Source organism: Paractinoplanes brasiliensis, from assembly GCF_004362215.1.
GTDB lineage: Bacteria > Actinomycetota > Actinomycetes > Mycobacteriales > Micromonosporaceae > Actinoplanes > Actinoplanes brasiliensis.
The window spans coordinates 6,405,942-6,463,612 of record NZ_SNWR01000001.1; the positions used below are offsets into that span (position 1 = coordinate 6,405,942).

The window sequence follows — 57,671 nt, forward strand, 5'->3', positions numbered from 1 at the left end:
TCTAACCTGAACGGCGGCCACCGAGATCGAGGTAGTTGAATCAGGGAGCGCAGCGCATGCAGTGGAACGACGTGTACATCAGCTCCTCGGCTGCCCACCTGGGCAGCGAGATCGAGGATGTCCGCGACGCGGTGGCCGACGGGCGCTACGACGCCGACGAGTGCGCTGCCGACGGATATCTGCACGTACGGGTCGCCCGCGACGAGTCACCCGCCGACATGGGGGTCGCCGCCGCGCGTCTGGCCCTGCGGCGCGCCACGCCCAGCGATGTGCCGTTCGCCCTGGTCGTGCACGGCGGCATCGGGGGTCAGGGCCTGTACTACTGGCCGGTCGCCTCGTACATCCAGGACCGTACGGTCGGCGGATCGGCCACCGCGCTCGAGGTGCGGCAGGCCTCCAACAGCGGCATGGCGGCGCTCGAGGTGGCCGCGGCGTACCTGCTGACCAAGCCGGCCCCGGTCGCGGCGCTGATCACGACGGCCGACTGCTACCAGCTGCCGCACTTCGACCGGTATCGCTCCGAGAAGGGGCAGCCCCGCGGCGACGGCGCCTCGGCGCTCGTGCTGACCCGCGGCGCCGGCAGGGGTGTGGCACGACTGCTGTCAACGGCGTCGATCGGCGACGCCCGGCACGAGCGGCTCTATCGGGGCGACCAGCCGTGGGAGAGCCATCCGGGCGCCAACGGCTGGCCCGTCGACCTGCGGGGCCGGTCTCGCGACTACCTCAGCGGCGGCGCCGACATCGGCGACATCGTGCGTACCGTGGCGGCCAACCAGCAGCGGGTCATGAACGAGGCGCTGAAGGACTCGGGGACCGCCCTCGACCAGGTCGCCCGGTTCGTCTTCCCCAACACGGGCCTGACCCTGGTCGACTGGGACGCCAGGCGGCGCGACCACGGGCTGGACGTGGCGCGATCGACCTGGGAGTGGGGCCGGCACGTCGGCCACATGGGCGGCGGCGACCAGGTGGCCGGCCTGACCCACCTGCTGGAGAGCCGGGCGGTGGGCCCCGGCGACCGGGTCGTGCTGACCGGGATCGGAGCCGGTTTCTCGTTCAGCGCCGCCGTGCTGGAGGTGCTGGAGCAGCCCGAATGGTCGTCGAGCGCCGGCTGAACGGCCCGCTCGGGTGGCCGCGATGAGTTTCCGGTCCGGCCGGTGTCTACCTATGCGGAACACGACCGACGATTCCGAGCCTCAGGAGCAACGGCAATGACCGAACTGACAGCCATCGAGACGGCCCGCGCCGCGGATCGGCTCATCCACACCATGGGCTCCACCTGGATGATCTCCCCGGAAACGGGCGCCCGTACCGCGGAGTACGGCTACACCGAGGGATTGTCGTTCTACTTCACCGGCCGTGCCGGCGTCCTCGGCGCCGTCGACGCCGAGGTGGTCTACGCGGCGATCGGCTACTTCGAGCCCTCTCTGGTGCACCGGATGTGGGAGGAGGGGCTGAAGGTCCGCGAGCCACGGGCCTCGGCGGTCCTGTACGGGCAGGCCTGTGCCGCCTGGGGCGAGGACCATCTGGCCGGCTTCCCCGGCGTGGAACGGCTCCAGGAGCTGGGCCAGCGGGTCGTCGACGCCGCGGACGCGTCGGCGCTGCCGCTGTTCGCGGGGTGGCGCGCCCTGCCGCCGGCCGCCGATGGCCCCGGCCGCGTCATGCAGATCATTCACATCCTGCGTGAGCTGCGCGGCGGGGCCCACCTGGTGGCGACCACGGCCGCCGGCCTGACCCCGCTGCAGGCCATCCTCACCAACGACGGCCCCGGTCAGGCCGCGTTCTTCGGGTGGACGGGCGAGTTCGAGGACGTGAGCGAGCTCAAGCCGCTCATCGACGCCGCCGAACAGGCCACCGACCGGTTCAAGGCCGCCGTGTACGAGCGGGCCCTGTCCCCGGCCGAGCGGCGCGAGTTCGCCGACCTCGTCGCCGCGGCGGCGGCCACGCTGCCCCCGATGGGATGACCGGGACGGCACCGCCGGAGGCAACGGTGATGGCGGCCGCCGCGTGCTTCGCCGTGCACACGCTCGACCGGCTGACCGCCGCCGGGCTGACCGCGGCCACCCCCTGCGCGGGCTGGGACCTGCGCATGCTGCTGGCCCACCTGGACGACTCGCTCGCGGCGCTGCACGACGGCATCGCCGCGGGCGCGGTCGGGCGGCAGGCCCCGGCCTTGGAGCTGTTCGCCGGGGACCCCGGCGAACAGCTCCTGGCGTCGGTACGCCGCCGCGCCGGCGAGCTGCTGGTCGCGTGCCGGTCCGAGCCGGCCGCGTCCGGCCGGGTCCACGTCGAGCGGTTGCCCATGCCGATGGCGATGCTGGCCGCGGTGGGCGCCGTCGAACTCGCGGTGCACGGGTGGGACGTGGCGTGTGCCCGCGGGCAGGCCGAGCCGATCCCGGACGGGCTGGCCGAGCGGCTGTTGCCGGTGTTGCCGTCCGTGGTGACCGACGTGACCCGCGGCGGCCTGTTCGCGGCGCCGGTGCCGGTGCCGCCGGGGGCGCCGCCGGGCGATCGGCTGGTCGCGGCGCTCGGCCGCCCGCCGCGATGGGGCATCGAAAATGATTGATCCTGGTAAAGTCGGCGACGGATTGCATCCCGGGCGACCGCGGGGAGGCAGAAGATGACCACGGAAAGTGACGAGTTCGTCCGGCTCGCGGACCCCTTCCGCCGGGAACTGCTCGTCCACTGCTATCGCATGCTCGGGTCGGTCGACGATGCCGAAGACCTGGTGCAGGAGACCTACCTGCGCGCGTGGCGTGCCTACGACGACTTCGAGGGCCGGTCGTCGCTGCGTACCTGGCTCTATCGGATAGCGACCCTGGCGTGCCTGACGGCGCTGGAACACCGCAGCCGCCGGGTGCTCCCGTCCGCCCTGGTCCCGGCCACGGGCGATCCCGCGGCGCCGATGCGCCGGCCCGACCGCGACGAGGTGTTCGTGGAACCCCTGCCCGACGCGTTGGCCAGGACCGACACCGCCGACCCGGCCACCATCGTCGAGTCGCGCGACGAGATGCGGCTCGCCTGGACGGTGGCCGTGCAAAATCTGTCGGCCAAGCAGCGCGCGGTCCTGATCCTGCGCGACGTGCTGGCCTGGCGGGCGTCCGAGGTCGCCGAGCTGCTGGACTGCTCGACGGCCGCGGTCAACAGCGCGCTGCAACGGGCCCGGTCCCAGATGCAACGGCTGGGTGACGAGCCCGAGAGCACGGCCGGTCCGCGCCCCCAGGCGGGACACGAGCAGCTCGAGGCGTACGTGTCGGCCTTCGAGAACGCCGACGTGGCGAAGCTGGTCAAGCTCCTGCGGCACGACGTGGTGCTGGAGATGCCGCCGTTCCTCAACTGGTTCAGCGGACGCGACCCGGTGGTCCGCTTCCTGGCGGCCCGCTGCACCGGCGGCGGCATCCGGATGCTGCCCACCGCGGCGAACGGCCAGCCCGCCGTGATCGCCTACTTCCCCGAGGACGACCGTCCCGGCGATCTGCTGCACGCCCGCACCCTGCACGTGCTGACCACCACGGAGTCCGGGGTGTCGCGCATCGTCGCCTACCGTGACAAGGCCGTGGTCAGCCGGTTCGGGCTGCCGGCAACGCTGCCGGCCCTGGCCCGGCAGGCCTGACGAACGAACCGAGCCGGCGCGTAAGGGCCACGGCCCCTGCGCGCCGGCGACGGGTCACCGGCCGACGCCGTCGACAAGGTGCACGGTGCCCGCGATCCGCTCCAGTTCGTTCGTGATCAGATCGCCCCACCGGCCCCACAGCCCGCTCATCCGTGAGGTGACGATGACCGCGTCGACCGACTTGTCGGCGACCGGCAGGCGCAACCCCATCGAGTGATAGCCGAGGTGCCCGCTGTCCGCGGCGGCCCGCTTCACCAGCTCGTCGTCGAAGTCGATCAGGACCGACCAGGGCGGCAGCGCGTCCGGCGCCTGGCCGCCCGAACCCATGACGGCGACCTTGCGCACCGGCCCGAGCGTGCGTAGCGCCTGCTCGACCTCGCCCCGCACGTCCACATCGCGCACCTTCTGCAGCCAGACCGTGAGCGCGTGATACTCGTCCTCCCAAGGGAACAGCGCTCCGGAGGTGGTCGTGGCCGTGATGCCCCAGCACAGCTCCGTGATCGGCCCGGGGTGACGCCGCAGCATCCGGCCCAGGTTGCGCTGGGCGTCCTGGTAGTTGCTGGTCCAGTCCCGCTCATGGGGGGAGGCCACCACCCAGGCGTCGCGCGACAGCACCATCTCCACGCCGTACTGGTGCAGCCGCATGCCCAGCTCGATGTCCTCCGGGCCCCAGCCGAGCAGTTCCTCGTCGAATCCGCCGACCGCCCAGAAGTCGTCGCGCCGCACCGAGCAGTTCAGCGACCAGTACGTCAGCCACGGCATCGGCCGTCCGGCCAGCACGAAGTCGGTCTTCGCCCACGTCTCGTGCCGCACGTCGGAGAAGGCCGGGTCGTCGTGGAACTTGGCGACGATCTCCTCGGGGGCCAGCTTGTCGAGCATTTCCCGTACGGTGTCCTGGGTCTGCACGTAGTGGTAGCCGTACCCGTAACCGATGACGGCCCGGTGCGCCCCGTCGGCGTAGGCCGCGAGGTGATGCTTGAGGAAGTCGGGGCCGGCCATCTCGCCGGTGTCCAGGAAGACGAGCACCGGCGCGACCGCCATCCGTGCGCCGGCGTTACGAGCCGTGCCGGCCCGGAAGCCCTGATCCTCCTGGTAGAAGTACTTGATCTGCAGCCTGTCCGCGAACGACTCCACGACGGCCTTGGTGTCGTCGGTCGACCCGTCGTCCGCCACGATGACCTCGAACCGGTCGGCGGGCAGGCTCTGCCGCGTGAAATGGCCCAGGGACTCCACGAGCAGATCACGGCGGTTGTAGGTGGGGATGATGACCGACACTTCGGGCAGGAACTCACCTGTCACGGCGCTTCACCTCTTCCGATCCACACTCGACATGCATGCGTGCACCTCGTTCACACCGCGTCCGCTCGCGGCGTCAGCTCCTCCTCTCGCGGGGCCGGGCCGGCAGCCGGCTCGGCCGCGGGGTTGTCCCGCGGGGCGAACAGCGCCACCACCAGACCCACGACGGGCACCAGCGCCGCCACCCAGATGGCCGCGGTGAAGCCGTCGAAGAATCGCTCGACCGACTCGTAGCCGCCGGCCGAGGCGAACACGACCGAGACCGCCGCCACCCCGAACAGCCCGCCGGCCTGGGCGAGCGAACGCTGCACCCCGGACGCCATGCCTTGGCCCTGCGGTGGCACGGACCCGGTGACGGCCGCGGCGATCGACGGGAAGCCCATTGACAGCCCGATCCCGGCCACGATGAACGGCGGGATGAGCAGGAGGTAGTTCACGCCGGCGTGCACCAGCGCGGCCAGCCAGATCAGGCCGATCGCGTGCAGGGCCATGCTGAGGATCATGAAGGGCCGGTTCCCCAGCCGTCCGGCGAGCGCGCCGGCGATCGGCGACACCAACAGGGGCGTCGCGCTGAACGGCAGCATCCGCAGACCGGCCGACAACGGGTCGTGGCGCAGCCCGATCTGCAGCAACTGAGTGATCAGGAAGACGGCGCCGATCAGCGAGACGTTCTGCAGGAAACTGACCGTGTTGCCCACCACGAAACCACGGATCCGGAAGTAGGCGAGCGGCAGCATCGGGTGGCGCGAGCGTCGTTCCCAGAGCACGAAGAGCACCGTCATCAGCACGCCGCCGACGAGGCTGGCGACGACCTCGAAGCTGCCCCAGCCCGCCTCGGGCGCGTGCGTGGCGCCCCAGGCCAGGCCGAGCAGGGCGAGGGCGGCCAGCAGCGCGCCGACGATGTCGAGTTTCTGCGCCCCGCCGTACGTCTCGTTCAGGAACCGCCGGGACAGCAGCACGCCGACGATGCCGATCGGGATGTTCAGCCAGAAGATGGCCTCCCAGGCGAAGCCCTGGACGATCGCGCCGCCGATCACGGGCCCGATCGCCACGCCCAGCCCCATCAGGCCGGCCCAGATCCCGATCGCACCGGGCAGCTTGGCCGGCGGGAACGCCACGACGATGAGCGTCAGCGACAGCGGCGCCAGGATCGCCGCCCCGACACCCTGCAGCAGGCGTGCCGCGATCAGCGTCTCGGAGTTCGTCGACAACGCCGCCAGCAGCGACGCGAGGGTGAAAATGACGATGCCCAGCATGTACATCCGCCGGCGGCCGAACCGGTCGCCCACCGCGGCGCCGGTCAGCAGCAGCGCGGCGAACGACAAAGCGTAGGCGTTCACGATCCAGTCGAGGTCGGCCAGGCTCGCGTTCAGGTCGGTCTGGATCGTCGGCAGGGCCATGGCCACCACGACCACGTCCAGCGCGGTCAGGAACGCGCCGAACGAGGCGAGCACCAGCGTCCAGGTGGTCCGGGGACTAGCTGCGGGTGATGCGTTGATCATGGCTGCGAACCCTTCAGCTTGCGCGACATGACGATCCTCCAGTTCCGTCTGCACCGTTCTCGGTCGTGCGCGGGCCGGTGGCGCCCGGGCAGCGCCACCGGCCCTGCAAAGGTTGACCGGATCCTGTGCGGAAACTCATCGCGTCACCGCTGCCGAAAACTCCGGCGACCGCTCGCCCGCCGCGTCACGCCGCGGTGAAACCGCCGTCGAGCAGGTATCCCTGGCCGGTGACGTAGCCGGCGGAGTCCGACAGCAGGAAGGCCACCAGCTCGGCCACCTCGGTCTTCGTGGCCATGCGGGGGATCGGGTGAGCGCCGACCGCGTTGTCGAGGATCTCGCCGGGAAGCGGCTCGAGCAGCGCGGTGTCCACCATGCTCGGACAGACCGCGTTGACCCGGATGCCGGCGCTCGCGGTCTCGAGCGCGGCTGCCTTGGTCAGACCGAGGATCGCGTGCTTGGTCGCGGTGTACAGGGACATGTACGGCACGGCGATCACGCTCATGATCGACGCGCAGTTGACGATCGCCCCACCGCCGTTCGCGGTCATGGCCGGGATCTCGTGGCGCAGGCTCAGCCAGCAGCTCTTCAGGTTCGTGTCCATCAGCGTCTGCCACTCGTCCTCGTCGGTGGCGACCAGGGGGAGCGCGCCGCGCGACATCGTGCCCGCGTTGTTGAACGCCAGGTCGAGCCGGCCGAACGTGGCCACCGCCGTGTCGACCACGGCCGCGACCTGGTCGCCGTCGGTCACGTCGGCGGTCACGAACACGCCGCGGCCGGGCTTGCCGGTCACCTCCTCGATCTCGCGCACCAGCTTCTCGCCCAGCTCGGCCCGCCGGCCGCAGGCCACGACGGACGCCCCGCCCCGAGCGAGCAGCAGGGCGGCCTCCCGCCCGATGCCGGATGTCGCGCCGGTGACCAGAGCGACCTTGTCGTCGAAGTTGAAATTCACACCCATGCCGGACCTCGCTCATTCGCAATGGCTGGAAATGCACTGCGTCAATGGTCGGGGCGGGAGCCTTACGGGTCTTATCCGAGAGTGCTCGATGACCCACCGGGCCGGCCGCAGTGAGCACTGCAGAAGACGTGCGCACCCGCGGCGCCGACGCATGATGACCGTGGCCTGGAGAAGTCTCGGGAGGAAGCATGTCCGCAGTCAATGTCGGCATCGCGCTGCCGGTACGGGAGATCGCGATATTGGGTTCCAACGACGCCGCGCCGTTGCTGAAAATGGCGCGGCAGGTGGAGGACAGCGGCTTCGACGCCGTCTGGGTGGGTGATTCCTTTGTGGCCCGGCACCGGCTCGAGCCGCTGACCATGCTGGCCGCGATCGCCATGGTGACCGACCGGATCACCATCGGCACGGCCGCGCTCACCGCCGTCCTGCGCGAGCCGCTCACGCTCGCCCACACCATCGTCACGCTCGACCAGCTCGCGCCGGGGCGCCTCAAACTGGGCATCGGCACCGGGGCGCCGCTGCCGGTGCAGGCAGAGTACGACGCGGTCACGATGTCCTATCGGGAGCGGGCCGGCCGCGTGGACGAGGCCGTGGCCCTCTGGCGCAAGGCGTGGCGGGGTGAGGAGGGTGCTCTCACGGGGGAGTACTACGACCTCAACGGCCTGCGCCTGCAGATGCCGCCCACCGACGTGGGCGGCCCCCCGCTCTGGCTGGCCAGCAACGGCAAGCCGGGCGCGGTCCGGCGGGTGGCCCGCCACTACGACGGGTGGCTGCCGATCCTCATCACGCCCGAGGAGTACGCGCGGTCGCTCGCCGCCATCCGGGCGGAGACCGAGGCGGCCGGCCGGGACCCCGACGCTGTCGAGACCGGCCTGTACGTCACCGTCAACATCAACGACGACCGCGACGAGGCCACGGCCGGCCTGAACGACTACACCCACCGCTACAACGACCTGCCGCTGCCGGCGATGGCCGCCTACCAGCTCTATTACGGCGGTTCGGCGGCCGACCTGGCCGGCTGGCTGAGCGAGTACGTCGCGGCCGGCGCCCGCAACATCGTGCTGCGCATCGGATCGTTCGACGCGTACGAGCGCAACGTCCAAGCCGTCGCCGAGGGCGTGGTGCCGGTGCTGCACGCGCTCGACGTCGCCTGACCACCCACGACAAGGAGTCTCAACGTGCGATTCAACGAGAAGGTCGTGCTGGTGACGGGCGGTGGCACCGGGATCGGCCGGGCCGCCGCGCTCGCGTTCGCCGGCGAGGGGGCCCGCGTCATGGTCAGCGGGCTCGAGGACGAGCCGTTGCGGCAGACGGTCAAGGCGATCGAGGCGGCCGGTGGCACGGCGGCGTCCCTCACCGGCGACGTGCGCGTCGAGGACCACGTACGGGCCCTGGTGGCGGCGACCGCCGAGCAGCTGGGCGGTCTCGACGTGGCGTTCAACAACGCCGGGCTGATGGTCGGCGGACGCGTCGCGGACCTGGAGGAGCCGGCGTGGCGCACGGCGCTCTCGATCGCCACCGGCACCTGGTTGTCGATGAAGCACGAGATCGCGTACATGCGGGAGCACGGCGGCGGCGCGATCGTCAACATGTCGTCGATCATCGGCCCGCACAAGGCCATCCCCGGCACGGGGGCCTACGGCGCGGCGAAAGCAGCCATCACCGCGCTCACCCGTACGGCGGCGGTCGAGAACATCGGGGACGGCATCCGGATCAACGCGGTCAGCCCGGGGCCGATCGACACGCCGTTCTCGCTGATCCGCGGCGAGACCCCCGAGCAGCAGGCGCAGCGGATGCGCACGACGCTGCCGATCGGCCGGGTCGGCACGGTCGCCGAGGTGGCCGGCGCGGTGCTGTGGCTGGCCTCGCCCGAGGCCGGCTTTGCCGTGGGCGCCGACCTCGTCCTCGACGGCGGATCCACCGCCTGACCACGAGCTCACTGAGCAGGCCCGGTCCGTCCCCCGGCGGCCGGGCCTGCTCAGCTGTGCGACGGGAACGACGTTGTGCGACGCGAACGGCGGTGGGGTCGCGAACGGCGGTGGGGTCGCGAACGGCGGTGGGGTCGCGAACGGCGGTGGGGTCGCGAACGGCGGTGGGGTCGCGAACGGCGGTGGGGTCGCGAACGGCGGTGGGGTCGCGAACGGCGGTGGGGTCGCGAACGGCGGTGGGGTCGCGAACGGCGGTGGGATCGCGAACGGCGGTGGGATCGCGAACGGCGATGGCGACGTGAAGAGGCGGCGAGCCCACCGGCAGGTGGCTCGCCGCCTCGGCGGGACTCCGGTCAGGCGGACAACGGCTTCGGCCCGTCCCCGGCGGGCCCGCGGTAGGCCTGGGCGATGCCGAGCCACCGATCCGCCTCCGCACCCCGCGCCACCAGCGCCAGGTCGTCACGATGCCGGCGCCGCGTCACCAACAGGCAGAAATCCGCCGCCGGCCCCGACACCACCTGATCACTGCCGGCCGGACCGAACTCCCACAAATCACCCGACGGACCGGTCAGCTCGAACCGGAACTCCTCCGCCGGCGGCGTCAACCCCCGCGCCAGATACCCGAAATCCCTGGTCCGAGCCCCGAAACCGGCAATGTGCCGCCATCGGTCGCGGGGTTGCCGCCGGACTCCGAGCGCATCGGCGACGTCCTGCCCGTGGGCGAAGATCTCCATCATCCCGGCGGCCGCGATCACCTGGGGCGGCAGCGGGTTGACGAGCCAGCGCACCATTTCGCCGGGCGGGACCGCCGCCAGCGCGTCAGTGGCGGTCGCCAGCTCCGTACGCCACCGGGCGAGGACTCGCTCGGGCGGGTCGGCGAGGTATTCGGTCAGGGCGGCGTCCACGGCCGCCTGGAAGTCGGCCCGGGCCGCCTTGGCCAGCGCCTCGAACCCCTCGGGGTCGGTGACGGCCAGGCCGGCCAGGTGGGCGATGAAGGCCAGGTGAGCGACCTGGTGCGCGATCGTCCAGCCCGGTGCGGGGGTGGCCAGGGACCATTGTCGCGGTGAGAGCCCGGCGACGAGGTCGTCGATCTCACCGGCCTCCGCGCGCAGGGCGTCGTACACGTCCGGCATGGCCGGTACCTCTTTCTCTCGGGTGCGGCGTCTGCTTCGTCGGGACGGTGTCCGCGGCGCGAGGCGCCCGATGCGACGCCTCGCGCCCGCGGGCTCAGGCGCCGGGCAGGCGGCCGTCGGCGTTGCGGGTGTTCTGGTAGGCGGCGATCAGCCAGTTGCCGTCCTGCTTCTCGAGCACCCAGGTCGCCCGGATCTCGCGGTCCGGGTGCGGCGCGGTCTCACCGGGAGCGAGCACGCCACCGTCGGTGATGACCACCGCCCCCGCCTCGCCGACCGGGCGCACGTCGATGACGTTCTGCAGAAGCGTCGTTCCCTTGTGGGCGGTCGCGAACTGCTGCTTCGCCATGGCCCGGATGACCTCACGGCCCTGGATGAACCGGTCGCCCGAGAGGATCATCGTGCCGTCGGCGGTGTATGCGTCCGCGAACGCGTCGGGGTTGTTGTCCGCCCAGGCCTTGCCGACGTTGTCGACAACGGCGCGCGCCGCGGTCTCGTCGACGGCTCGGGTCCTCGTCGTCTCGGCTGTCATTGCGTCTCCTTCGTCTGACGTGACCAGCACCGGAGGCTCCGGTCGGGGTACTTCCACATCTTCGGGTCCACCTCGGCGGGCGGGCATCTCTGAGAGTGCCGTCGCCGTGCCCCGGCACCGCGGAAGAAGACACGGCCGTACGTCCGGCGGCACCCTGGATCCGTGACCGTGCCCGCCGAGCATCAGGAGGAGGTGCCCGTGGCGGCGGAGATCTTGACCGACGTCGGTGCCCTGCGGGACGAGGCCGCCGAACTGGACGCGCTCGTGGCGGAGCTGCGTGCGGACCAGTGGCGGCTGGAGACCCCGGCCGTGGGCTGGACGATCGCGCATCAGATCGTTCACCTGGCCGCCGCGTTCCGGATGGCGGGGGTCGCGCTCACGCGGCCGGAGGAGTTCACCCGGCTCACCGCGGGACTGAGCGCGCGCTTCGGCATGGCCGTCGCCACGCTGCAGGAGGAGTTCCTGGCCTCGGGGGAGTCACCGCTCGAGCGGTGGCGGGCCGAGCGGGAAGTCACCGAAGGGGCGCTGGCCGCCTCGCCGGCCGCGGGGATCGTGCCGTGGCCGGTGCGGCCCGTGCCCGCCTCGGTGCTGGTCGCGGTGGGCCTGACCGAGGTGTTCGCCCACGGCCAGGACGTCCGGGACGCGCTGGGGGTGCGCCGCCGGTGGACCGACCGGATCCGGCAGGTCGCCGGTTTCGGGGCTCGGACCAGGGATTTCGGGTATCTGGCGCGGGGGTTGACGCCGCCGGCGGAGGAGTTCCGGTTCGAGCTGACCGGTCCGTCGGGTGATTTGTGGGAGTTCGGTCCGGCCGGCAGTGATCAGGTGGTGTCGGGGCCGGCGGCGGATTTCTGCCTGTTGGTGACGCGGCGCCGGCATCGTGACGACCTGGCGCTGGTGGCGCGGGGTGCGGAGGCGGATCGGTGGCTCGGCATCGCCCAGGCCTACCGCGGCCCCGCCGGACCGGGCCGGCAGTCGGGGCAGTTCTCGTCGGTGGGTGGCTGACCCTCCGGCGGGGAACCCCGGCCGGATGCCGCGGGTTTCGGCGACGCGCCGGGCGACGACGGATCTGGCAGCGCGCCCGCGGTGGCCAGCAGGTCCTCGTGGGCGAGGCCCCGTAGCGTGGTGAGGGCCATCTCGAAGAGCACGTAGCAGGCGGCTGCCGTGGCGACGGGCAGGCCCATGGCCAGCTCCCGTTCGCGCCGGACGGCCATGCGAGCCAGTTCGGCGTGCACGCTGAACGCCTCGACCTCGCCCTGCCAGCCCAGCTGGCGCAGCGCGTCGGAGATCTGCGCGAGCGCGGCGATGCCCGGGGCGGACTCGTCCACCCGCCAGCCCAGCCGGCGGATGAGCTCACCGGCCTGGGCGACGGTCGACGGGGAGGCCTCGGCGGCGCTGTCGATCCGGTCGACGCGCAGCGCGTGCTGAATCAGGCGGCAGTGGTCCTCCACGCTGAGGTCGGAGGCGTCGACCGCGGCCAGCACCTCGCGCACGGTGGCGACCGGCAGCCGGCCGACGGTGATCAACGTGCGGACGAAGCGCAGCCGGGCCAGGTGTTCCTCGGTGTACACCGCCTGGTTGCGAGCGGTGGACTGTCCGGGAGGAAGGAGTCCTTCCCGGAGGTAGAACTTGATCGTCGGGATGGCGACGTCACCCCTGCGGCTCAAGTCGGAAATGCGCATAATCCCCCGCTTGCATTGTCTCGCTTAAATCATCGCACACAAGATCGCTCTTGTTAACTGCCCGCTTGCCGACACTGCGGAAACAATTTTTGATTGGAATCGTGGAATCCCTGCTCAGCGGGCGTTCGCCCGTCGGGTGCGGCCGCTCGCCCGCGTTGATCCGCATCTCGCTCCGGGGTGGCCGACACCGTGCGTGACTTTTCAGTTCGTGAAATCCCACTTCCGGGCCAGGGAATGCCGTGTTAACGGCCCCCACGTGGGCGGATGGGCCCGGGCAGGACCGCCGAACGTCCACCGTCGAGTGCCGGTATCCATTCCTACTTCTCGATTGCGCTGCATTCCGGCGGGCGCCGGTTCGTATTGTTCGCACGCACCGGCTTCGTTAGCCTCTACCGGGGAGGCGGCGGAGCGTCGCAATGATGCGACCAGGCTATTAATTTACCACCCGTTAACATTTATTCGTACCCGTCTCCCGAAATGCCGAAATGACGCGGCCGGACGACCTCTGCCTTCAAACGGGGGAATTTCATGGACGATGCGGAGCTTGCTGCCCTGCGCGCGATCGACACGATGCGCGAGCGTATGGGCGAACAACTGACAGTCGACGATCTGGCCCGAGCGGCCATGTTCAGCAAGTTTCATTTCACCCGTATGTTCCAGCGGACCACCGGGGTCTCGCCGGGACGATTCCTGTCCGCGCTCCGGCTCCAGCGGGCCAAGGATCTGCTCGTGACCACGTCGATGAATGTGGCCGACATCAGCATCCACGTCGGCTTCAACAGCGTCGGCACGTTCAGCTCCCGGTTCAGCCGCAGCGTCGGCATGTCGCCCACCACCTACCGCCGGCGCGCCGGTTTCGCCGCAGCCATCGACGTGGACTCCGACGTGCCCGCCGGCCGGGGATCGCACGCGTCGGTGACCTGCACCCTGCGGGCCGGCCACGCCACCGACGCGCTCACCTTCGTCGGCCTGTTCGCCGACCCGATCCCGCAGGGCAAACCGGTGAGCTGTGCCGTGCTCGACCGGCCGGGCCGGCTGCGGTTCGGCGTCGTCCCCACCGGCAGCTGGTACCTGCTCGCCCAGAGCCTTCCCGCGATGGACGCGGACACCGGGGAGCCGGACCGCGCCGACCGGCCGGTCTCCGTCGCGTCGCGCGGCCCGATCGTGGTAAGGCCCGACTCGCAGCTCTCGGTCGAGGTCACGCTGCGCCGGTTCCGCGCTCTCGACCCGCCCGTGCTGCTCGCGCTGCTGGATGCCCGCAAGTACGCCCTCCAGCAGCTCAACGCGCGCAACGCGCTGCCGGCCGGCTCGATCGGCCAGGCGGCCTGACCCGGTGTGGCTCCTTGCCCGCAAGGAGCCACACCACACCGGTCAGCCCGGCGGCATGCGGACCTTGCCGAGGAACGGCGCCAGCAGCCACGGCCGGCGGCCGGTCACCGACAGGCCCCGGGTGAGAACCGCCCGGGCCTTGCCGACACGTCCGAACAGGACCAGCGCCAGCGTCTCCGGGTCGAAGCGCACGCGGACGTCGACGTCCCCGCCGGGCTGCCCCAGGCTGACTCGGCCGTCGTGCAGCACCAGAACCGTCCGGCTGGTGTACGCCGAGCGGAACTCGACGGCGATGCGGCCCGCGCGGTCCGGCCGGTCGCTGTCGAGCATGCTGCCGTACCCGCCGCGGATGATCCCGGGCAGGAAGAACTGCGGGAAGAGCGCCCACGCGGCCGGCGGCATCGACCACGGCCGGCCGGTGGCCCCGGCGATGTCGCGACCGTGAATCAGGAACTCGTTGACCATGTGGGCGGCGAGACCGGCGACCGGCACGTGTGAGCCGCCCAGCCACGGCACGAGGTCGTCCGGGTCGTGGGCGTCGTACGCCGCCAGCACCGGGCCGAGGTCGTCGCGGATCAGGCCGGCCAGCCGTACGAGGTCGCGTTCGGGCATCTCCCGCAACAACCGGCGGTTGAGTTCGGCCACGTCGTCGACGGTGCCGGAGCGGAAGAACTCGTCCGCCGAGCGCAGCGTGCGTTCCGCGGGCCGCAGCAGGCCGCGCAGCAACCGGACCAGGGTGGCGGTGTGCGCCGCGGTCTCGGCGACCGACCAGTGCGCCGTGGCGCGGCGCCGGTGGTCCGCCGCGGCGTGGACGAGGCCGGCGAAGCGCTCCCCGGCCTCCTGCAGAGTGTGCCGGGCGAACGCCGGCGTGACTTCGGACATCGCGTCAGCTCCGGCCCGGCCGCTCGGGAATGTTGATCGTCTCCACCATGTGGACCTCCTGTTCAGGACTGTCGCGGCAACGGCCTCTCACAGTCTCGGCGGCCTGGGCGACGCACGGCTTCCGCACGTGTGCGCGATCGGGATCCCGCTTGCCCGAAGCGCACGGCTGAAGACGCCCCGGCCGGCATGGCCGCGTGACGATGTGTCCGTCGGCCCGGACAACTCCTGGAGGAGATGTGAGAACACGCCTGCGACAACTCCGGCGGCGGCTACTGACCCCGTCCATGTCCGAGACCCTGCTGTCGGTCCGAGGTTTCCACGTCAAGTCGCCGCAGGCGCGGGACCGGCTCGAGTCGATCGGCCGCTTCTTCCTGACCGGATACGGCGAGGCGGCCGAGGCCCGGCGTCCGCGCGACGTCGAAGCGGCGCTCGAGGCCATCTCGCCGATGTACCAGGGTTTCGCCTACGAGGGCGCCGCGATGGGGCACGCCGTCCGTGACGGGCTCCCCGTCGGCGGCCGCGACCACGTCGCCGGGTTCCTGGCCGGCCGGGCGGACCGGCACATCTACATGGCGTACGTCGGCGTCGGCTGGGCGATGGCCCGGTTGCCCCGGATGCGCTGGGGGTCCCTGCACGCCCCGGACCCCCTGCTGCGCTGGCTGGTGCTCGACGGGTACGGCTTCCACCAGGCCTACTTCCGGACATCGTCGTACGTGCACAAGCACTACGTGGAGCAGCGCTTCCCGTGGCCCGGCGACCGGGGCGGGCACGCCGCACGGGTGATCGACCAGGGGATCGGGCGGGCCTGCTGGTTCGTCGGCGGCGCCGACCCTGAGGTCGTCGCGCGGCTGCTGCACGGGTTCCCCGGCAACCGGCAGGCCGACCTGTGGGCCGGTGCGGGGCTGGCCGCCACCTACGCGGGGGCCGCCGACCAGGCCGAGCTGGAACGCTTCTGGGAACTGGCCGGCCCGTACCGCCGGTTCGTGGCGCAGGGCGCCGCGTTCGCCGCCGCGGCCCGGGTCCGGGCGGACCTCGTCGTGCCGCACAACGAGCTGGCCACCGAGGTCTTCTGCGGCATGGACGCGGCGGCGGCGACGAAGGTGACCGACGAGGCGCGTGCCGGCCTGCCGGCGGACGGCGAGACCCCGCAGTACGCCGCATGGCGTGACCGGATCATCGACACCTTCGCCGCGGCCGGGCGGGTCTAGGGAGGACCACATGGAGTCGTACTTCGCCTACCAGCACACCGTCGGGTTCGAGGAGACGAACCTGGTCGGCAACGTCTACTACGTCAACTACCTGCGCTGGCAGGGCCGCTGCCGCGAGATGTTCCTCAAGGAGCGCGCGCCCGAGGTCCTCGCCGACCTGCGCGACGATCTGAAGCTGTTCACGTTGCGGGTCGACTGCGAGTTCTACGCCGAGATCACCGCCTTCGACGAGTTGTCCATCCGGATGCGGCTGGAGGAGCTGGCGCAGACCCAGCTGCAGTTCAGCTTCGACTACGTCCGCCTGGACCCGGGCGGTGGCGAGACGCTGGTGGCCCGCGGATCGCAACGGGTGGCGTGCATGCGCGGGCCCAACACCCGTACGGAACCCTCCCGGGTGCCGGTGGCGCTGATCCGCGCGCTCGAGCCGTACACGGCGGTGCGAGTCTGATGACCGCCACCCAGACCCCCGCCACTGTCCGCCGCCGTGTCCCCGGACCCTCCCGGGCCGCCGCCTTGCGCATGCTGGCGGTGATGAGCCGTGACCGCCTCCGCATGCTCAGCGACGCGGCCGCCCGGTACGGCGATGCCGCCCGGCTCCCCGTGGGGCACAAGACCCTGTACCTGTTCAACCATCCCGACACCGCCAAACACGTGCTCGCCGAGAACAGCGGGAACTACACCAAGGGCATCGGCCTGGTGCACGCCCGGCGGGCGCTCGGCGACGGCCTGCTCACCAGCGAGGGCGAGCTGTGGCGCAAGCAGCGCAAGGTGATCCAGCCGGCGTTCCAGAGCCGCCGCATCGCCGCCCAGGCGGGCCCGGTCGCCGAGGAGGCGATGAAGCTGGTCGCCCGGTTGCGTGCGGCCGTGGGCGGGGAACCGGTCGACGTGGTCAGCGAACTGACCGGGCTGACCCTCGGCGTGCTCGGCCGTACGCTGCTCGACGCCGACCTGAGCGAGTTCGACGACATCGGGGGCGCCTTCGCCGCCGTGCAGGACCAGGCGATGTTCGAGCTGGCCACGCTCAGCGCCGTGCCCACCTGGGTCCCGCTGGCCAAGCAGCTGCGGTTCCGGCGGGCCCGCGCCCACCTGGACCGGATCGTCCAGGAGCTCGTGGCCCGCCGCAAGGCCGCGGCGACCGCCGGTGAGGACGTGCTGACCCGGCTGATCGCCTCGGCCGAGCGGGAGCCCGACCCGCGGGTGGGACGCATGCGCCTGCGCGACGAACTGGTGACGCTGCTGCTGGCCGGGCACGAGACGACCGCCAGCACGCTCAGCTGGACGCTGCACCTGACCAGCGATCGGCCCGACGTGTGGGAGCGTCTGCACGACGAGGCGGTCGCCGCCCTCGGCGACGATCTGCCGACGTTCGCCGACCTCGAGAAGCTGACCTACACGTCAGCGGTGATCGAGGAGGCCATGCGGCTCTACCCGCCCGTATGGCTGCTGCCCAGGATCGCCAAGGAGCCCGACGTCATCGGCGGCTACCCGGTTCCCGGGAAGGCCGACGTCCTGGTGTCGCCCTACACCCTGCACCGGCATCCCGGGTTCTGGCCCGATCCGGAGCGCTTCGACCCCGGCCGTTTCGAGACCGCGGCCCGAGGCGACCGGCCCCGGTACGCCTACATCCCCTTCGGCGCCGGGCCGCGCTTCTGCGTGGGCAACCACCTCGGTCTCATGGAGGCCGTCTTCGTCATCGCGTGCCTGGCCCGCGAGCTGCGGCTCACCACGGCGCCCGGCTGGACGGTGCGGCCCGAGCCGATGCTGTCGCTGCGGATCCGCGGCGGCCTGCCGATGCGCGTCTCGGCCGCCGGCTGAACCCCTGCCGGCGCCCGCGCACCCGGCGATCATCCCTTCACCTGGGAGCCCACATGCTCATCGACCAAGCCGATCCCGCCGTCATGGACCCGCTGGCCTTTGCGCGGGTCGTCAAGGCCACCCCCACCGACGTGCTGCGCCGGGTCATGTCCGGCGAGCGGCGGACGCCCATCCTCGCCGAACTGGTCCGCCGGATGCCCGACGTCTTCCGGCCCGACCGCGCGGCGGGCCACACCGCCGTCGTCCACTGGCGGGTCGGTGGCCGCGCCGACGGCGGACTCGACGTCTACGAGCTGGTCATCGCGGACGGCGCCTGCAGCGTGTCGCCCACCGCCGACGGGCAGCCCCAGCTCGTGCTCACCCTCGACGCCGTGGATTTCCTGCGGATGCTCACCGGCAACGCCAACGCGGTCGCGCTGGTCATGCGCGGCCGGCTGCGCAGCAAGGGCGACCTCGTGCTGACCGCGAAGCTGCCCGGGTTCTTCGAACCGCCCCGGCCCTGACAACGCACACCGAACGGAGACCGCATCGTGCTCGCAACACTGAACGGCCGGCGCCACCGTCTGGCACTCGGCCTTTTCCTCATCGTCGTGCTGGCCCACTGGGCCGAGCACCTGGCCCAGGCCTGGCAGATCTGGGTGCTGCACTGGCCGCTTCCCGAGTCGCGCGGCGTCCTCGGCGTGCAGTTCCCCTGGCTGGTCAAGTCGGAGTGGATGCACTACGGGTACGCCCTGGTGATGCTGACCGGCCTGTTCCTGCTGCGGCCGGGTTTCGCCGGGCGCGCCCGCACCTGGTGGACCGTCGCCCTGGTCATCCAGTTCTGGCACCACATCGAGCACCTGCTGCTGCTCATCCAGGCCCAGACGCACCACAACTTCTGGGGCGCGGGCGCACCGACGAGCATCCTGCAGCTGATCTATCCCCGGGTGGAGCTGCACCTGTTCTACAACTCGGTGGTCTTCCTGCCGATGATCGTCGCCATGTACTTCCACCTCCGCCCGAACCCGCGGGAGGCCGCGGCGACCGACTGCACGTGCGGCCACGTCCCCGAGCGTGAGCACGCCGCGGCCGGGGTCTGAGGTGAGCCGGTGGCTGCTCGCGGCGGTCCTCGCCGCCGCGAGCGCTCTCGCGCCGGCCGGGTGCTCGGCGGCCCCGGCCGGCGCTGCCGTCGTGACCAGCGATCCGGCCGACCTCGCCGCGCTCGCCCGCGCGCCGGCGGCCGTGACGCTGCGGCTCACCGGCGCGCCGGTCGTGGAGTTCTCACACGTGACGGTGCGCGACGCGGCCGGCACGGACCTCGCCGCCGGCCCGCTGACCCGCGCCGGCGGCGACAGCCTGCGGCAGCCGGTCGGCGTGCGGGAGACCGGCGATTTCGTGGTGGCTTACCACGTGGTCGTGGAGGGCGGCGACGACGTGGCCGGGGTGCTGCGCTTCAGCGTTGGCACCGGCCGGCCCCCGGCCACGTCCGGCGCGGGCCCGGACCCGGCGGCGCTGTCACATCAGCACGGCCTGGACCCTCTCAGCGGGATCATGCTGACAGCCAACGCCGGGGCGCTCGCCGTCGCCGGCTTCCTCCTGATGCGTACGAGACGCCGGCGCCGGCCCTGGCGCCTGTGACCCCGCGGCGGGGCGGCCCGGACGCTGAGCGCGTCCGGGCCGCCCGTTCGTGCGCCGTCACCGAAGAGAGTCCCCGGTGACGGCGCCGGGGCCGCCCGCAGCCGCTCGCGCCGCCGTGTGCCGGGCGGCGGCGAAGGCCGACCAGCCGACCAGCTCGACCAGGGAACGGTCCTCGGGGTCCCCGGCCCGGAACGCGGCCACCAGGTCGGGCGTGACCCGGTAGGAGGCGTGGACGGTGAGCAGCGCGAGCCGGCCGGCCGGGCGGTGGGCCGGTGCGAGCGGCTCGGTCGGTTCGGCGAGCCAGTCCCGGATGTCCGGACCGGGCGGCCCACCCCGTTCCTCGGCGAGGTGCCGCAGCACCATCTCCCGGACCGGCCCCGGAACAGCGTGCGTCGCCGACGCCTCGAAGGCCTGGGCGGCGCGGGCGAACGCCTCGGCCACCATCGGGTCCGGACCGGCCCAGGCCAGATCGGCGGGGAGCTCCGCGGGCTCGAGCAGACCGAGCGAGAGCCCGGCGTCCGCCCGGCGGCGGCCCAGCGATCCCATGATCCGCTCCGCCGTGCGCCGGAACACCGAGCCGAGGGACCCTCCGGTCACCGGCAGCGGCGACTCCCGCAGGAAGACGTTGACCATGCGGTTGATGTAGTGGAACGTCGTCGCCACGCCGAGCAGGTGTGGCGCCTCGGCGGCGGCGAACGGCATCGGCCGGGGCCGGGGACCGTCCAGGTGGTACGCCCAGCCGGCCAGCGCGGCGAGGGCCGGGTCCGCGACCTCGGCGATGCGGCCCGCCGCTACGGCCCGCGCGTCGGCGGTCCCGTCCAGGCCGACCAGCGTGGCGCCGTGCACGTCGACGCAGTACGGGCATCGGTTGGCCAGCGACACCGCCGCGGCGACGGCCTCCTTGCGCTCGCGGCTCGCCGGGCCGGGCGTCAGCAGCGTCTCGCGCAGCATCACCCAGCAGGCGGCCAGCACCACGGGCGAGCTCGCCTGCAGGGCGACCGGCGGCGCCAGCATGCCGAAGTCCCGCTCGATCTGGCTGTAGACGCGGGCCACCGCGGGCGGGGCCGCGGACACCGGCACCGGGCGCAGATAGTTGATGTGTGCCGGCGAGATCCGGCGGGTCGCGTTGATGAGCAGCTTTCCCATCGTCGTTCTCCCTCGCGGTGCGGCCGGGCCCGGCGGCGAGGTGACGCCGGGCCCGCCGACGTCAGATGTGGACCGGGCGCCGCGAGGCAGCTTCGCCCTCGGGCAACGAACCCGCGTACCGCACGGCGACACCACGTTCGCGGGCGGCCCGGACGATCCCCGGCATCGCCCGCTCGGCGAGCGCCGAGATGGTGAGCGCGGGGTTGACGGTCAGCGCGCCCGGCACGGCGGAGCCGTCGGTGACGAAGATGCCCGGATGCCCGCGTAGCTCGTGCCGGTCGTCCAGGGCCGAGGTGGCCGGGTCGTCGCCGATCCGGCACGACGACAACGGGTGCACCGTGTACGCGCCGACCAGGTCGTTGGTCCACGGGGCGACCCGGGCCAGCCCGTCGCGCTCCAGGATGTCCTTGATCTCGGCGTCGGCCAGGTTCCAGCCCCGCCAGGTGTTCTCGGTGGGCTCGTACCGCAGCGGGCCGGTGCCGAGCATCTGCTGGGAGAGCCGGACGGCGTTGCCGGTCTCGGGCGGCTCGCCGAAGACGCCCTCGTTGTCGTCCTCGGACATGATGAAGATGGTCAGCCAGGACTGCCAGCGGCGCAGCATCTCCTTCTTGTCCCGGCCGAACCAGAGCGGGTCCGTGCCGTCGGGAACCTGCGCGAGGATCGTGCCCAGCCCGGGCGGGAAGAAGAGCTGCTCCAGCGAGAAGCGCTCGTGCTCGGGCAGCGAGCCGTCGAGGTGGTCCCAGTTGGCGACGACCGGGCCGCGTCCGATCTGATACCCGGCGTACGCCTGGCCGTCCGGTCGTTCCAGGCCCAGCACGTCGCGTACGCGGTCCTCGTCGAAGACCGCCGTGTTGAGCCGCTCGCCGTTGCCCGAGAAGTAGCGGCCGACCGCGGGCGGCATCGCGCCCAGGTGCGGTTCCGACCGGCGCAGGATGACCGGCGTGGCCCCGGTGCCGGCGGCCATGATGACGATCTTGGCGTCGATGGCCCCGGTGTCGTGCAGCACCCGGTAGTCCTCGTCGTCGACGATCCGGTAGTGCACGCGGTAGCCGTCGCCGGTGCGCGTCAGGTGTTGCACCTCGTGCAGCGGGCGGATCTCGGCGCCGTGGGCCAGCGCGCCCGGCAGGTAGTTCAGCAGCAGCGACCGTTTCGCGTCGAACTTGCAGCCGGCCATCATCCAGTTGCAGTTGGTGCACAGGTCGACGTCGACCGCCGAGGGCGCCGGGTTGGCCGTACGTCCGGCGTGGTTGCAGGCCGCGGCCCACAGACCACCGGCGTACGGGACGTTCTCCCACCGCTGCTGGGTGACCGGAAGCGCCTGTTCGACCCGCTCGTACCAGGGATCGAGGGTTTCCCGCGAGATGGCGGCCGGCCACATCCGGCGTCCGATGCTGCCGTGGCGTTCGAAGACGAACCCGGGGGCCCGGGGCATCGTCGCGAAGTACACCACGCTGCCGCCGCCGACGCAGTTGCCGCCGAGAATGCTCATCCCGTCGCCGACCACGAAGTCGAACACCCGGGTGTAGGAGGAGCCGAGGAGGAAGTCGTGGTCGAACTCGTCGGCGGTCACCCACGGCCCACGCTCGAGCACCACCACCTTGGCGCCACCCGCGGCGAGGTGGTACGCCGCGATCGCGCCGCCGAACCCGCTGCCGATGACCAGGACGTCGGTGCTCTCCACGGCGCTCATGCCGGGCTCCCGCCGCTGGTCGTGGCCGGGTGGACGTCGGCGAGCCGACGGCCGTACGAGTACGACGGGAACCGCCACACCCCGTCCGGCTCGGGCTGCCGGTAGCCGATCGTGAGCAGGCCCGGGTGGCCCGCCTCGAGCGCCGCGGCGGTGTTGAGGTGCGCCGCGCTGTCGAACGCCATGTTGCAGAAGAGCGCCAGCGCCACCCACATGGCCTTCTCGGGGTGGTCGGGGGCGGTGAGTCGCTGGACCAGCCGGGTGCGCTGCTCGAAGTCGAGGGCCACGAACGGCGGGACGTCCGGATCCGCGGCGGCCCCCAGCTCGGCGGCGTGCCCGTTGAGGGCGTCGGCGAGGCCGGGCAGCGTGCCCGCGAGCCCACCGCCCGGCAGCTCCAGCAGGTCGATCGCGCCCGCCGCGACCGCGCCGGGCCCGGGGGCGGCGCCGGCGACGGCCCGGTCGGACGGGTCGCGCTTCTCGCCCGGGAGGATGGTGTCGGCGAACGCCTCCACAGTGAGGATGGTGGTCGAGTCGGTGTCATGTCTGTTCGGTGGCACCGCGGTTCCCTTCGTCTGAGCCGTTGGCGACCGGCCGCCGCCGAGGCGGGACCGCTCGATGATCGGCGTCGGCAGAGACCCATCGTCCGCACCGCCGAATCCCTCCCGCATCTCTGGCCTTGCGCTGTGCGACGGGCCTTCTTTGTTCGTGCTCACCTCGTCGCAGGGCGGGCCGGTCGGCCCCCGGGACGGCAAATACTGGGGCCATCGAGCCGGCCTCCAGGAGGATGCGATGGTTCCCAGCCGGGTAGCCGCTTCCGTTGTTCAGCGGCACGTCAAGCACGTCAGGCCGGTCGCCGTGGGCGAGGCGTCCGGCGTGGTCGCCCGCGTCTACGAGCAGGTGGCCGACGAGATGCGCGTCGTCATACCGCCCGCGCAGCTGCATTCGCCGGCCCCGGATCTGCTGGCGGCCTACTGGATGCTCATGCGCGAGCCGCTGCTGCCGACGCGCCTGGTGTCCCGGGCCGTCAAGGAAGCCGTGGCGGCTGCCGTGTCGATCGCGAACATCTGCCCGTACTGCGCCGAGATGCACGGGGTGAGCCTGTACGACCTGGGCACCGAGCACGACTCCGAGGCGATCGCCCGCGACGACCCGGCCGGCATGGACGATCCGCGGCTGCGGGCGGCGGCCGAGTGGGCCCGGCACGCGCACGAGACCGCGGACGGCCCGGTCCCGCTGCCCGATCCGCGCCCCGGGGCCGCCGCCGAACTGGTCGGCGTGCTGGTCGCCCTGCACTACCTGTGCCGCATGGTCAACGTCTTCCTGTCGCCCTTCCTGTTGCCGCCGAGCCTCGGGCCGCGTGCCCGGCGCCGCGCCAAACAGGGCATCGGCCGGCTGATGCGCCCCACCCTGCGCGACCCGCGAGAGCCCGGCCGGTCGGTCGGTCTGCTGCCCCCGGCCGATCCGTCCCGCACCCGCGGTGGGCTCTGGACCACAGGCAACGCATGGGTGGCCGACGCGTACGCGCGGGCGTCCGACGCGTTCGACGCCGCGGGGGAGCGGTCCGTGCCGCCCGCCGTGCGGCAGGTAGTCGCGGAGTTCCTGGACGGCTGGCACGGCCAGGAGACCGGCATCTCGACAGCGTGGTGCGAGCGGCTGGTGGCCGGTCTGCCCGCCACCGAGGCCGTCTCCGCCCGCCTGGCGCTGCTCACCTGCGCCGCCTCGTACCAGATCGACGAGGTGCTGGTCGGCGAGTTCCGGGCCGTGCACCCGGGCGACGGCGTGGTGCTGGACACCGTGGCCTGGGCGAGCTTCGCGGCCGCGCGGGTGATCGGCGACCGTCAGCCGGTCGGGACGGCATTCCAGGAGACGCGCGGCGGCGCGGGCCCGCTGCACGATGAAGAAGCGTCATCGCCGTGGCTGTGACGCCCGAGTCGGACCAGGAGGAGCATCGATGCCGTCGCTCACGGGAGCGCTGCGCAGGTTCGCGCTGGCGCCGTCACCGGCCCACATCTCCTTCGCCGGACGCGGCTTTCCGGCCGCGGGCTCGGCGGCCGGCCGGCGCCTGGAGGCCATCCCGCAGGCCGTCGTCTGCGGATTCGAATGGGCCATCGACGGCCTGCGCCAGTCCGAGGTGGTCAGCCGCCTCGAGCTGGTCGACCCCGAGCACCGGGGGTTCGCCTACGAGGGCGCGACCATGGCCTACACCGTGCGCGACGCGATGGCGGCCGGCCGTGCCACCCGGGCCCGGGAACTGCTGCGCGGTCCCGCCGTGCCGCACACGTTCCTCACCTACATCGGCATCGGGTTCGCCATGGCCCGGCTGCCCCGCGCCCTGTGGCGCAATGTGCTGCCCGACCTCGACGGGACGCCGTACTACCCGACGATGAGCTGGCTCGCCGTCGACGGGTACGGCTTCGACCTGGCTTACTTCCACACCGAGCGGTACGTGACACGGCAGGTGCGGCCCGCGCCGTACCCGTGGCTGGGTCACCCCGGCTACTTCCGCCGGGCGGCCGACCAGGGCATCGGGCGCGCGCTCTGGTTCATCCACGGCGGCTCGCCCACGGGGGTGTCGGCGGCGGTGGCCGCGTTCGCTGCCGATCGCCGGGCCGACCTGTGGAGCGGGGTGGGTCTGGCGGCCACATTCGCCGGCGGCTGCGACGTCACCGGGCTGCGATCGCTGCTCGTGGACGCAGGCACGGACGCCGCCCATCTGGGCCAGGGCGCTGTCTTCGCGGCCAAGGCCCGTTCCTACTCGGGGTTCGTCCCCGAGCACACCGAGGCCGCCGTCCGGGCGCTCGCCGGCGTCGACGTGCGAGCTGCGGCCGCCCTCGCCGACGACGTCGCCGTGACCGGCTTCGCCGATGAGGACGAGGTCGACTACGAGGTCTGGCGCGGCCGCGTCCGGCATCGGCTGGCGCCGCTCGAGCCGGGCGTTCAACGCTGATCCGCGGGCCGGTCGCGGCCCGCACACGACGAGTTCCGCCGGAGGACGGTCGCACCCGGGCCGAGCCGGTGCTGACCCCTGCCCGGGCTCGGGGCGAACGTATCGCGGGAAGAGAAAGGCCGAGAGTATGACCAGGATCGCCATCGTCGGCATCGCGTGCCGTTACCCGGACGCGACCTCGCCCAAGGAGTTGTGGGAGAACGCCGTGGCCGGTCGGCGCGCGTTCCGCCGCCTGCCCGACGTACGGATGCGCCTCGAGGACTACTGGGACGCGGATCGCAGCGCGCCGGACAAGTTCTACGCGCGCAACGCCGCCGTCATCGAGGGTTACGAGTTCGACCGGATCGCGTACAAGGTGGCCGGGAGCACCTATCGGGGCACCGATCTCACCCACTGGCTGGCGCTCGACGTGGCGGCCATGGCGCTGGCCGACGCCGGCTTCCCGATGGCCGAGCGGCTGCCGCGCGAACGTACCGGTGTCATCGTCGGCAACACGCTGACCGGCGAGTTCTCCCGGGCCAACCAGCTCCGGCTGCGCTGGCCCTTCGTCCGGCGGATGGTCGCGGCCGCGCTCAAGGAACAGGACTGGAACGACGACCAGCTGGCCGATTTCCTCGACACCTTCGAGGCCACCTTCAAGAGCCCGTTCCCCGCGGTCGACGAGGACACGCTGGCGGGCGGCCTGTCCAACACCATCGCCGGGCGCATCTGCAACCACTTCGACCTCAAGGGCGGCGGTTACACAGTGGACGGCGCCTGCTCGTCCTCGCTGTTGTCGGTCGCGACCGCCTGCAAGGGGCTGCTCGACGGGGAGCTGGACGTGGCCATCGCCGGCGGCGTCGACCTCTCCATCGACCCCTTCGAGATCATCGGTTTCGCCAAGACCGGAGCGCTCGCAACCGGCGAGATGCGCCTGTACGACCGCAACTCCAACGGTTTCTGGCCCGGCGAGGGCTGCGGCATGGTCGTGCTGATGCGTGAGGACGACGCCGTCGCCGCCGGGCACCGGATCTACGCCTCGATCGCCGGCTGGGGCATCTCGTCGGACGGCAAGGGCGGCATGACCCGGCCGGAGCTGGCCGGCTACCGCCTCGCGCTGCGACGGGCGTACGAGCGTGCCGGTTTCGGCATCGAGACCGTCCCGCTCTTCGAGGGGCACGGCACCGGCACGCAGGTCGGTGACGCCACCGAGCTGACCGCGCTCGCGACCGCCCGCGGCGAGGCGGCCCGGCCGGGCGCACGACCCGCCGCCGTCGGATCGATCAAGGCGATGATCGGGCACACCAAGGCCGCCGCGGGCGTGGCCGGGCTGATCAAGGCGGCCATGGCCGTGCACCACGAGGTGCTGCCGCCGACGATCGGCTGCGTCGACCCGCACGAGGTGCTCGCCGCCGAGGACGCGCCGCTGCGCCCGCTGCGCAAGGCCGAGGCGTGGCCGGCGGACGAAGCCGTGCGGGCCGGCGTCACCGCGATGGGCTTCGGCGGCATCAACACGCACATCGTGCTCGAGAACACGCGGCCACGGCGCCGGGCCCGGCTGGACACCCGCACCGGCGACCTGGCCTCCTCGCTGCAGGACGCCGAACTGCTGCTGGTCGACGCCCTGTCGGCCGGCGAGCTGCGTGAGCGGCTGACCCGGCTCACCGATTTCGTGGCCGGTGTGGCGTACGCCGAGCTGTCCGACCTCGCCGGGACGCTGCACCGGGAGCTGCGTGACCTCCCGTGGCGCGCCGCCGTGGTGGCCTCCTCGCCCGAGCAGGCGGAGCGGCGGCTGCGCCGGCTCGGTGAGGCGCTGGACGCGGGACAGACCGCGGTGTTCGACCCCGACGGCGGCAGCTTCCTCGGCTCGGCCACCGGTCCCGGCCGGGTCGCGTTCCTCTTCCCCGGCCAGGGCTCCGGCCGTGGCACCAGCGGCGGAGCCCTGCGCCGCCGGTTCGCCGAGGCCGAGGAGGTGTACCAGCGGGCGGGCCTGCCCTCGTCCGGCGACATGGTCGCCACTCAGACCGCCCAGCCCCGCATCGTCACCGGCTCGCTCGCCGGTTTGCAGGTGCTCGCGGGCATCGGCATCGACGCCCACGCGGCGGTCGGGCACAGCCTGGGGGAGATCGCCGCCCTGCACTGGGCCGGCGCCGTCGACGAGGACGCGCTGCTGCGCATCGCCGGGATCCGGGGCCGCACGATGGCCGAGCACAGCACGTCGGGCACGATGGCCGGGCTGGGCGGCAGCGCCGAGCAGGTCGAGGCGTTGGGGCTGGACCCGGCGGTGGTGATCGCCGGATACAACGGACCGCACCAGACCGTCGTCGCCGGCGACCTCGAGTCGGTCCGGCAGGCGTGCGACCAGGCCAAGGAGGCGGGCATGACCGCCACCATGCTGGCGGTGTCGCACGCGTTCCACTCGCCGCTGGTGGCGCCGGCGGCCGACGCCTTCGCCGAGCGGCTCGGCGCGGAGGCGTTCGGCGAGGTGCGGCGGCGGGTCCACTCCACCGTGACCGGCGAGGTGCTCGACCCGGACACCGATGTCCAGGAGCTGCTGCGCCGCCAGATCACCGCCCCGGTCCGCTTCGCCCAGGCGGTGGAGCAGGCGGCCAAGGACGTCGATCTGTTCATCGAGGTCGGCCCGGGGCGGGTGCTGAGCGGGCTGGCGGGCCAGATCGCCGCCGTGCCCGCGGTCTCGCTCAACACCGACGACGAGTCGATCGGCAGCCTGCTCGGCGTGGTGGCGGCCGCGTTCGTCGCCGCGTCCACCAGCGTCGACGCCGCCCTGTTCCACGGACGTCTGCTGCGTCCCCTGCAGGTCGGCGCGGAGTTCTCGTTCTTCGCCAACCCGTGCGAACAGGCGCCGTCGCTGACGCTCGCTGCCAAGCCGGCCACCCGGCCCGAGACGCCCGCCGAGCGGGCCGGGGACGGCGAGGGCGCGCTGGACCTGTTGCGCCGGCTCGCGGCCGACCGGGCCGAGTTGCCGCCGGACCTGGTCGCCGCGGAGAGCCGGATGCTCGACGACCTGCACCTGAGCTCGATCACCGTCGGCCAGATCGTCAACCAGGTCGCGCAGGCGATGAACATCCCACCCGCGCAGGCCCCGACCAACTTCGCCACCGCGACGGTGCGTGAGCTGGCCGAGGCGCTGCAGGCGCAGGCCGGCACGGGGCTGAGCAGCGACACCGCGGCGGCGCCGGTCGTCACCGGCGCCGCCGACTGGGCCCGCGCCTGGCGGATCGACCTCGACGAACTGCCGCGGCCGGCCCCGGCGCCGGCCGCCGGGAACGGGCCCTGGCGGTTGTACGCCGACGCCGGCGACTCCCTGGCCGCCCGGCTGGCTGCCGCCCTCGAGACCGCTCGGGCCGGCGCCGGTGTCCTGGTGGCGGTCCCGCCGTCCGGGGACCTCAGCGGTGCCCTGGACGGCGTCAAGGAAGCGGTGACCGGCGACGGCCGGCGCTCGCTGGTGTTGTTGCAGCGCGGAGCGGTCGGGGCCGGACTGGCCAAGACCGCCCACCTCGAAGCGCCCGCCCTCCGGACGACCGTGCTCCGCGTCCCGGACGGCTGGGACGACGTGGAGACGCTGGTCGCCGAGGTCGCCGCCACCACCGGGTTCAGCGAGGTGCACTACGATCCGGCCGGCGCGCGGAGGGTGCCGACCCTGCGGCCGATGTCCGTCGACCCGGCCGCCCCGGCGCCGCCGCTCGGCCCGTCCGACGTGCTGCTGGTGACCGGCGGCGGCAAGGGGATCACGGCCGAGTGCGCGCTCGCGATGGCTCAGGACAGCGGTGCGGCCCTGGCCGTGCTGGGCCGCTCCGACCCGGACGGCGACCCCGAGCTGGCCGCCAACCTGCGCCGGATCGCCGCCGCCGGTGTCACCGTGCGCTACGCCCGCGCCGACGTCACCCGCCCCGAACAGGTGCGTGCCGCGGTCGGCGCCCTCGCCGCCGAGCTGGGTGAGGTGACGGCCGTGCTGCACGGGGCGGGCCGCAACGAGCCCAAGGCCCTGACCAGCGTGACGACGGACGACCTGCGCGCCACGGCCGAGCCCAAGGTGGACGGTCTGCGGCACGTGCTCGACGTGGTCGGCCCAGGGCTGCGGCTGCTCGTCACGCTGGGCAGCATCATCGGCCGGGCCGGCCTGCGCGGCGAGGCGCACTACTCGGTCGCCAACGAGCGGCTCGCCGAGCTGACCGCCCGGGTCGGCGCGGACAACCCGGACTGCCGGGCGATCTGCCTCGAGTGGTCGGTCTGGTCGGGCGTCGGCATGGGCGAGCGCCTGGCCGTCGTCGAGGCGCTTTCCCGCGACGGGATCACGCCGGTGACGCCCGACCAGGGCATCCGGATCCTCCGGCGGCTGCTCGCCGACACCCGCACGCCCGGCGTCGTGGTGATCAGCGGGCGCACCGAGGGCATCCACACGGTGCGCTACGACGAGCCGGAGCTGCCGCTGCTGCGCTTCACCGAACGGCCGCTGGTGCGCTACCACGGCGTCGAGCTGGTCACCGAGGTGGAGCTGAGCGCCGGCACCGACCTCTACCTCGCCGACCACCACCTCGACGGCAACATGCTGTTCCCGGCGGTCTTCGGCATGGAGGCGATGGCCCAGGTGAGCGCGGCCGTGACGGGCCGAGCCGAACCGCCGGTCATCGAGAACGCGGAGTTCCTGCGCCCGATCGTGGTGCCGCCCGGCGGCTCGACGACGATCCGGGTCGCGGCCACCGTGGTCGCGGACGACGCGGTCGAGGTCGCCATCCACAGCGCCGAGACCGGCTTCGCGGTGGAGCATTTCCGCGCCCGCTGCCGCTACCCGGTTCAGCCGGCGCCGGACGCGCCGTTCGGCACGGTCGCGGACGGCCAGCCCGAGGTGGCCGTCGACCCGGCGGCCGACCTGTACGGCGACGTGCTCTTCCAGGGCGCCCGGTTCCAGCGCGTACGCCGCTACCACCGGGCCGCCGCACGCGACGTCGACGCCGAGCTCGCCGCCGCGCCCGGAACCGCCTGGTTCAGCGCCTACCTTCCGCAGACGTTGCTGCTCGGCGACCCCGGCATCCGGGACGCGCTGATGCACGGAACCCAGGTGTGTGTGCCCGACGCGACGCTGCTGCCGGCCGGTGTCACCCGCATCCACCCGGCCGGCGCCCGGCTCGGCGGGGAAGGGCGGTTCCGTTACCGGGCGGTCGAGCGCCGGCAGGACGGCGACGCGTACGTCTACGACGTCGTCCTGTGCACGCCGGACGGCACGGTGATCGAGCGCTGGGACGGGCTGAGATTGCACGCCGTGCGCAAGAAGGACGGCCGCGGGCCGTGGGTCGTGCCGCTGCTCGGCGCGTACCTGACCCGGGCGGCGGCCGAGGTCGCGGGGATGCGGGTCGAGGTCGCCGTGGAGCAGAGCGGCGAGCCGGCCGCCGACTACCTGGCCTGGCGTCGCGCCCGCACCAGCCGGGTGATCGCACGAGCCCTGGGCCGCCCGTCCGTGATCACCTACCGTCCCGACGGGCGGCCGGAGACACCCGGGGCGTCGATCTCGGCCGGGCACGGGGCCGGCGTCACGATCGGGGTCGCCGGCGACGGCCCGGTGGGCTGCGACGTGGAGGTGGTCGAGCGGCGGGAGCCGGACACCTGGGCCGGGCTCCTCGGCCGGCACGCCGGGCTGGCCGACATCGTGGTCACGATGCTGGGCGAAGAGGCGGGCACGGCGTCGACACGGGTCTGGACGGCGATCGAGTCGTTGCGCAAGGCCGGGCAGTCCGACCGGACGCCGCTGGTGCTCCTGCCGGATGCCCGGCCGGGCTGGGTGACGTTCTCGTCCGGGGAGCTGCGGGTCGCCACGTTCGCCACGACCGTACGGGGTGTCGAGAAACCGGTGGTGTTCGCGCTGCTGGCCGACGCTCAGCCCGGGACCCGGTGATCGTCGTGACCGGACTGCCCGATCGCGCCGGCCTGCGCACCACCTTCGGCACGTTCGCCACCGGCATCACCGTGGTGACCGTCGGCGGCGCCCGCCCGCACGGGATGACGGCGAACTCGTTCACCACCGTGTCACTGGACCCGGCCCTCGTCCTGGTGTGTGTCGGCCACGACGCGATCATGCACGAGGCGCTGGCCGAGAACGGCCGGTTCGGGGTGTCGATCCTCGCGTCCGGCCAGGAGGAGATCGCCCGTCACTTCGCCGACAACCGGCGCCCCCTCGGCTCGTCACAGTTCGACTTCGTGCCGTGGGTGCCCGGCCCGGACAGCGGCGCCCCGCTCATCGACGGCGCGGTGGCCCACTACGAGTGCGAGCTGTGGCGTGGCTACGACGGCGGCGATCACACCATCTTCGTCGGCCGGCTGCTCTCCGTCCGGCGCTGCAACGAGGAGGACGTCCTGATCTACCTGCGCGGGCGTTTCCGTCAGCTGGAGCAGATGCCGCGGGACCTGGTCGGCTGAGCGAGCCCCCGCCGTCGCGGGCCGCCCCATGCCCGGGGCGGCCCGCGACGGCGATATCGGCATTCATGCATGCTGCGGCGGAGCCGGCCCAGCCGATAGGATCCCGGCATGTCACGCAAAAGGCCCACGGTCGAGGACGTGGCGGCCGCGGCCGGGGTGTCCAAGGCGGCCGTGTCGCGAGTCCTCAACAACGCGCCCGGCGCCTCCACCGAGACCCGCGAGCACGTGCGCCGGGTGATCGCCCGCCTCGGCTACAAGCCCGACCCGGTCGCCCGCGCCCTGGCCAACGGGCACGGCGACCTGCTCGACCTGGTCGTCGTCGAGGACGACCAGGACCGGGTCGGGGCAAATCCGTTCTACAGCCGGGTCATCACCGGCGTCTTCCGGGCCCTCGAGGAAACCGGTGTCCAGCTCCGTCTGCGGGTGGTCGACGAGGCCGGCGCCGCCGCGCTGCCCGCACGCCTGGCCGGGTCCGGCAGCCTGGGCGTCCTGCTGGTCAACGTGCCGCCCCGGCTCGCCGCCGAGTTCCCGGCCCGGGGCCGGCCGGTCGTGTCGATGGGCCGCTCCGCGCCCGGGATCGCGTCGATCGTGCCCGAGAACAGCGGCGGCGCCCACGCCGCCCTGCGTCACCTCTACGCGACCGGCCGGCGCCGCATCGCCGCGGTGCACGGGCCGCGGTGGAGCCCGTGTGCGGCCGACCGGCGCGACGGCTATCAGGCCGCGATGAGCGAGGCCGGCCTGCACGGGGTCTCGGCGCACGGCCCCTTCCGCCGCGAGACCGGTTACGAGCTGACCCGTTTGCTGCTGGCCCGCGATCCTCGCCTGGACGCCGTCTTCGTCGGCTGTGACCTCATGGCGACCGGCGTCATGCAGGCCCTGGCCGAGGCGGGCCGCCGGATCCCGCACGACGTGGCGGTGATCGGCTTCGACGACGGCCCGATCGCGGCCTGCACCGTCCCGCCGATGTCGTCGGTGCACCAGCCGGTGGAGCAGATGGCCGAAACCGCCGCCCGGGCCGTGATCGACCGCAAGCCCGGCCGCGCGTGGGAGCAGACCTTCCCGACGACGTTGCGGGTCCGGGCCAGCTCAGGTTGACCCGGCGAGTTGGTCGTCCGGCGTATCGGGCGGAGAAGCCGCGGCGTGCGTTCCTTCACCGTCGACGCCGGCCGGCTACCGCGGGGATCGGCCCCCGGTGCTGCTCGCAGCGGCCGGATCGGCATCGGGCGTCGCCGGGCGCAGCACCCCGGCTGCGGCCGCGACCACGAGGGTCAGGACGACCGGGATCCACAGCGCCGTGGGCAGCGAAACCACGGTGGCCGCGGCGCCGATGAGCAGCGGGCCGAGCAGGAAGCCGAGGTAGCCGATGCTCACCACCGTCGACAGGTCACGGCCGGAGCGTCGCGGGTCCCGGCTCCCCACGGCCGAGAAGATCTGCGGGGCGATGCCGGACAGGCCCAGCCCGAGCAGGCCGAAACCGATCACGCCCGCGACCGGGCGGTGCACCAGCAGGGCCGCGCCGAGACCGGCGGCCGCCACGACGCTGCCTGCCCGCACCAGCATGACCGGGCCGAGCGCCATCACGAGCCGGTCGCCGAAGACCCGGCCCGCCGTCATCATGATCGCGAAGGCGGCATAGCCGTACGCCGCGAAGCCGGGCGTGGAAAGCAGGTTGTCCCGCAGGTAGACCGCGCTCCAGTCGGCGGCCGCGCCCTCACCGACCAGCGTGCACAGCACCAGCACGCCGAGGAACACCACCAGAGCCGACCGGCCTGCCGGGGGAGCGGCGACCGATTCCGCCGTCGGTTCGGCCGTAGCCGCCCTCGACGGCAGCACCCAGAGCCCGGCCCAGGCGGCCAGGGCGAGCACCCCCAGCCCGGCGATCAGAAAGGTGGGGCCGAGGCCGACGTCGTGCCGGGCGAACTGGCCGCCGATGAGCGCGCCCGCGAAGCCGCCGAGGCTGTAGATCGCATGGAACGAGGACATGATCGGCCGGCCCCAGGCGCGTTGGACCTCCACCGCGTTCGCGTTCATGGCGATGTTCAGCGTGCCGTGGGCGGCGCCGAAGCAGAAGACGACCACGCACAGCCCGGTCAGCCCGGGTGCGAACCCGGCCCCGGCCAGCAGGGCGCCCTCGAGCAACGCCGCGACCACGAGAAGGCGTGAACTGCCGAGACGATCGGACAACCGGCCCAGCAAGGCGAGCCCGAGAATGCAACCGGCGGCGAACGAGAGCAATACGAAAGTCAATCGGCCGTCGCTCAGTCCGAGCTTCTCTTTGACCGCCGGAAGGCGCGCCGTCCACACGCCCAGCGCCGTTCCGAAAAGCACGAAGGCCAGCGAGGTGGCGATCCGGCCACGTCGCAGCCGGCGACGGTCTGGCTGGACCGGGGTCATGGTTCCTCCGCTACGTCGGCGCGCCGCCCAGGCTATCGCGCCGCGCCATCCGCAGTCATCGATCGGCCGCGGTTCCGGAACCGTGACTGTGGGACGAGTCGTGCCGCCGCCCGCGCGGAAAGCGCGGCCGGGCCCGCCGCTCAGGTCCGGAAGCGCGAGGAAATGCGCGGCGAAAGCGCGCTGAATCCGCGCCTGATGCCGGCTGAATGCCGCCTGAAACCGGTCCGGGCACGGTGACCCACGTCAGTCCGACAACGGGGGGAGTTCAGGCAATGCCTCAGGACAGCTCGATCGACGTGCCGATCGCCGGGAACGGCGGCGCCCCGTCCGACGCGGTCGCCCGGATCGCCGGCCGGTTCCGCCGGCCCGGCGGCGAGCCCGACGCGCTGCGGTGCGGCCAGCTGCTCGCCGGCGGTCTCGAGGCCGCCGAACGCAGGCTGCGGACCGGCCCCGACGGTGACGTGCCGGCCGCCACGGCCCGAGCCGTGATCCGCGAGATCGCCGGCTGGAACGCCGTGCTCACCGGCGCCGAGGCGGTGGCCGTGCTGCTCGCGGACGCGGGTGTCAGCGACGTCTTCGTCTATGCCGGAACCTCGGAGCTCGCCCTCTGCGACGCGGTCGACCGGGCCGCCGGCATCCGCGTGATCAACGGACGAGGGGACAAGGAGTCCGCCTTCATGGCGGCCGGCGCCTCCCTGCTCGAACCCGGCGTGGGAGCGGCGATCCTGCACGGCGCACGCGGTTTCACCAACGCGGCCGGCGGTGTCGCGGACGCGCGCCGCAACGAGGCCGGAACCGTGTACGTCGTCGGGCTGCCCACGACCGGCTCGACCCGATTCCTGCCGCCGCACGGCGAGGCGCACCTGTCGGAGGGCATGAGCGCCTTCGCCGACTGGCTCTGGGAGGCGCCCAAGGTGCCCGCCGACGCGCCGGACCGGTGGCGGGCGGCGCACCGTTTCGTCGCGCAGATCCGCCACGCCCTCGCCTCCGTGGCGCAGGCGCCGCACCGCCCGGCCGTCGTCGGTGTTCCGCAGGACGTGGCCGAGGAGCGGTGGATCGACGTCGCCGCGCTCGCCGTCGCGCCACCACCCGCGCGCGCCGCCGCCGCGGCCGACGACGCGGCGGCCGAGGCGGCTCTGCGGGCGCTGCGGGAGGCCGAACGGCCGGTGTTCCTGGTCGACGACTACGCCCTGCGCCACGACGGCGTCCGGCCCGCGCTCGACCGGCTCAGCCAGGCGGTCGGTGCCGCTGTCCTGCAGGTCCGCTACCGCCGGGGACCGATGCTCTTCGAACGGCTGCGCGCCGACGAGGTACGCAACTTCGCCGGTTGGCTCAACCAGTTCAGCGCCGAGCACCGGGATCTGCTCAACGGCTGCGACCTGCTGGTCACCGTCGAGGACCGCAACATGTACGAGCGGGTGGTCGGCCGCCTTCCGCACTGCCCCAAGATCGCCGTGAACACCGACCCGGAGAAGGTCCTCAAGAACGAGTATCTCGGCGACGGCGACACCCTGCTGGTCGGCGACCCGGCCACTACGCTGAACCGGTTGGCGGGACGGTTGGCGGCGTCCGGCCGGCCGCCCTGGTTCGACGCGCGCGTCCGGGACGCCGCCCGGGTCACCCCGGAACCGGCCGGGGCCGAGGTCGAAAGCGCGCGGGGCTCGGTCGTCGGCGCGCTGGCGGCGGTGCTGCGGTCGTGGCGGAACCCGGTGCTGGTCGACGACAGTCAGATGTTCGGCGGGCTGATCTCGGAGCACTACGACGACCTGCCGGCGGGGCTGCGGGTGTTCGGCGGGCACGGCGGCTTCGTCGGCGGCGGCCTGTCCATCGCGACCGGCATGGCGATCGCCCGGCCCGACGTACGGGTGATGTGCACCCTGGGCGACCAGGCGTTCACCAACTCGTTCCAGGGGCTCGTGGCCGCCCTTCAGGAACGTGCCCGGGTGCTGTTCGTGGTCTGCAACAACGGCCGGTCGGTCTCGCTGACCAAGCAGGCCACCGCGTCGTACGAGCAACGCCCGCGCACCTACCTGGACAACGTCAACGGGCTCCGGTACCACGCCGTCGCGCAGGTTCTCGGGGTGCCGGCGGCGCGGGTGGAGGTGCCGATCGGCGGCGACCCGGCGGAGGTGCGGAACGGGCTGGCCCGTTTCGAGGCGGCGCTGCGGCAGGCGGCCGTGGTGGACGGGCCGAGCCTGGTCGAGCTGGTCCTGCCCGCCGACCCCGAGGTGTGGCGCGGCATCTGGCTCACCCAGGGCTTCGAGCAGGCCCCGGCCGTTGCCGCGTGACCCGTGGCCGAGCACTGTTCCCGGCCGGGCGCGCGACGCCCGGCCCCGACGAGGAGGAACCGCATGTCCCTGTTGACCCCGACCGATCCCGCGGCGCCGGCCCGAGCCGTCGCCGACAACCTCGTGGTGGCCGCCGACCCCGGCGCCCGCCGGTCCGGCTTGTACTACTGCGAGCTGGCCCAGCCCTTCACGGACGCCGTGGTGGACGCGGTCCGCGCCTGCCCCGTCGACCGCGTCCGCAAGCTCGGTGAGGAGGTCCTGGACCGGCCGGACCAGCCGGCGCCGTACTTCGTGCTGCGCCGGACGCTGACCGAGATCGACGGCCGCGACCGCGACGAGGTGCGGCCCCTGCTGGACGCCGGCTGGCGGGCGGAGTGCAACTCCCGCGTCGGGTACCACATCGGCCCCCGGTACGACCCCGGCGCCGCGGCCGTGCCGATCGACGAGCTGCGCGAGCTCAGCACGCGTACCCCGGACCTCCCGGCGGCACGGGGCGCCGGGACACCGGACGTGCTCGTCGTCATCCCGTTCCAGGACCGGCACACCGGCGGCAAACGGCTCTACAACCTGACCGCCTGCCTGCTGGCGCTGCGGGACCAGTCGGCGCCCGGGGAGAGCTATCGGGTCGTGGTCGTGGAGTCGGACGCCGAGCCACGCTGGCGGGAGAGCATCGAGCCGCTGGCCGACGAGTACCTGTTCGTCGCCAACCCGGGCGTCTTCGCCAAGTCGTGGACGGTCAACGTCGGCGTCGTGCACGCCTCCGGAGGCGCCGGGGCGATCTGCATCCTCGACGCCGACATCCTGGTCGACCGGGACTTCATCGCCCGCAACGCCGCCCGGTTCCGCCGACCCGGCACCGCCGGTCACATCCCGTACCGGGACATGGTCTGCCTCGACTACGCCGGCGCGGCCGCCGCGATCAGCGACCGGCTGCGGGCGGGCCGGGCCGAGCCGGATGTGGACCGGTTGCGGGCGTTCCACCTGCGGCGGCCCCCGGGCGCCTGCGTGTGGGTGCGCACGTCGGCGTTCCACCGGATCGGCGGCATGGACGAGCGGTACCAGGGCTGGGGCGGCGAGGACAACGACTTCGCGTACCGGATGGACTTCTCGACCGCCTTCGACACCTACCACGACCAGAACCTGCACCTGCCCCACCCGCCAGCCTCCGAGCTGCGCGAGGACGGCGAACTGGTCAACGCGCACATCCCGCCGCTGAGCTGGCGGCCGGAGGAGCCGATCGGCCGGCTCGACCGGTTCGCGGCCCGGTAGGGAGGCGTCGATGCCGATCGCACAGGAACCGAGGTTCGTCGTCGTCACCGGGCGTTCCGGGGCGGGCCGCAGCGTGGTCGCCGACCATCTGGAGGACCTGGGCTGGCGGGTCGTGCGCAACCTGCCCGCCGAGCTGCTGCCCGGCCTGGTCGACGTCACCCGGCCGGGCGACCGCACCGCGCTGGTGCTGGGGCCGGGGCAGGAGGAACAGGCCGGGCCGACGGCCGAGCTGCTGCGCTCCTCGGGCGCCGCGGTGCACGTGCTGTTCCTCACCGCCGAGCCCGAGACCCTCGTACGGCGTTACAACGAGACCCGCCGGGTGCATCCGCTCGCCGGCGACGGCACCCACCTGCTGCCGGTCATCGAGCGGGAGGCGCGGCGGCTCGGGCCGGTCCGCGAGGTCGCCGACATCGTGGTGGACAGCACGAACCTGAGCAAGCACGACCTGCGCCGGCGCATCGCCGCCATGCTGGGCCCGCAGGACGGCGCCGGCTCCGCCACGGCCCACATCACGATCGTCTCCTTCGGGTTCAAGCACGGCCTCCCGCTCGACGCCGACCTGGTGCTCGACTGCCGTTTCCTGCCCAACCCGCACTGGGTGGAGCGGCTGCGGCCGGGCACCGGGCTGGACGCCGCGGTACGCGATCACGTGCTGGGGCAACCGGCCGCCCCGCGCTTCCTCGACCGGGTCGAGGACCTGCTGGTGGATCTGCTGCCCGCGTTCGCCGCCGAGAACCGGACCGTGCACACCGTAGCGGTGGGCTGCACCGGCGGGCGGCATCGGTCGGTGGCCGTGGCGGAGGCGGCCGCGGAACGGTTGCGGCGGCGCGGGGTGAGCGTCGCGGTCCTGCACCGGGACGTGCGGCGATGACCGGTCGCCCGTACGTCGTGGCCATCGGCGGCGGACGCGGGCTGACCGCGACCTTGCGTGCGGCGCGCCGATACGCCGACGTGGTCACCGCCGTCGTGGCCACCGCCGACGACAGCGGCTCGACCGGGCGGCTTCGTGCCGCGCTGCCCATCCCGGCGCCGGGCGACCTGCGCCGTTGCCTGGCCGCGCTGGCCGACGTGGACGACCGGCCGCTCGGCCTCGCCCTGGAGCACCGCTTCGAGGGCACCGACCTGACGGGGCACACGCTCGGCAACCTGATGCTGGCCGCGCTGTTCGCCACCACCGGCGACTTCGTCGAGGCGACCGACGAGGTCGCCCGGCTCCTCGGGGTGGATCCGCGGCGGGGCCGGGTCGTTCCGGCGACGGTCGAGCCGGTGCACCTGACCTGCATCACCGGCGACGGCCGTCGTGTCCGGGGGCAGTACGCGATCTCCAAGACCGCCGGGATCGACCGGCTGGCCCTGGACCCGCCCGGAGTGAAGGCGCCGAACGGCGTCGTCGACGCGATCCACCGGGCCGACCAGGTGGTGCTCGGTCCGGGCTCGCTGTACACGTCGATCCTGGCCGCCGTGCTGGTGCCGGACGTGCTGGCGGCTCTGCGGACGACGACGGCGCAGCGGGTCTACGTCTGCAACGTCGAGCCCGAGCCGGGCGAGACCGAGGGGTACGACGTGGCCGCTCACGTCGCCGCGCTGCACCGGCACGGCGTCTGCGCCGACGTGGTGCTGGTGCCGCGGGACACCGCGCTGCCGCTCGGCGATGTCAGTGTCCCGGTGGCGCACGCCGACGTCGCCGGCGCCGGGGGCACGGCCCACGACAGCTGGAAACTCGCGGTGGCCCTGGCGGCCATCGTCCCCGCCCGTACGGACGAGAGGTGATCCCATGTCGTTCTTCACGCTGGCCTGCGCCTTCCACGACACGCCGCGCCTGCTGGAGCGGACCCTGCCGCGGGCGATCGAGGCCTTGACCCGGCCCACCCGGCACGAGTTCGAGGTGATCCTGGTGGCCGAGCGGTCCACCCCCGAGGTGGCCCGCGACCTCGTCGGGCGTCTCGACGACTACGGCGTGGACGAGCTGCGTTTCCGGCGGACGAGCCGCAACGCGTTCTCCGGGGCGCCGTCGAACAACTTCCACGGCAACCACTTCGCCGCGACCAGCCCGTATCTGATCACGTTCACCGACGACACGTTCATGCACAAGACCGATCCGGACTTCGACGTGCTGGACGCGGTGGCCGGGGTGTTCGAGCGGCATCCCGAGGTGGTCATGGTGAGCAAGGTGGACGACCACGACGAGTGGGACTGGCCGCTCGTCGACGCGGGACCGGACATCGAGACCGGGGTCCGGTCGGTCAACCGGGTCGTCGACCAGCTGATCGCGTACGACACCGCGCGGTTCGCCCCGGTGGCCCGCCGCTTCGGTGGCTGGGAGCGCGACATCTTCGTCAGCCAGAAGGGCTTCGAGTACCAGTGGGAGAACCTGGCCAGCCACGTCGGCACGAGCGGGGGCCGCCGGATCGCCTACCCGCAGGCGTGGCCCCTGCGGGTGCGGCACGCCGACCTGCGTACGGTGCCGGGCTCGATGCACGGCACGCAGGACGAGGACGTGAAGCTGGCGTGTTTCGAGCGCCTGGCCGAGACCGCCGGAACGCTGAAGCGCTGATCACGCGGCCGGCGGGTCGTACGCGATCTCCTCGTCCTCGCGGATCGCGCGTTCCAGCCGGCGCAACCCCTTGCCGGGCGCCAGGCCCAGCTCACGCGCGATGGTGGACCGGGCGCAACGGTAGGCGGCCAGCGCGTCGGCCCGGCGCCCGGCGGACAGCAACGCGCGCACCAGGGCCTCGTGCAGGTGTTCGCGCAGCGGGTTCTCGGCCACCAGGGCCTTGAGCCGGCCGACCGCAGCGGCGGCGTCCCCGGTGAGCAGGTCCGACCGGGCGCCGAGCTCCTCCAGGCCGAGGCGGATTTCGTCCAGCCGTTCCCGTTCGGCGGTGACGAGCCGGCCGGCGGGCACGTCGGCGAAGGCCGGGCCGCGCCACAGCCCCAGCGCCCGCTCGGTGGAGTGCCGCGCGTCGGCCGGCCGCCCGGCGGCGAACTCCCGATGGGCCTGCAGCGCGAGCCGCCGGAACTCGTCGGCGTCGCCGGCGGCCGCGGGCAGGGTGAGCTGGTAGCCGCCGAAGCAGGTACGGATCTCGAGCCCGCCGGCGCGGGCCGGTGCGAGGATCCTGCGCAGGTGGAACACGTACTGCCGGACGAGGCCGACAGCCGTCGGCGGAGCTTGTTCCCACAGCTCGTCGACGATGCGGGGCACCGGGACGACCCGGCCGGCGCAGACCAGCAGCACCGCCAGCACCGCGCGCTGCTTGGCGGCGTTCACGGTCAGGGTCGTCTCGCCGGTGATCTGCAGAGGACCGAGGGTGTTGACACGCATGGCGGGCTCACCGGCCGGCCGGCGCGGGAGTGACCGCGCGCAGTCGAGCAGCCGCCTCCTCCGGGGGCAGGTCCCGCTGCGGCTGGGCCAGCAACTCGTAACCGCCGAAGTGCTTGCGGACCGACGCCGAGCGCAGCAGCGGCGGAACGTAGTGCGCGTGCAGGTGCCACCCCGGATGCCGGCGACCGTCGGTGGGTCGTTGGTGCAGCCCGGTCGAGTAGGGGAACGGCGTGTCGAACAGCGCGTCGTAGATCGCGGTGAGGCCCCTGATCACCTCGGCCAGGCCGTCGCGTTGCCGGTCCGACAGGTCGGGCAGGGCTCCGGCGTGAACCCGCGGCAACACCAGGACCTCGTACGGCCAGGCGGCCCAGAACGGCACCAGGGCCACGAAGTGCTCGCCGGCCAGCACCACGCGGTCGCCGCACGCCAGTTCGGCGGCGAGATAGTCACAGAGCAGACACCCCCCGTACGCGTCGAACCGGCGGGTCTCGGCCAGCGGCTCGCGGGGCAGGTGGTCCTCGGCCCAGATCTGCCCGTGCGGGTGCGGGTTGCTCGCGCCGGTCATCGCACCCCGGTTCTCGAAGATCAGCACGTGCTCGACCCAGCCGTGACCGCCCAGTTCGGCGTACTGCTCGGTCCAGCTTCCGATCACCCCGGCGATGTCCGGCGCCGGCATCTCGCCAAGGGTCAGATCGTGCCGCGGGGAGTAGCAGACGACCCGGCAGATGCCCCGCACCACCTCGGCGACCAGCAGGGGGGACGCCCCGGCGGGAAGGGCCGCCGGTTCCGGCAGCAGCGCCGGGAAGTCGTTGTCGAAGACGTACGTCGAGCCGTAGCGCGGGGTGACCCGGTCGCCCGCCCGCCGGCTGCCCGGGCAGAGGTAGCAACCCGGCTCGTAGCGCGGCGGACGCGCGGCGGTGGCCGGCTCGGTCGTCCCCCGCCACGGCCGGGCGGCCCGCTGCGGGGACACCAGCACCCAGTCACCGGTGAGCTGGTTGAGTCGTCGATGTGGTTGTCGGGACACCGCTGATCCTCCGATCGTGGTTCTCAGCTCGGAACCGCCTCCCGCGGCTCCGGCCGGTCGGCTGCCGTGCGCCGGCGGGTGGAGACGAGGGGTTCCATCAGGACGGCCACCAGGGCCAGCAGCGTCAGCCCGGCGCCGGCCAGAGCCGTGCCCCGCAGCCCCGCCCCGGGCAACAGGACGCCACCGAGCAGGGCGCCGGCCGTGATGCCGAGGTTGAAGGCGGTCGAGGTGCCGGCCAGCGCCATGTCGGAGCCGCCGGGGGCGGTCTCGAGCACCCGGACGCCCAGCGACGACGAGATCCCGGCGAGGGCGAGGCCGCCCAGGGCGATCGCGACGACGATGACGATCTGCGAGGCGCCGAGACTCCATTGCAGGGTCAGGGCCACCAGCTGGACGCCGATCAGCACGGTCACCGTCAGCCAGCCGTTGCGCCCGATGCAGAGGCCGACCAGGAACACCCCGGCCAGGCCGGCCAGCCCGCGCACCAGCAGCAGCGGGCCGACGGCGGCCTCGCTGAACCCGCTGACGTCGGTCAGGAACGGGCTGATGTAGGTGAACGCGGCGAACGCGCCGGTGGTCGCCAGCGCGGTGTAGACCAGCAGGGCGACGTAGCGGCCGGCGTCGGGCGCCGAACCCCGGTCGGTGTCGCTGGCGCCGGCGGGCGTGGTCGGCATCAACGCGAGAACGGTCACCAGGATGAGCAGGCCGACCACGCTGACCGCGAGGAACGCCGCCCGCCAGCCGGCCTGCTGCCCGAGCCAGGTGCCCGCCGGGACACCGGCCAGCGCCGCCAGGGAGCTTCCCGCGTAGAGCACCGCGAGCGCCCGGGGACGGGCGGCCGGACGGAACAGGGCGGCGGTGGCGGGGGTCACCACCGACCAGAACAGGGCCTGGCTCAGGGCGGTCGCGATGCGGGCCGCCATCAGCAGCCAATAGGAATCGGCCAAAGCGGAGGCGGCAGTGGCCAGGACGAAGACCGCGAGCAGGCCGCACAGCGCGAGGCGCCGGGGAAGGCGCTGGGTGACCTTGGTGATCGGGATCGAGCAGAGCACGACGGTCAGGCCGTAGACGGTGACCAGCATGCCGATGGCCGGCACCGAACGACCGAGGTCGGCCGAGATCAGCGGAAGCAGGCCGATGGGGAGGGTCTCGGTGGTCACGTAGACGAACGTGGACAGCGAAAGGGCCGCCAGCAAAATTGTTGCCCGGGTGTCGCCGACGCGTGCTGGCACGATTTCCTCCTGAATCCTTCCGGCGCCGGGAACGACAATTCCCGCGGCGGATCCGAGTGACATTCCGACCGCTCAGCCTCTCACGGGAATCGATGGTCACAAAGGTGCCGGCAACAATTATCGCGCGCCATTCCCGAAACCGGTTTCGCCGCATTGCAGGGCAACTACCGCAATGGCCTCGGGGGCAATTTGCGAGGAACCCGGAAATGATCCGCCGGGCCCGCGCCCCCGGACCGACGATAGCGCCACCGGCCGGGGCGAGCAGGCGGAGGTCCGGGACCGCGCCGGGTCCCGGACCTCCGTACGGCCGGCCGCCGGCTCAGCGGGCCACCGGCAGGGCCACGGCCGCCGGCGACGCCACCGGGTCGAGGTCGGTGGTGCGGCGCCGGTCGACCAGCCACTTGCCCCACCAGAAGAGACCGCGGGCCAGGCAGACGATCGTGACGGCGAAGAAGAGCGTGTAGACGATGTTGAAGACCATCAGGACGCCGTAGACCATGGCCACGCTCATGCCGAACATGAACTGCATGCGCGGGGCCGACGGCGTCGTACCGGGGTCGGTGATCATGTAGTTGGTGAACAGGACGAACGCCACGCCGGTCATCGGCACCAGCGCGGCCCAGAGGGAGACGTCCCAGATGAAGTGACGCAGCAGCGCCTGGATGACGAACGCGCCGATCCATCCGACGATCAGCGGCACCTTCTTGGTGAGCATCGCGTTGAGCACGGTGCCGGCGGTGATGATGACGATCGGCACCATGATCCGGATGACGTCGGGAACGTTCTCGGTGAAGTGGTACGGCGGTGCGATGTTGACCCAGCCGAAGGCCAGCAGGGTGATCGTGATGCCGAAGTTCGACGGGTTCATGTAGTGCCGCATCCGGCCCTTGATCGGGGCCTGGAGGACCGCTTTCTGCCCGATGGCGACGAGCACCGCGAAGGCGATCGGCCAGAACTTGTTGTTGGCGTACAGCAGCATGTTGCAGGCCAGGGCGGTGATGTGGGTGGGCAGCAGGAAGGTGTAGAGGCCCCAGCCGCCGTTGCCCAGGAAGGCCGGGCGACGCCGGTAGGCGCGCGCCGAGACCAGTTCGATGACGATTTCCGCGGCGTAGCCGACGGCGAGCGCGAGGAAGGGCCACAGCCACGGCTGCTCGAAGCCGAGAACGGTGTAGCCGAGAACGTTGAAGACCGACATGGAGATGGCGAAGTTGCGCAGCGCCAGGTAACGCGGATCCCGCTTGTCCACCCGCGGCGGCGCGGCGGCGCGGTCCTGCGGCGCCGGGGCCGCGGGGGACTGCAGTGCGGTCTCGATGGCCTTCGGAGTGCGGACGTCGGTCATGGCGTGGTCAGCTCCCGGGCTTGGTCGGTCAGGATGAGGTCGTGCCAGCCGGCGGCCAGCTCGAGCGTCTGGCGGTGGGCGCCGCCGTCGGCGTCACGCCAGGCGATCTCGGCCGACACGGGCCTGCCCCCGGCCGCGCCGAGTCCGAAGTAGACGTCGAAGCTGCGCTTGCCGGAGTGGCCGCTGCCGCCGTCCAGCTGGGCCACGTGTGTCGTCCCGTCGGCGGTGCGGATGCGGACCTGGGCCCCGTACGCCGGGCTGCCGGGCACGGCCGCGGACGGGGGCGCGCCGCCGGCCGTGTCGACCGGGCGGAACAGGCGCAGCCCGAGGAAGTTGCGGTCCGGCGCCTTGGTGTTGCGGTAGTAGGCCGGCGCGCCCCACTGCCGGGCCACCGCGAAGTCCTGGGCGCCGTCCTGGTCCGCGTCCGCGACGGCGATGCCGCGGGTCGGCGTCGGCACGGCCAGGCCCAGTTGCGGGGCGAGGTCGACGTACCGCTTGCCGTCCGGCTCCTTGGCCCAGAAGGCAAGCGTGTTGTCGCCGGCGATGTCGTCGCCCGGCTCCGCCTTGGGCCACATGGCGGGCTCCTGGAGCATGAGGTCGTTGCTCATGGCCAGCTCCTGCAACCAGTTGAACCGGTTGATGTCGCCCTTGACGAAACCGGCCGCCTGCACCACGGCGACCCGGCCGCTGTTGTCGAAGTCGGCCATTTTGGCGTCCCAGCCCCAGCCGACCCAGGCCAGGTTGCGCGACGCGGCGCTGTCCTCGAACGGCGCGACGCCCTTCTCCATCTTGCGGCGAGCGTCGGCCGGGTTGGCCGCGTTGTTGCGCCAGACGAAGTTGCTCTCCTCAAGGCCCCACGACTCCGTGATGTTGCTGACGAACATGTCGAAGCGCCCGCTGTTGTCCAGATCGCCGAACTCGATGCTCATGCCCTTGAACGAGTCGTGGCCGAGCACCAGCGACTTCGGGGTGACGGCGTCGCGGCGCCCCTCGGCCAGGGCGAACCGGATCTGGCCGGGGGTGGACCGGTTGTGGAAGAACCGGTCCTTGCCGAAGTCGTTGGCCAGGTACAACTCGGGCAGCAGGTCACCGTCCAGGTCGGCCGAGCCGGCCCCGAGCGTCCATCCGGTGCTGTACGCGGGGTCGATGGCCCGCTGCTCGACGTAGGTCACCGACGGGTCGGCCCCGCTGGTGGCGGCGGTCCAGCGCAGGATGTGCGAGCCGCCCGCGTTCTCGGCCCGTGACATCGAGTGGTTCATCTGGACGTTGGGGTGGCCCTGCGGGTCCAGCACCTCGGTGTCCGGGAAGTAGTTGAAGATGCCGATGTCGGGATGGCCGTCGCCGTCGAAGTCGGCCACGTTCACGGCGTTGGTGTTCCACAGCGGCCCGTGGTAGAGACCGTCGGCCGTGAGCGCCTGCGGCACCAGCTCGGTGGGCCGGAACGCCGCCGCCGCGAGGGCGCCGCCCTGGCCGCGGTGCAGGAAGACCACGGGTGTCCGGCCCCAGTAGTAGACGAGCAGGTCCATCCGGCCGTCGCTGTTGAAGTCCCCGGGCGTGCAGCCCATCGGTGCGATCGCCGGGCCGCTCGGCAGAGGCGCCGGGTCGAGCACGAAGGGCGGATAGGCGCCGGTCTCGGGCGCCGGGGTGACGACCACCGCGTCGCTGCGGGTGTCGACCAGGCACAGGTCGTCCGAGCGGCCGTCGCCGTCGAGGTCGTTGACCGCGACACCGGCGCCGACCGAGGAGATCCAGGACCGGATGTGTTCGTACTTCGGGTTGACCTGCCGTACGTCGCGCTGCGGGAGCCCCGCCGGCAGGGCGATCGGCAGCTCGGTGAACTGGAATCGTTGTGCCATGCCGGCGCGCGTGGCCGCCGATGCCGACGGCAACCGGGCGACGAGGAACGCCGTGCCCACCAGGACCAGCACGAACACCATGGGCAGCAGGCGGCGGCCCAGCCCGACATCGTTGGGTGGCAATGTTCTCCCCTTCACAGATCGCGGAACAGGTCGACATGCAATCGGTCGGTTTCGGCGTACGGCGAAAAGTGCTGTACGGGTTCCGTCGGTCGATCGGTTTGATTCTCGGCACGGGTGCCCGCGCAAATCTTCTTCGTCTATGCCGTCCTGGCCGGAGGAACGCTCCAGGGAACCGCCCGAACGCCGCAATCGACGAGATGCGCGGAGGGCCGGCAGCTGCTCCGCGCGCCGATGGATAGCGGCGAGCGCTGATTTCGGCGCGGGGCGATCGGCGACTGAGCTGGCGTTATAGCTATCAGTAACGTTCTCTTCACTACCTGCTTGACGCTTTATGGGGCCTGGGCTAGCATCGGCTCCGGCGCTTTGACCATTGCTTTGTCTCAATGTGCGATTTCGCTTCTCCACGGGGGAGAATTCATGCAACAGAATGCTGAGAGGGCCGTCGAGCGCGTCATCGAACAAATGCGGGCCAATCTGTCGGAACAGCTGACCCTGGACGACATGGCGCAGACCGCCATGTTCAGCAAGTTCCATTTCACCCGCATTTTTCAGCGGATCACCGGGGTTCCGCCCGGCCGGTTCCTCGCCGCGCTGCGGCTGCAGGAGGCGAAGCGGCTGCTGGTCAGCACCGACCTCAACGTGGCGGCCATCAGCGTCCGGGTCGGTTACAGCAGCGTGGGGACGTTCAGCACCCGGTTCACCAAGAGCGTCGGCCTGCCGCCGACCACCTATCGCCGCATGGGTGGCTTCAGCCGGCACATCGCGACGTTCACACCACAGTCGCCGGGCAAGAGCCACATCTACGGCCGGGTCACTGCGCCGGCCGGGCAGTCACCACCCGGCGCAGTCTTCCTGGGCCTGTTCCCCCAGCGCATACCCGAAGGTCTGCCGGCCAAGTGCGTGATCCTCGACCGTCCGGGCGACTTCCACTTCACCAACGTCCCCGACGGGACGTGGTATCTGCTGAGCCAGTCGATCACCGACGACGCCGCCGAGGAACAGGATCTCCTGATGGTGTCGGCGACCGGTCCGCTGACCCTCCGCGGTTCGACGTCGCTGACGGTTGACGTACGGCTCAACCGCATGTCCAAGGTGGACCCACCGGTGTTGCTCGCGTTGCTGGACAGCCGTCGTGCCGCCTACGAGAGACTCCGGGGGCACAAGCCCGTCGCGGCCTGATCCCGTCGCTCGCCTGTGCGGCGCCGGCCGCTCACCGGCCGTTGCGGTACTCCTCGGCCTGTCGTGCGGCGGCAGATCGACCTGCTCGTGGACGCCCTGCGGGAGGCGCCTGGCCTGCCGGCCGCCCACCTCGAACGACTGGAGGCCATCGCCACCGGCCGCCGACCTCGAACGGCTGGAGGCCATCGCCACCGGCCGCCGACCTCGAACGGCTGGAGGCCATCGCCACCGGCCCCCACCACAGCAGCATCTGGCGACGACGCGTTCGCCTCAGGTTCGCCGTCGCCCGGTCGATGGAACGACGTGGCATCTGCAGGCAACGTACGCACGGCAGGCCGCGTCGCGTCGGCTGCCCTGGCCGCGGTGTCGGGTGTTCTCATCGCCGTGCTGCTGCTCGGCTCGGCGGCCGCGGAACACGCCGTGATGCTCACCGCCAGTCTCACGGCGCTGGCGGCGGTCGCGACCGGGTTGCGTGTGCATCAGGTCCCCGACCGCCGGCCGTGGTTGCTGGTGCTGGTGGGCCTCGGCCTGCTGACAGTGGTGAACACCCTGCCGTGGGTGAGCGCCGGGGTTCCGGTGGCGCCGTTCCAGATCTCGGGTTACCTGGCGTTGCTGGCCGCCAGCCTGCTCATCGTGTGGCGTCGCACCCCGCGCGACCGGGGCGGCGTCATCGACGCGGCCATCGTCGGCATCGCCACCGCGGCGCCGGTCTGGGAGTTCGTGCTGCGCCCGGCCCTGGTGACCGGCGGTGTCGGGGCCGGCGGGCAGGTCGTCGTGCTGGTGCAGCTGCTGGTGCTGACGGGCATCCTGGGCGCGCTGCTGCGGGTCACCCGTACGTCGGGCCGGCGGGCGATGACGGTGTGGCTGCTGTTCGGCGCGTTGAGCTGTGCCGTCGCCGGCGACGTCGTGTTCACCACCACCGGCGGCTCATCGGGCCTGCTGTATCTGGGCGGCTACCTGCTGGTCGGCGCGGCGGCCCTGCACCCGACGGTCGCCACCCTCACCCACCCTGTCACGACCGGAGAGACGGGCGTTCCCAAGCTGCGGCTCGGCCTGTTCGGGTTCGCGCTCATCGTCGTCCCCCTGGTCGGCGGGGTGCCGCAGCTATACGGCGAGGCGCCCGACGGTCTGCTGCTCACGCTGGGCCCCCTGGCGATGGTGCCGCTGGTGCTCGTCCGGGCCGGGCAGCTCATCGCGCAACGGGCCCAGGACCAGCGAGATCTCGCCTACCAGGCCAACCACGACGACCTCACCGGCCTGGTCAACCGGCGCCGGCTGTTCACCGTCATGGCGCAGGCCACGGCCGCGGTGACCCCGGCGGCCGTCCTCTACTGCGACCTCGACGACTTCAAGCCGATCAACGACCGGTACGGGCACGAGGCCGGCGACGAGGTGCTGCGGTGCGTGGGCCGGCGCCTCGTCGAGGTCCTGCGCGACGGTGACGTGACGGCCCGCATCGGCGGCGACGAGTTCCTGGCCTACTGCCCGGACGCCGACGAGGCCACCGCGTCCGGTCTGCGCCGCCGGGTCGAGGAAGCGCTGCACGCGCCGATCCCCTGGAACGGGGTGACCCTGCAAGTGGGCGTGACCGTCGGGGTCCTGCTGAGCGAACCCGGCGCGTACACCTCACCGGACGAGCTGGTCGCCGCCGCCGACGCCGTCATGTACGAACGCAAGCGCATCCAGAAGGCCGAACGCGCCGTACACACCTGAGTCACGTCCACGGGGTACGCGCCGCCCCGGGGGCGAAGGCCATGACCACCTGGACGACGGCCGTTGCCGAGACGCCGGCCGGCGCCGCCCGGCGACCCCTGCTGACCGCGCCTGGCCGCCCGAGCTCCCCTGATCGCGGACCGGCGCCCGGTGACGGCTCAGCGTGCCGCCCCGTCGGCGGCGCTGCTCGCGTCGGCGTAACGCAGGACCGCCCCGATCCCGTGAGCCAACGCCACCTCGCCGTCCGCGACCAGGACCAGACGAGCTCCCGTACCGGCGATCGCGCGCACAAGAGCAGCGTCGGCGCGCACCTTGACCGGGTCGCCGACACCAGCCTCCCGAAGCACATGATCGTCAACCGACACCAGGGCAGGATCATCCGGGGCGATCCACAGCATGTCGGTCGACGACGGATCGTCGGCCAGCAGCACCGTGTCCACCTGCCCCCGCGAGAGCCGCGTCACCACGTCGGTCAGGCCGAGGCCCGCCGTCCCGTCCGCCTGCTGCGCCCGGAACCGGTCAAGGACCTCGCGGTAGTGCCGGTCGGCGAGCTCGGCCACGGCCTGAGTCGTCACGTCGTCGAGCAATGACTCGTCGGCCCCGGCGTGCCGCGAACCGGCGTCGGTGGCCACCACCCGGTCCTGCCACCGTTTCGGCAGCCGCCCGGTGAACGTCTGCACGGCACGCACGTCCCCGCCCACCACGATGACCTCGGCCTCGACCGCCTCGGCCAGATCCACGGCGGCCGCGGCCACATCCCCGGCGTTGCGCTTCCACGACTCCTCCGCCGCGTGCAGGTAGTGCAGGTGCGACCAGCCGCCGACATGCACCTTGCGGATCGGGAAGGTGGCGCTGCCCCGCACCTCGGCATGCCGGGGCACCCCACCGGCCGTGAGAGCGTCCAGGTCGGCCCCCGTACGGTCGGCCAGGACCCGCACGTACGGGATCTCCGCGTGCCGCTGCCGCAGCAGGGGCATGACGTGCGGCAGCGGCCCGGCGAGCGCCTCGTCCGCGGGCGGGGGAGCGGGCAGCGTCTCCGCCACGGTGACCTCGCCGTCCCGGGCCAGCACCGCGAGCCCGTACCGCCCCTCCCGATACCGATGTTCCTGGACGGCGGCCTGCACAGCCTCCAGGGTCGCATCGTCGGCGCCCTGCCCGGTCAGCCGTTCCCGCAGCGCCCGCCAGCGCAACCCCACCTCCTGCGCGGCGTTCTCGCCGGCCCGGGTGGCGTCCAGGTAGACCGACACCCAGCGCCCCGGCCGTTCCATCAAAGGTCGGAGGAATTCAAGATTCATGACTTTCCCTTCCGGCGTGCGCCATCCGTCAGCAACGGGCGGTGAACAGCCCGCATACCCCCTGAACCGCGATGAAACCGGCCACCCGTCCGACCGCCGGCTCGTGCCCCGCTCCCCGGCAAAATGTGGGCCGGTACCTACAATGGCGTCACGACAAGAGGCTTCTACAACCAGGCTGGTGGCTTCACACACGGCTGGCCCGTTCCCTAACGCATCGAGAGGCTCGCGGTGGGTGTTGTCAGCTAGGGGATCGATCCCGCGTACGGCCGGAACGTCCGGCCGTACGGGAATACCGTCCCGACCTCCCGAAATGGCAGGCCGACCTGCTGCGCTGGGAAGAGAAATGGGGGCGCCCCCACCCGTACCGGGGAAGGCTTTTCTAGACGACTGCGACGGGGTCGGGTCGCCTCGACAAAAGCAAGCCCAGCAGAGCGCCGACCACGCAGAGGACCGCTGTGATCAGGAAGATTTCGCGGTATTCGGTTTGCAGGGCGGCTTTCAACGCCACCTCGTAGGCGGCCATGCGTGATTCGTATTCGGCCTTTTCGACGCCGAACGGCAGGGGGGTGTCGAGGTTCGCGGTCAGTTCCTGGAAACGGTGCAAACCCCACGCCGTCAGGGCGGCCACGCCGATCAGCATGCCGACCATGCGGGAGACGACGGCGGCGGCTGAGGCAACCCCGTGCCGGTCGGGTGGGGTCACGCGCAGCACGGCCGCGGACAGGGGTGCGATGACCAGGCCCAGCCCCAGGCCGGCGAGGACCAGGTCGGTGTCGAGGCGCGGCAGGATGCCGAAGTGGCGGGCCGCGAGCACGTCGACCGGCCAGTACGCGATCAACCCGTACGCGAAGGCGGCCGTGAGCAGGCCGATCAGGGTGACCAGCCGCTCGCCCAGGCGGGTCAGCACGAGACCGCCGAGGACGGCGCCGATCGGCAGGGCGATCAGGAAACGGGTGAGCAGCAGGGTGCCGCCGAACGCGTCCTTGCCCAGCAGCGTCTGCGCGACCAGCTGCACGTCGACGAGCGTCACCATGAGGGCGGCGCCGGTGCAGAAGCTCGCGCCGAGGGCGGCCAGGAAAGGCTTCATGTGTACGCCGGCGGGGTCGAACAGTTTGGTGCGGGCGCGCCGCTCCCACAGGGCGAACAGGACCAGGGCGACCACCGCCGCGGCCAGCGTGGCCGGGGCCCAGGACGGGAGGACCGTACGCTCGGGGTCGGGGTTGTAAAGACCCACGACGAGCAGGGCCAAACCCGCGGCGAGCAGGACTCCGCCGAGCACGTCGACGCGGGTTCTCGCAGGCGCGGCGGAACGGGGCAGCGCGAACCAGACGGCCACGGCGGCGAGGGCGGCCAGCGGCAGGTTGATCCAGAAGATGCCGCGCCAGCCGATCAGGGCCGCGATCGCGCCGCCGTAGATGGGGCCGAGCACGCTGCCGAGTTCCTGCGCGGCGCCGACCGTGCCGAGGGCGACCGCGCGGCGGTGCTGTTCCGTCCACAGGTCGCCGGCGAGGGCCATCGTCACCGGCAGCAGGGCGCCGCCGGCCAGGCCCTGCACGACGCGGCCGGTGACCAGCCAGGTGATCGACTCACCTGAGCCCGCGGTGATGGCCGAGCCCAGCGCGAACCCGGCCAGGCAGGCGATGATGACCGCGCGCCGGCCCAGCCGGTCGGAGAGCGAACCCAGCAGCGGCATGCCGGCCACGTACCCGAGCAGGAAGCCGGTGACGATCGGGGTGGCCCGTTCGAGGTGGTTGAGCGGGATGTGCACGTCGCGCAGGATGTCGGTGAGGACCGTGACCACCACGTACGCGTCGAGGGCGGCCAGCAGGACGGCGGCGCCACCGACCCCGATCGCCAAGCGCCGCCGTGACCGGACCGGGGCGCTACGGAGCACTGATCGTCACCGGGGCGTCGAAGGCCTTGAACGTCACCGTGACCGTGCCGCCGGGCAGCGTGAAGGTCGACTTGAGCAGGCGCTTGTCGGCCTCGGCGATCCACAGCTCGGCCGGTACACTGCCCGTGATGCCCGGGATGAGCCCCTTCAGGTCGGGGCCGGTGCTGGTGGCCGCGACACGCCAGGCGTCCTTGCCGTCGACCTGCTCCTTCGCCTTGGTGGTGGCGCCGGTCGCCGTGCCGAGCACCTTGGCGATGCCGCGCTCGGGGTCGAGGATGGCCGACGGGTCGTAGACCGAGGCGGCCAGCGTGAGCGGCAGCGCCTGGAACCCGCCGGTCGGGCCCTTCAGGTGGATCTTGTCGCCGACGATGACGAACTCCAGCTCGACGGGGGCGCCGGACTGCTCCAGCTGCGCGGTGCCCTTGGCCTTGCCCTCCTTGGTCAGCGTGCCCTCGGCCCGGCGCAGGCTCAGCCCGGCGATCTCACCGCCCGCGTCGATCAGGAACTGCGTCGTCTTGATCTCACGCATGGCCTGGGCGGATTCCTTCACCAGCTGGCCGCCGTCCGGCAGGGTGACCGCGGGCGCCTTGTCCTCGCTGCTCTCCTTCTTGTCAGGACTGCACGCGACGAGCGCCAGCAGAGCGGTGGACAGCACAAGGACGGGGCGGAGTCGCAACATACCGTCGAATGCTAGACGGGCACGCAAGTCCGGGGCCGGGGCCGAGGGGAGCGCGAGTGCTGATACCCGATCCCCCGCTTACGCGGAGGTTCCCGAATTGAACGGAAAGAAGGAAGCACTCGCATGGCCTCGGCCCCGGCTGCTCAGGCCGGGAGCAGCTCGGTGAGCCGGTCCAGGGTATAGATCTCCGATCCTTCCGGCAGATGCTCGGGGGCCTCGAGGCCGACGAACGTGACCGGTGTGTCCGGCCCGGCGCCGTCCCAGAGTTCCACGTCGGTGTGCGCCCGCCACAGGTCGGCCAGGTACCCGATGGTGAGGTAACGCCGCTCCAGCAGGGCCCGCACCCGGTCGGAGGTGGTGAACGTGTTCTCCTCGACCCGGTTGAACGCCGGCCAGCCGGCCAGGTACAGGTGCAGCCATACCGCCTGCCAGCCGTGTTCGCCCGGGACGAACACCATCGGCAGCGCGACCCGGCCGGCGCCGCGCAGCGCCGAGCGGGCCCGGACCGTACGGGCGTCGAAAGGGGCGCCGCGCTGACCGGCCGCCCGCGTCTGGTAGCCGAACATCGACTCGGCGACCTCGTCGAACGACTCCCCGGCGTAGATGTGGACCTGCGGCACCACGTAGTTTCCGCGCAGCGTCAGGGGCACGTCGATGAACTCGGTGGCGCCCTCGGCCGCGTCGGTGATGTCGCCCGAGTGCACCACGCCGCCGTGGCGGTAGTTCGTCCACGAGACCTGACCCGCCGTCCGGAAATCCGCGTCGAGCAGCAGCACCGACAGGTCGTAGTCGGTGCGGCGGCTCGCCTGACGCCAGTACGTGAAGAACCGCAGCAGCTCACCGGTGACCGTGGCCCGCGAACCGCGCGGCAGCACCGCGAAGCCACCCTCGGCCGCCTTGCCGGACAGGGGCAGGGCGACGTCGAGCACGGCCGGGTCGACCAGCGTCGGCCGTTCCCACCGGGGCAGCCGCGCGCCGATCTCGGCGTCGAGCCGTTCCGTCAGCTCGGCGACCAGCTCGGCCGGCAGCGGCGGGCGACGGTCCGGACCCACGTACGAGTGCCGGGAGCGACTCGCGTAGATGCGGGCGGACGCGGGTTCCAGCCGGTTGCCGACGTGCTCCCGCAGAGAGCAGAGCACCCGTCCCGACGCTGTTCCGAGCGCGCCCGTGACGGCCTCGACCACCTCGGAGCGCTCCGGCGCGCGGGCGTGACGCAGCAGCCTGTCCGCCGAGCGCAGCAGCATCCCCGGGGCCGCCGACAGCACGGACGCGGCCGCCCGCACGTCACCGGAACCCATCGCCGCTTCGGCCCGGCCGGCCAGGCTCCGCACCCGCACCTCACCCCGGGCAACAGCGAAAACCTTTCCCGCGTACGGCCACTGACCGTACTCGTGCGGGTGCAGGCGCTCGCCGAGGCGCTTCCAGCGTTCCGCGTACGGGCGTACGTCGCCCAGCTTGTTCGCGTTGCCCGCGACAACGCCGTCGAGCGCCGCGAGCAGCACCCGCCGCTCCGGCCGCCGGAACGCGCGAAAACGCGTAGGGGTACGCAGCGACGGGTCCCCGCCGGAGACCTGACAGGCCAGGCGCAGCACGTCGGTGGTGGTGTCGACTGCGACCAGCGGCCGGCCGAGAACCAGCCGCACCCCGTTGAGAACAGCCCGGTTCTCCCGTACGGGGATGTCGCCCGGCTGGGTGCCGTCGGCGCACGCCACGGCGAGCTCGCCGAGCAACGCCAGGTCCGCCTCGCCGAGCGGGGTCGTGCTGCCCGCCATGGCCAGATAGAGCCGCGAGGCCTCGGCCTCGACCGGGTCACCCAGACGCAGCACGGTCAGGCGGTCACCGGCCGACGCGATCAGCTCGTCGTGCGCGGCCAGCAGTTCCGCGTACGTGTGCTGGTAGGCGCCGTAACCCGGCAGGCCGAGCAGGTTCACCGTGCCGGAGCGGACCGCGTCACGCAGCTGCTCGTCGGTGGCCGTGCCGCCACCGGTGAGCACGGCCGCGCGCAGCCGCTCGGTCCAGAACTCGACGGTGTCGGGCACGGTGTGCGGGAAGCCGAGGAAGTACGCGTTGTGCCGCACGTGGTCGCCGACGAGCTCCCGCACCGCCGAGACAACGGTGGCGGCAAGGTCCATCGCCGGGGCCGGGGCCAGCGCGCCGACATGCTCGAGCAGGGCCCGCGACGCCGAGAAGCCGACGTCGAGCAGCACCGCGTCCAGCTGCCGGGCCACCGCCGTGCCGTCCCCGGCCGCACCACTGCTCGCGGGCACGCGCAGCGTCTTCTGGATGATCTGCTTGTCGAGCACGCGGCCCTCCGTTCCCCGTCGTCGTGTGTCGTGGGTCGCCGGGGGCTCGAACCCCGATCCTTCGGTCCCGTAAGAAGAAGAAGGAAGTGCACCCATGGCCGCGCGAGGCGGGGAGCGGGCACACTGTTCAGCCGAATGCTCTGCCAGTTGAGCTAACGACCCGCCCAGATCATCACACGCCCGGCTGAACCCCCGCGATCGAGTTTCCCGGCACATCCGGTGGCCGTCGGCCAGGTGGCCGGCGAAGCCGTCGCGGATCACCTTGTTCATGCCGCCGCCGGTGAGGATTTCCATGGTGCTCCTTCGCACGTGCGTCATGTCACATTGTGGATGGTTGGCGGGTAAACGCGGGTGAGCTGCCGGTCTAGACGATTGTCGAAGAAGGTGGGGTTGTGTCCGCAGATGGCCGCTATTAGGTTGACCCGCTGCAAGGAGTCTTAACAGATTCGTTGGGGTGATGTGTGTGAACGGCCGCCGGGTGTGCCTTGCCGTGCCCACCAATCGGGAGTGCTCGGCGACCCTTGCCGAGGTCGTCGCGGAGGCGGACTACGCGCGGCGCGAGTTCGGCGCGGACGTCCACCTGGTCGTTCTCGACTCCTCCGGGTATTTCGCGGAGCACGCCGAGGTGCTGGCCGGCGCGGGCCCGGTGTGGCATCTCGACGAGGCGGCCCAACGCGATTTCCTCGTACGGGTGATTCGCGCGTCCGGGGTGTCCAAACCCGACCTGCTGCTCGACCTGATGCTGCCCGGCGCGCTGTCCTACGGCGCCTGCACGAATCGCGTGTTCCTGATCGCGGCCGCGTTGGGCTGTGTCTCGGTGCACCGCCGGGATTCGGACCTCTACTTCCAGACGTACGGGGGTGAGAAGGTCTTTCCCATCCACGCCGAACTGCTCGCCATCGGCCTGCCCGCCCGTGACGCCGTGGCGACCGAAACCCGGCTCGACCCGGCGCTGAGCGATCTGCCGGTGGCCCTGGCCGGGGGTTCTTTCGTGGGGGACATGTCGGTCGACATCGAGGACATCCGCGGGCACGCCGGCTATCACGACCTCGTCAGCCTGTGGGCCGAACCGGGCGCGAGCGAGTCCGAGAAAAGGGCGTTGGTCGAGGAGTCCTTCACCGGCAGCCCCGCTTTCGACGGCGACCGCTCGGTGCTCGACGTGGTCGATCCGATGCGGGTCGACATGCACAACATCGCGTTCGCCGGGCTGCCGGAAAGGGTGCCGTTGCCCCCGGCCACCGACACCATCGGCAGCGACTACTTCCTCATTCACGTCGCGAACCGGGCCCGGCTCCCGGCCGTCGTGCACAACCGGCACATCGTCAATTTCCACACCGGCGAACGCAAGACCGACGCCGGGTTCCTCGCGTACCAGATGCGGTTCGCCAAGTTCATTCTCTCGATGTACTACTTCCATTTCATCTACGGCCGGATGACCGGCGACGACCCGGCCGCCATCGCCGCGATCGCGCGGGAGAGCACCTGGCAGCCGCGGGAGCCGAACGAGGCGCAGATCGACCGGATGGAACGCGCCTACCGGCGGCTGGGCGGCCGATTCACCGGGGTCGCCGACCTGATCCGCGAGCGCCGTGAGGTCTTGCTGACCGAGGCGCGGCGTGACATCGATGACTTCGTGCTGCTGCTCGAGGCGTGGCCGGCCCTCGTCGCCGCCGCGCGCGGCACGGACGTGCGGTGATTCCTGAGCACGTCCGGGCCGCGCTGGCCGAACCGGGCGACGACCGGATCGTCTACGACCTGACCGGCATCGAGAACCAGCTCGACACGCTGCTGGCGGAGCTGCCGGGGGTGCGCGTGCGGTTCGCGATGAAGGCCTGCCCGGTCGACGAGGTGCTGTCTGCCCTGGCCGACCGGGGCGCGGGGTTCGACGCGGCCGGCCCGGGGGAGATCCGCTCGGCGCTGCGGACGGGGGTCGCGCCGGAGGCCGTGCACTACGGCAACACGGTGAAGTCCGACGCCGACATCGCGGCCGCGCACCGGCTCGGCATCACCACGTTCGCCACCGACTGCGTCGAGGACGTCCGGGCGATCGCCGTCCACGCCCCGGGGGCGCGCGTGTTCTGCCGGTTGCG

Annotated in this window: 48 protein-coding genes and 1 tRNA gene (1 of these 49 only partly in view); 28 read left to right on the plus strand and 21 right to left on the minus strand. The window is 72.4% G+C overall.

The window, feature by feature from the left end:
- Positions 1-56 precede the first annotated feature (56 nt).
- The 4 genes from C8E87_RS28865 (at position 57) to C8E87_RS28880 (ending at position 3,610) form a co-directional block, all read left to right on the plus strand.
- The gene (locus C8E87_RS28865) at positions 57-1,112 is read left to right on the plus strand and encodes a ketoacyl-ACP synthase III family protein (RefSeq protein WP_133875987.1); all 1,056 of its coding nucleotides are present in this window, start codon (positions 57-59) and stop codon (positions 1,110-1,112) included.
- A 96-nt stretch (positions 1,113-1,208) separates the two neighbouring features.
- Positions 1,209-1,961 (plus strand): SCO6745 family protein, encoded by a 753-nt coding sequence (locus tag C8E87_RS28870; protein ID WP_133875988.1) that lies wholly within the window; start codon positions 1,209-1,211, stop codon positions 1,959-1,961.
- A complete protein-coding gene (locus C8E87_RS28875; RefSeq protein WP_133875989.1) occupies positions 1,958-2,563 on the plus strand; it encodes a TIGR03086 family metal-binding protein in 606 nt (201 codons plus the stop codon). The genes C8E87_RS28870 and C8E87_RS28875 overlap by 4 nt, the downstream gene beginning before the upstream one ends.
- A 21-nt stretch (positions 2,564-2,584) precedes the next feature.
- A complete protein-coding gene (locus C8E87_RS28880) occupies positions 2,585-3,610 on the plus strand; it encodes a sigma-70 family RNA polymerase sigma factor (RefSeq protein WP_275409178.1) in 1,026 nt (341 codons plus the stop codon).
- A gap of 54 nt (positions 3,611-3,664) precedes the next feature.
- Here C8E87_RS28880 and C8E87_RS28885 read toward each other — a convergent pair whose 3' ends face one another.
- The 3 genes from C8E87_RS28885 to C8E87_RS28895 all read right to left on the minus strand — a co-directional run bounded on the left by C8E87_RS28885 (position 3,665) and on the right by C8E87_RS28895 (position 7,363).
- The gene (locus C8E87_RS28885) at positions 3,665-4,909 is read right to left on the minus strand and encodes a glycosyltransferase (protein ID WP_133875991.1); all 1,245 of its coding nucleotides are present in this window, start codon (positions 4,907-4,909) and stop codon (positions 3,665-3,667) included.
- 50 nt (positions 4,910-4,959) lie between these two features.
- Positions 4,960-6,462: an MFS transporter gene (locus tag C8E87_RS28890; protein WP_275409173.1), complete on the minus strand. Its 1,503-nt coding sequence runs from the start codon at positions 6,460-6,462 to the stop codon at positions 4,960-4,962.
- A 130-nt stretch (positions 6,463-6,592) separates the two neighbouring features.
- On the minus strand, positions 6,593-7,363 hold the full coding sequence (locus C8E87_RS28895; protein WP_133875993.1) for an SDR family NAD(P)-dependent oxidoreductase: 771 nt from the start codon (positions 7,361-7,363) through the stop codon (positions 6,593-6,595).
- A gap of 188 nt (positions 7,364-7,551) precedes the next feature.
- On the opposite strand from C8E87_RS28895, the gene C8E87_RS28900 reads away from it, so the two are divergent.
- Positions 7,552-8,517, plus strand: a complete 966-nt coding sequence (locus C8E87_RS28900) for an LLM class flavin-dependent oxidoreductase (protein WP_133875994.1) — start codon at positions 7,552-7,554, stop codon at positions 8,515-8,517.
- Between the two features lie 24 nt (positions 8,518-8,541).
- Positions 8,542-9,291, plus strand: coding sequence for an SDR family NAD(P)-dependent oxidoreductase (locus tag C8E87_RS28905; RefSeq protein WP_133875995.1), 750 nt, complete (start codon positions 8,542-8,544; stop codon positions 9,289-9,291).
- A 353-nt stretch (positions 9,292-9,644) separates the two neighbouring features.
- On the opposite strand, the gene C8E87_RS28915 is transcribed toward C8E87_RS28905, so the two are convergent.
- Positions 9,645-10,424, minus strand: coding sequence for a TIGR03084 family metal-binding protein (locus C8E87_RS28915; RefSeq protein WP_133875996.1), 780 nt, complete (start codon positions 10,422-10,424; stop codon positions 9,645-9,647).
- 94 nt (positions 10,425-10,518) lie between these two features.
- Positions 10,519-10,953 (minus strand): SgcJ/EcaC family oxidoreductase, encoded by a 435-nt coding sequence (locus C8E87_RS28920; RefSeq protein ID WP_133875997.1) that lies wholly within the window; start codon positions 10,951-10,953, stop codon positions 10,519-10,521.
- Between the two features lie 168 nt (positions 10,954-11,121).
- On the opposite strand from C8E87_RS28920, the gene C8E87_RS28925 reads away from it, so the two are divergent.
- The gene (locus C8E87_RS28925) at positions 11,122-11,955 is read left to right on the plus strand and encodes a TIGR03084 family metal-binding protein (RefSeq protein WP_438866197.1); all 834 of its coding nucleotides are present in this window, start codon (positions 11,122-11,124) and stop codon (positions 11,953-11,955) included.
- Here C8E87_RS28925 and C8E87_RS44670 read toward each other — a convergent pair.
- Positions 11,895-12,632: a MerR family transcriptional regulator gene (locus tag C8E87_RS44670; RefSeq protein ID WP_203721000.1), complete on the minus strand. Its 738-nt coding sequence runs from the start codon at positions 12,630-12,632 to the stop codon at positions 11,895-11,897. The genes C8E87_RS28925 and C8E87_RS44670 overlap by 61 nt on opposite strands.
- Positions 12,633-13,160: 528 nt before the next feature.
- Between C8E87_RS44670 and C8E87_RS28935 the strand changes: the two genes are divergently transcribed.
- Positions 13,161-13,961: a helix-turn-helix domain-containing protein gene (locus tag C8E87_RS28935; protein WP_133875998.1), complete on the plus strand. Its 801-nt coding sequence runs from the start codon at positions 13,161-13,163 to the stop codon at positions 13,959-13,961.
- Positions 13,962-14,003: 42 nt separating this feature from the next.
- Here C8E87_RS28935 and C8E87_RS28940 read toward each other — a convergent pair whose 3' ends face one another.
- Complete coding sequence (locus C8E87_RS28940) at positions 14,004-14,843, minus strand: maleylpyruvate isomerase N-terminal domain-containing protein (protein ID WP_133875999.1); 840 nt, start codon at positions 14,841-14,843, stop codon at positions 14,004-14,006.
- A 200-nt stretch (positions 14,844-15,043) separates the two neighbouring features.
- Between C8E87_RS28940 and C8E87_RS28945 the strand changes: the two genes are divergently transcribed.
- The 6 genes from C8E87_RS28945 (at position 15,044) to C8E87_RS28970 (ending at position 19,483) form a co-directional block, all read left to right on the plus strand.
- Positions 15,044-16,051: a DUF1702 family protein gene (locus C8E87_RS28945; protein WP_133877146.1), complete on the plus strand. Its 1,008-nt coding sequence runs from the start codon at positions 15,044-15,046 to the stop codon at positions 16,049-16,051.
- 10 nt (positions 16,052-16,061) lie between these two features.
- Positions 16,062-16,499 carry an acyl-CoA thioesterase gene (locus C8E87_RS28950; protein ID WP_133876000.1) on the plus strand — a complete coding sequence of 146 codons (438 nt, stop codon included), beginning with the start codon at positions 16,062-16,064 and terminating at the stop codon, positions 16,497-16,499.
- Positions 16,499-17,866, plus strand: coding sequence for a cytochrome P450 (locus C8E87_RS28955; RefSeq protein ID WP_133876001.1), 1,368 nt, complete (start codon positions 16,499-16,501; stop codon positions 17,864-17,866). The genes C8E87_RS28950 and C8E87_RS28955 overlap by 1 nt, the downstream gene beginning before the upstream one ends.
- Positions 17,867-18,060: 194 nt before the next feature.
- Complete coding sequence (locus C8E87_RS28960; RefSeq protein WP_438866198.1) at positions 18,061-18,369, plus strand: SCP2 sterol-binding domain-containing protein; 309 nt, start codon at positions 18,061-18,063, stop codon at positions 18,367-18,369.
- A 27-nt stretch (positions 18,370-18,396) separates the two neighbouring features.
- On the plus strand, positions 18,397-18,945 hold the full coding sequence (locus C8E87_RS28965) for a hypothetical protein (RefSeq protein WP_307870870.1): 549 nt from the start codon (positions 18,397-18,399) through the stop codon (positions 18,943-18,945).
- Position 18,946: 1 nt separating this feature from the next.
- A complete protein-coding gene (locus C8E87_RS28970) occupies positions 18,947-19,483 on the plus strand; it encodes a copper resistance protein CopC (RefSeq protein ID WP_166661277.1) in 537 nt (178 codons plus the stop codon).
- A 57-nt stretch (positions 19,484-19,540) separates the two neighbouring features.
- Here the strand turns inward: C8E87_RS28970 and C8E87_RS28975 are convergent, their stop codons facing one another.
- The 3 genes from C8E87_RS28975 to C8E87_RS28985 form a co-directional block, all read right to left on the minus strand.
- Complete coding sequence (locus C8E87_RS28975) at positions 19,541-20,629, minus strand: carboxymuconolactone decarboxylase family protein (RefSeq protein ID WP_133876005.1); 1,089 nt, start codon at positions 20,627-20,629, stop codon at positions 19,541-19,543.
- A 61-nt stretch (positions 20,630-20,690) separates the two neighbouring features.
- Complete coding sequence (locus C8E87_RS28980) at positions 20,691-22,319, minus strand: FAD-dependent oxidoreductase (RefSeq protein WP_133876006.1); 1,629 nt, start codon at positions 22,317-22,319, stop codon at positions 20,691-20,693.
- Positions 22,316-22,873 carry a DUF5987 family protein gene (locus tag C8E87_RS28985; protein WP_133876007.1) on the minus strand — a complete coding sequence of 186 codons (558 nt, stop codon included), beginning with the start codon at positions 22,871-22,873 and terminating at the stop codon, positions 22,316-22,318. Before C8E87_RS28985 ends, C8E87_RS28980 begins: the two co-directional genes overlap by 4 nt.
- A gap of 232 nt (positions 22,874-23,105) precedes the next feature.
- Here C8E87_RS28985 and C8E87_RS28990 point away from each other — a divergent pair, with 232 nt between their 5' ends.
- The 5 genes from C8E87_RS28990 to C8E87_RS29010 all read left to right on the plus strand — a co-directional run bounded on the left by C8E87_RS28990 (position 23,106) and on the right by C8E87_RS29010 (position 32,769).
- Entirely contained in the window at positions 23,106-24,239 is a 1,134-nt protein-coding gene (locus C8E87_RS28990; protein ID WP_166661278.1) for a carboxymuconolactone decarboxylase family protein, read from the plus strand.
- A gap of 28 nt (positions 24,240-24,267) precedes the next feature.
- Positions 24,268-25,263 carry a DUF1702 family protein gene (locus tag C8E87_RS28995; RefSeq protein ID WP_133876009.1) on the plus strand — a complete coding sequence of 332 codons (996 nt, stop codon included), beginning with the start codon at positions 24,268-24,270 and terminating at the stop codon, positions 25,261-25,263.
- Positions 25,264-25,390: 127 nt separating this feature from the next.
- Positions 25,391-31,153 carry a type I polyketide synthase gene (locus C8E87_RS29000; RefSeq protein ID WP_133876010.1) on the plus strand — a complete coding sequence of 1,921 codons (5,763 nt, stop codon included), beginning with the start codon at positions 25,391-25,393 and terminating at the stop codon, positions 31,151-31,153.
- A complete protein-coding gene (locus tag C8E87_RS29005; RefSeq protein ID WP_239080694.1) occupies positions 31,153-31,674 on the plus strand; it encodes a flavin reductase family protein in 522 nt (173 codons plus the stop codon). The genes C8E87_RS29000 and C8E87_RS29005 overlap by 1 nt, the downstream gene beginning before the upstream one ends.
- A gap of 108 nt (positions 31,675-31,782) precedes the next feature.
- A complete protein-coding gene (locus C8E87_RS29010) occupies positions 31,783-32,769 on the plus strand; it encodes a LacI family DNA-binding transcriptional regulator (protein WP_133876012.1) in 987 nt (328 codons plus the stop codon).
- Positions 32,770-32,844: 75 nt separating this feature from the next.
- On the opposite strand, the gene C8E87_RS29015 is transcribed toward C8E87_RS29010, so the two are convergent.
- Positions 32,845-34,068, minus strand: coding sequence for an MFS transporter (locus C8E87_RS29015; RefSeq protein ID WP_133876013.1), 1,224 nt, complete (start codon positions 34,066-34,068; stop codon positions 32,845-32,847).
- A gap of 272 nt (positions 34,069-34,340) precedes the next feature.
- On the opposite strand from C8E87_RS29015, the gene C8E87_RS29020 reads away from it, so the two are divergent.
- The 5 genes from C8E87_RS29020 (at position 34,341) to C8E87_RS29040 (ending at position 40,179) form a co-directional block, all read left to right on the plus strand.
- Positions 34,341-36,356 carry a thiamine pyrophosphate-binding protein gene (locus C8E87_RS29020; RefSeq protein ID WP_133876014.1) on the plus strand — a complete coding sequence of 672 codons (2,016 nt, stop codon included), beginning with the start codon at positions 34,341-34,343 and terminating at the stop codon, positions 36,354-36,356.
- A 63-nt stretch (positions 36,357-36,419) separates the two neighbouring features.
- Complete coding sequence (locus C8E87_RS29025; protein WP_133876015.1) at positions 36,420-37,625, plus strand: glycosyltransferase family 2 protein; 1,206 nt, start codon at positions 36,420-36,422, stop codon at positions 37,623-37,625.
- Positions 37,626-37,635: 10 nt separating this feature from the next.
- Complete coding sequence (gene rapZ, locus C8E87_RS29030) at positions 37,636-38,496, plus strand: RNase adapter RapZ (protein ID WP_133876016.1); 861 nt, start codon at positions 37,636-37,638, stop codon at positions 38,494-38,496.
- On the plus strand, positions 38,493-39,395 hold the full coding sequence (locus tag C8E87_RS29035) for a gluconeogenesis factor YvcK family protein (RefSeq protein WP_133876017.1): 903 nt from the start codon (positions 38,493-38,495) through the stop codon (positions 39,393-39,395). The genes rapZ and C8E87_RS29035 overlap by 4 nt, the downstream gene beginning before the upstream one ends.
- 4 nt (positions 39,396-39,399) lie before the next feature.
- A complete protein-coding gene (locus tag C8E87_RS29040) occupies positions 39,400-40,179 on the plus strand; it encodes a glycosyltransferase family A protein (protein ID WP_133876018.1) in 780 nt (259 codons plus the stop codon).
- On the opposite strand, the gene C8E87_RS29045 is transcribed toward C8E87_RS29040, so the two are convergent.
- The 5 genes from C8E87_RS29045 to C8E87_RS29065 all read right to left on the minus strand — a co-directional run bounded on the left by C8E87_RS29045 (position 40,180) and on the right by C8E87_RS29065 (position 46,476).
- Positions 40,180-40,944, minus strand: a complete 765-nt coding sequence (locus C8E87_RS29045) for an AfsR/SARP family transcriptional regulator (protein ID WP_133876019.1) — start codon at positions 40,942-40,944, stop codon at positions 40,180-40,182. It lies immediately after the preceding gene.
- Positions 40,945-40,951: 7 nt separating this feature from the next.
- Entirely contained in the window at positions 40,952-41,968 is a 1,017-nt protein-coding gene (gene galT / locus C8E87_RS29050; protein ID WP_203720999.1) for a galactose-1-phosphate uridylyltransferase, read from the minus strand.
- Between the two features lie 23 nt (positions 41,969-41,991).
- The gene (locus C8E87_RS29055) at positions 41,992-43,200 is read right to left on the minus strand and encodes an MFS transporter (protein WP_239080692.1); all 1,209 of its coding nucleotides are present in this window, start codon (positions 43,198-43,200) and stop codon (positions 41,992-41,994) included.
- Between the two features lie 319 nt (positions 43,201-43,519).
- Positions 43,520-44,539, minus strand: a complete 1,020-nt coding sequence (locus tag C8E87_RS29060) for an enediyne biosynthesis protein (protein ID WP_133876021.1) — start codon at positions 44,537-44,539, stop codon at positions 43,520-43,522.
- Positions 44,536-46,476 carry a CRTAC1 family protein gene (locus tag C8E87_RS29065; RefSeq protein WP_133877148.1) on the minus strand — a complete coding sequence of 647 codons (1,941 nt, stop codon included), beginning with the start codon at positions 46,474-46,476 and terminating at the stop codon, positions 44,536-44,538. The genes C8E87_RS29060 and C8E87_RS29065 overlap by 4 nt, the downstream gene beginning before the upstream one ends.
- A gap of 459 nt (positions 46,477-46,935) precedes the next feature.
- Here C8E87_RS29065 and C8E87_RS29070 point away from each other — a divergent pair, with 459 nt between their 5' ends.
- Complete coding sequence (locus C8E87_RS29070; protein WP_133876022.1) at positions 46,936-47,697, plus strand: helix-turn-helix domain-containing protein; 762 nt, start codon at positions 46,936-46,938, stop codon at positions 47,695-47,697.
- A gap of 303 nt (positions 47,698-48,000) precedes the next feature.
- Positions 48,001-49,410 carry a GGDEF domain-containing protein gene (locus tag C8E87_RS29075; RefSeq protein ID WP_133876023.1) on the plus strand — a complete coding sequence of 470 codons (1,410 nt, stop codon included), beginning with the start codon at positions 48,001-48,003 and terminating at the stop codon, positions 49,408-49,410.
- A 158-nt stretch (positions 49,411-49,568) separates the two neighbouring features.
- Here the strand turns inward: C8E87_RS29075 and C8E87_RS29080 are convergent, their stop codons facing one another.
- From C8E87_RS29080 to C8E87_RS43885, 5 genes are all read right to left on the minus strand, one after another.
- Positions 49,569-50,705, minus strand: a complete 1,137-nt coding sequence (locus C8E87_RS29080) for a baeRF2 domain-containing protein (RefSeq protein WP_133876024.1) — start codon at positions 50,703-50,705, stop codon at positions 49,569-49,571.
- 379 nt (positions 50,706-51,084) lie between these two features.
- Positions 51,085-52,563, minus strand: a complete 1,479-nt coding sequence (locus tag C8E87_RS29090; protein ID WP_239080691.1) for an MFS transporter — start codon at positions 52,561-52,563, stop codon at positions 51,085-51,087.
- A 25-nt stretch (positions 52,564-52,588) separates the two neighbouring features.
- On the minus strand, positions 52,589-53,278 hold the full coding sequence (locus tag C8E87_RS29095) for an LppX_LprAFG lipoprotein (RefSeq protein WP_133876027.1): 690 nt from the start codon (positions 53,276-53,278) through the stop codon (positions 52,589-52,591).
- 143 nt (positions 53,279-53,421) lie between these two features.
- Positions 53,422-55,581: a TerD family protein gene (locus tag C8E87_RS29100; RefSeq protein WP_133876028.1), complete on the minus strand. Its 2,160-nt coding sequence runs from the start codon at positions 55,579-55,581 to the stop codon at positions 53,422-53,424.
- A gap of 31 nt (positions 55,582-55,612) precedes the next feature.
- A tRNA-OTHER gene (locus tag C8E87_RS43885) sits at positions 55,613-55,743 on the minus strand.
- A gap of 295 nt (positions 55,744-56,038) precedes the next feature.
- Between C8E87_RS43885 and C8E87_RS29105 the strand changes: the two genes are divergently transcribed.
- Positions 56,039-57,277, plus strand: a complete 1,239-nt coding sequence (locus C8E87_RS29105) for a DUF6271 family protein (protein ID WP_166661279.1) — start codon at positions 56,039-56,041, stop codon at positions 57,275-57,277.
- Positions 57,274-57,671: the start of a GNAT family N-acetyltransferase gene (locus C8E87_RS29110; RefSeq protein ID WP_133876030.1), read on the plus strand. It continues 1,201 nt past the right edge of the window; 398 of the gene's 1,599 nt are visible here — the first part of the coding sequence; it begins with the start codon at positions 57,274-57,276; its stop codon lies off the right edge, out of view. Before C8E87_RS29105 ends, C8E87_RS29110 begins: the two co-directional genes overlap by 4 nt.

Excerpts from the sequence above, each read along its gene's own strand:
- C8E87_RS28865 (WP_133875987.1), top strand. The coding sequence starts at position 57 with ATGCAGTGGAACGACGTGTACATCAGCTCCTCGGCTGCCCACCTGGGC.
- C8E87_RS28870 (WP_133875988.1), top strand. The coding sequence starts at position 1,209 with ATGACCGAACTGACAGCCATCGAGACGGCCCGCGCCGCGGATCGGCTC.
- C8E87_RS28875 (WP_133875989.1), top strand. The coding sequence starts at position 1,958 with ATGACCGGGACGGCACCGCCGGAGGCAACGGTGATGGCGGCCGCCGCG.
- C8E87_RS28895 (WP_133875993.1), bottom strand. The coding sequence starts at position 7,363 with ATGGGTGTGAATTTCAACTTCGACGACAAGGTCGCTCTGGTCACCGGC.
- C8E87_RS28900 (WP_133875994.1), top strand. The coding sequence starts at position 7,552 with ATGTCCGCAGTCAATGTCGGCATCGCGCTGCCGGTACGGGAGATCGCG.
- C8E87_RS28915 (WP_133875996.1), bottom strand. The coding sequence starts at position 10,424 with ATGCCGGACGTGTACGACGCCCTGCGCGCGGAGGCCGGTGAGATCGAC.
- C8E87_RS28920 (WP_133875997.1), bottom strand. The coding sequence starts at position 10,953 with ATGACAGCCGAGACGACGAGGACCCGAGCCGTCGACGAGACCGCGGCG.
- C8E87_RS44670 (WP_203721000.1), bottom strand. The coding sequence starts at position 12,632 with ATGCGCATTTCCGACTTGAGCCGCAGGGGTGACGTCGCCATCCCGACG.
- C8E87_RS28935 (WP_133875998.1), top strand. The coding sequence starts at position 13,161 with ATGGACGATGCGGAGCTTGCTGCCCTGCGCGCGATCGACACGATGCGC.
- C8E87_RS28940 (WP_133875999.1), bottom strand. The coding sequence starts at position 14,843 with ATGTCCGAAGTCACGCCGGCGTTCGCCCGGCACACTCTGCAGGAGGCC.
- C8E87_RS28945 (WP_133877146.1), top strand. The coding sequence starts at position 15,044 with ATGTGTCCGTCGGCCCGGACAACTCCTGGAGGAGATGTGAGAACACGC.
- C8E87_RS28950 (WP_133876000.1), top strand. The coding sequence starts at position 16,062 with ATGGAGTCGTACTTCGCCTACCAGCACACCGTCGGGTTCGAGGAGACG.
- C8E87_RS28955 (WP_133876001.1), top strand. The coding sequence starts at position 16,499 with ATGACCGCCACCCAGACCCCCGCCACTGTCCGCCGCCGTGTCCCCGGA.
- C8E87_RS28960 (WP_438866198.1), top strand. The coding sequence starts at position 18,061 with ATGCCCGACGTCTTCCGGCCCGACCGCGCGGCGGGCCACACCGCCGTC.
- C8E87_RS28975 (WP_133876005.1), bottom strand. The coding sequence starts at position 20,629 with ATGGGAAAGCTGCTCATCAACGCGACCCGCCGGATCTCGCCGGCACAC.
- C8E87_RS28980 (WP_133876006.1), bottom strand. The coding sequence starts at position 22,319 with ATGAGCGCCGTGGAGAGCACCGACGTCCTGGTCATCGGCAGCGGGTTC.
- C8E87_RS28990 (WP_166661278.1), top strand. The coding sequence starts at position 23,106 with ATGGTTCCCAGCCGGGTAGCCGCTTCCGTTGTTCAGCGGCACGTCAAG.
- C8E87_RS28995 (WP_133876009.1), top strand. The coding sequence starts at position 24,268 with ATGCCGTCGCTCACGGGAGCGCTGCGCAGGTTCGCGCTGGCGCCGTCA.
- C8E87_RS29000 (WP_133876010.1), top strand. The coding sequence starts at position 25,391 with ATGACCAGGATCGCCATCGTCGGCATCGCGTGCCGTTACCCGGACGCG.
- C8E87_RS29010 (WP_133876012.1), top strand. The coding sequence starts at position 31,783 with ATGTCACGCAAAAGGCCCACGGTCGAGGACGTGGCGGCCGCGGCCGGG.
- C8E87_RS29015 (WP_133876013.1), bottom strand. The coding sequence starts at position 34,068 with ATGACCCCGGTCCAGCCAGACCGTCGCCGGCTGCGACGTGGCCGGATC.
- C8E87_RS29020 (WP_133876014.1), top strand. The coding sequence starts at position 34,341 with ATGCCTCAGGACAGCTCGATCGACGTGCCGATCGCCGGGAACGGCGGC.
- C8E87_RS29025 (WP_133876015.1), top strand. The coding sequence starts at position 36,420 with ATGTCCCTGTTGACCCCGACCGATCCCGCGGCGCCGGCCCGAGCCGTC.
- rapZ (WP_133876016.1), top strand. The coding sequence starts at position 37,636 with ATGCCGATCGCACAGGAACCGAGGTTCGTCGTCGTCACCGGGCGTTCC.
- C8E87_RS29035 (WP_133876017.1), top strand. The coding sequence starts at position 38,493 with ATGACCGGTCGCCCGTACGTCGTGGCCATCGGCGGCGGACGCGGGCTG.
- C8E87_RS29040 (WP_133876018.1), top strand. The coding sequence starts at position 39,400 with ATGTCGTTCTTCACGCTGGCCTGCGCCTTCCACGACACGCCGCGCCTG.
- C8E87_RS29045 (WP_133876019.1), bottom strand. The coding sequence starts at position 40,944 with ATGCGTGTCAACACCCTCGGTCCTCTGCAGATCACCGGCGAGACGACC.
- C8E87_RS29060 (WP_133876021.1), bottom strand. The coding sequence starts at position 44,539 with ATGACCGACGTCCGCACTCCGAAGGCCATCGAGACCGCACTGCAGTCC.
- C8E87_RS29065 (WP_133877148.1), bottom strand. The coding sequence starts at position 46,476 with ATGGTGTTCGTGCTGGTCCTGGTGGGCACGGCGTTCCTCGTCGCCCGG.
- C8E87_RS29070 (WP_133876022.1), top strand. The coding sequence starts at position 46,936 with ATGCAACAGAATGCTGAGAGGGCCGTCGAGCGCGTCATCGAACAAATG.
- C8E87_RS29080 (WP_133876024.1), bottom strand. The coding sequence starts at position 50,705 with ATGAATCTTGAATTCCTCCGACCTTTGATGGAACGGCCGGGGCGCTGG.
- C8E87_RS29095 (WP_133876027.1), bottom strand. The coding sequence starts at position 53,278 with ATGTTGCGACTCCGCCCCGTCCTTGTGCTGTCCACCGCTCTGCTGGCG.
- C8E87_RS29105 (WP_166661279.1), top strand. The coding sequence starts at position 56,039 with ATGTGTGTGAACGGCCGCCGGGTGTGCCTTGCCGTGCCCACCAATCGG.